56 protein-coding genes, 1 tRNA gene and 1 pseudogene (1 of these 58 cut by a window edge) are annotated in these 55861 nt (G+C 62.9%); 28 read left to right on the forward strand and 30 right to left on the reverse strand.

All coding sequences use genetic code 11. The features are described from left to right. Positions 1–126 (forward strand): annotated as a pseudogene (locus AC04SG_RS25600) (IS110 family transposase); the annotation flags it as partial. A gap of 51 nt (positions 127–177) precedes the next feature. On the opposite strand, the gene AC04SG_RS25605 reads toward AC04SG_RS25600, so the two are convergent. The 4 genes from AC04SG_RS25605 to AC04SG_RS25620 are packed head-to-tail and all read right to left on the reverse strand — an operon-like array spanning position 178 to position 4079. Continuing rightward, entirely contained in the window at positions 178–1215 is a 1038-nt protein-coding gene (locus AC04SG_RS25605) for a zinc-binding dehydrogenase (protein WP_488553310.1), read from the reverse strand. Between the two features lie 11 nt (positions 1216–1226). Then, positions 1227–2195, reverse strand: a complete 969-nt coding sequence (locus tag AC04SG_RS25610) for an NADPH:quinone oxidoreductase family protein (protein WP_488553311.1) — start codon at positions 2193–2195, stop codon at positions 1227–1229. 4 nt (positions 2196–2199) lie between these two features. Next, positions 2200–3441: an acyl-CoA dehydrogenase family protein gene (locus tag AC04SG_RS25615; protein ID WP_488553312.1), complete on the reverse strand. Its 1242-nt coding sequence runs from the start codon at positions 3439–3441 to the stop codon at positions 2200–2202. Further along, positions 3441–4079, reverse strand: coding sequence for a TetR/AcrR family transcriptional regulator (locus AC04SG_RS25620; RefSeq protein ID WP_488553313.1), 639 nt, complete (start codon positions 4077–4079; stop codon positions 3441–3443). The genes AC04SG_RS25615 and AC04SG_RS25620 overlap by 1 nt, the downstream gene beginning before the upstream one ends. 126 nt (positions 4080–4205) lie before the next feature. Here AC04SG_RS25620 and AC04SG_RS25625 point away from each other — a divergent pair, with 126 nt between their 5' ends. The 6 genes from AC04SG_RS25625 to AC04SG_RS25650 all read left to right on the forward strand — a co-directional run bounded on the left by AC04SG_RS25625 (position 4206) and on the right by AC04SG_RS25650 (position 8568). Further along, positions 4206–5021: an SDR family oxidoreductase gene (locus AC04SG_RS25625; protein ID WP_488553314.1), complete on the forward strand. Its 816-nt coding sequence runs from the start codon at positions 4206–4208 to the stop codon at positions 5019–5021. 17 nt (positions 5022–5038) lie between these two features. Next, positions 5039–5533 carry a MaoC family dehydratase gene (locus AC04SG_RS25630; protein ID WP_477233145.1) on the forward strand — a complete coding sequence of 165 codons (495 nt, stop codon included), beginning with the start codon at positions 5039–5041 and terminating at the stop codon, positions 5531–5533. Beyond that, a complete protein-coding gene (locus tag AC04SG_RS25635; RefSeq protein ID WP_488553315.1) occupies positions 5530–6564 on the forward strand; it encodes a phosphotransferase family protein in 1035 nt (344 codons plus the stop codon). The genes AC04SG_RS25630 and AC04SG_RS25635 overlap by 4 nt, the downstream gene beginning before the upstream one ends. A 29-nt stretch (positions 6565–6593) precedes the next feature. Then, positions 6594–7370, forward strand: coding sequence for an SDR family NAD(P)-dependent oxidoreductase (locus tag AC04SG_RS25640; RefSeq protein ID WP_488553316.1), 777 nt, complete (start codon positions 6594–6596; stop codon positions 7368–7370). A 125-nt stretch (positions 7371–7495) separates the two neighbouring features. Next, the gene (locus tag AC04SG_RS25645) at positions 7496–8140 is read left to right on the forward strand and encodes a TetR/AcrR family transcriptional regulator (protein ID WP_488553317.1); all 645 of its coding nucleotides are present in this window, start codon (positions 7496–7498) and stop codon (positions 8138–8140) included. Positions 8141–8334: 194 nt separating this feature from the next. Further along, the gene (locus tag AC04SG_RS25650) at positions 8335–8568 is read left to right on the forward strand and encodes a DUF680 domain-containing protein (RefSeq protein WP_488553318.1); all 234 of its coding nucleotides are present in this window, start codon (positions 8335–8337) and stop codon (positions 8566–8568) included. A gap of 123 nt (positions 8569–8691) precedes the next feature. Here AC04SG_RS25650 and AC04SG_RS25655 read toward each other — a convergent pair whose 3' ends face one another. The 5 genes from AC04SG_RS25655 to AC04SG_RS25675 form a co-directional block, all read right to left on the reverse strand. Beyond that, entirely contained in the window at positions 8692–8919 is a 228-nt protein-coding gene (locus AC04SG_RS25655) for a hypothetical protein (protein WP_488553319.1), read from the reverse strand. Positions 8920–8995: 76 nt separating this feature from the next. Further along, positions 8996–9568, reverse strand: coding sequence for a sarcosine oxidase subunit gamma (locus AC04SG_RS25660; RefSeq protein ID WP_488553320.1), 573 nt, complete (start codon positions 9566–9568; stop codon positions 8996–8998). Further along, positions 9561–12554, reverse strand: coding sequence for a sarcosine oxidase subunit alpha (locus AC04SG_RS25665; RefSeq protein ID WP_488553321.1), 2994 nt, complete (start codon positions 12552–12554; stop codon positions 9561–9563). Before AC04SG_RS25665 ends, AC04SG_RS25660 begins: the two co-directional genes overlap by 8 nt. Then, positions 12551–12847 carry a sarcosine oxidase subunit delta gene (locus AC04SG_RS25670; protein ID WP_112559219.1) on the reverse strand — a complete coding sequence of 99 codons (297 nt, stop codon included), beginning with the start codon at positions 12845–12847 and terminating at the stop codon, positions 12551–12553. Before AC04SG_RS25670 ends, AC04SG_RS25665 begins: the two co-directional genes overlap by 4 nt. Positions 12848–12910: 63 nt before the next feature. After that, complete coding sequence (locus AC04SG_RS25675) at positions 12911–14164, reverse strand: sarcosine oxidase subunit beta (RefSeq protein ID WP_112559217.1); 1254 nt, start codon at positions 14162–14164, stop codon at positions 12911–12913. Between the two features lie 236 nt (positions 14165–14400). On the opposite strand from AC04SG_RS25675, the gene AC04SG_RS25680 reads away from it, so the two are divergent. The 7 genes from AC04SG_RS25680 (at position 14401) to AC04SG_RS25710 (ending at position 20039) form a co-directional block, all read left to right on the forward strand. Continuing rightward, complete coding sequence (locus AC04SG_RS25680; protein WP_488553322.1) at positions 14401–15159, forward strand: SDR family oxidoreductase; 759 nt, start codon at positions 14401–14403, stop codon at positions 15157–15159. Between the two features lie 104 nt (positions 15160–15263). Beyond that, a complete protein-coding gene (locus AC04SG_RS25685) occupies positions 15264–15650 on the forward strand; it encodes an SET domain-containing protein (RefSeq protein WP_488553323.1) in 387 nt (128 codons plus the stop codon). A 176-nt stretch (positions 15651–15826) separates the two neighbouring features. After that, positions 15827–16105, forward strand: a complete 279-nt coding sequence (rpsU, locus tag AC04SG_RS25690; RefSeq protein ID WP_023671138.1) for a 30S ribosomal protein S21 — start codon at positions 15827–15829, stop codon at positions 16103–16105. 209 nt (positions 16106–16314) lie between these two features. Further along, positions 16315–17169, forward strand: coding sequence for a tetratricopeptide repeat protein (locus tag AC04SG_RS25695; protein WP_488553324.1), 855 nt, complete (start codon positions 16315–16317; stop codon positions 17167–17169). 232 nt (positions 17170–17401) lie between these two features. Further along, a complete protein-coding gene (locus AC04SG_RS25700; protein WP_488553325.1) occupies positions 17402–17875 on the forward strand; it encodes a DUF992 domain-containing protein in 474 nt (157 codons plus the stop codon). 90 nt (positions 17876–17965) lie between these two features. Next, positions 17966–18448 carry a DUF992 domain-containing protein gene (locus AC04SG_RS25705; RefSeq protein ID WP_488553326.1) on the forward strand — a complete coding sequence of 161 codons (483 nt, stop codon included), beginning with the start codon at positions 17966–17968 and terminating at the stop codon, positions 18446–18448. Positions 18449–18602: 154 nt separating this feature from the next. Continuing rightward, complete coding sequence (locus tag AC04SG_RS25710) at positions 18603–20039, forward strand: MFS transporter (protein WP_112559211.1); 1437 nt, start codon at positions 18603–18605, stop codon at positions 20037–20039. Between the two features lie 46 nt (positions 20040–20085). Here the strand turns inward: AC04SG_RS25710 and AC04SG_RS25715 are convergent, their stop codons facing one another. Next, on the reverse strand, positions 20086–20931 hold the full coding sequence (locus AC04SG_RS25715; protein ID WP_352586211.1) for a LysR family transcriptional regulator: 846 nt from the start codon (positions 20929–20931) through the stop codon (positions 20086–20088). A gap of 98 nt (positions 20932–21029) precedes the next feature. On the opposite strand from AC04SG_RS25715, the gene AC04SG_RS25720 reads away from it, so the two are divergent. After that, positions 21030–22355 (forward strand): aspartate aminotransferase family protein, encoded by a 1326-nt coding sequence (locus tag AC04SG_RS25720; protein ID WP_488553327.1) that lies wholly within the window; start codon positions 21030–21032, stop codon positions 22353–22355. A gap of 23 nt (positions 22356–22378) precedes the next feature. On the opposite strand, the gene coaBC is transcribed toward AC04SG_RS25720, so the two are convergent. The 3 genes from coaBC to ubiE all read right to left on the reverse strand — a co-directional run bounded on the left by coaBC (position 22379) and on the right by ubiE (position 26341). Then, the gene (gene coaBC / locus AC04SG_RS25725; RefSeq protein ID WP_488553328.1) at positions 22379–23851 is read right to left on the reverse strand and encodes a bifunctional phosphopantothenoylcysteine decarboxylase/phosphopantothenate--cysteine ligase CoaBC; all 1473 of its coding nucleotides are present in this window, start codon (positions 23849–23851) and stop codon (positions 22379–22381) included. Positions 23852–23931: 80 nt separating this feature from the next. Beyond that, positions 23932–25506: a 2-polyprenylphenol 6-hydroxylase gene (gene ubiB, locus AC04SG_RS25730; protein WP_488553329.1), complete on the reverse strand. Its 1575-nt coding sequence runs from the start codon at positions 25504–25506 to the stop codon at positions 23932–23934. Between the two features lie 58 nt (positions 25507–25564). Beyond that, positions 25565–26341: a bifunctional demethylmenaquinone methyltransferase/2-methoxy-6-polyprenyl-1,4-benzoquinol methylase UbiE gene (ubiE, locus tag AC04SG_RS25735; RefSeq protein WP_488553330.1), complete on the reverse strand. Its 777-nt coding sequence runs from the start codon at positions 26339–26341 to the stop codon at positions 25565–25567. Between the two features lie 134 nt (positions 26342–26475). Between ubiE and AC04SG_RS25740 the strand changes: the two genes are divergently transcribed. The 3 genes from AC04SG_RS25740 to AC04SG_RS25750 all read left to right on the forward strand — a co-directional run bounded on the left by AC04SG_RS25740 (position 26476) and on the right by AC04SG_RS25750 (position 28873). Next, the gene (locus AC04SG_RS25740) at positions 26476–27450 is read left to right on the forward strand and encodes an adenosine deaminase (RefSeq protein WP_488553331.1); all 975 of its coding nucleotides are present in this window, start codon (positions 26476–26478) and stop codon (positions 27448–27450) included. A gap of 100 nt (positions 27451–27550) precedes the next feature. Beyond that, positions 27551–28180, forward strand: coding sequence for a uracil phosphoribosyltransferase (upp, locus tag AC04SG_RS25745; RefSeq protein WP_095084682.1), 630 nt, complete (start codon positions 27551–27553; stop codon positions 28178–28180). Positions 28181–28309: 129 nt separating this feature from the next. After that, a complete protein-coding gene (locus tag AC04SG_RS25750; RefSeq protein WP_488553332.1) occupies positions 28310–28873 on the forward strand; it encodes a TIGR02281 family clan AA aspartic protease in 564 nt (187 codons plus the stop codon). Positions 28874–29171: 298 nt separating this feature from the next. Here AC04SG_RS25750 and deoA read toward each other — a convergent pair whose 3' ends face one another. From deoA to AC04SG_RS25780, 6 genes are all read right to left on the reverse strand, one after another. Further along, a complete protein-coding gene (gene deoA, locus AC04SG_RS25755; protein WP_488553333.1) occupies positions 29172–30491 on the reverse strand; it encodes a thymidine phosphorylase in 1320 nt (439 codons plus the stop codon). Next, positions 30491–31312: a purine-nucleoside phosphorylase gene (locus AC04SG_RS25760; RefSeq protein ID WP_488553334.1), complete on the reverse strand. Its 822-nt coding sequence runs from the start codon at positions 31310–31312 to the stop codon at positions 30491–30493. The genes deoA and AC04SG_RS25760 overlap by 1 nt, the downstream gene beginning before the upstream one ends. A gap of 12 nt (positions 31313–31324) precedes the next feature. Further along, positions 31325–31717 (reverse strand): cytidine deaminase, encoded by a 393-nt coding sequence (cdd, locus tag AC04SG_RS25765; protein WP_352559568.1) that lies wholly within the window; start codon positions 31715–31717, stop codon positions 31325–31327. 114 nt (positions 31718–31831) lie between these two features. Next, positions 31832–32803: an ABC transporter permease gene (locus AC04SG_RS25770; protein ID WP_488553335.1), complete on the reverse strand. Its 972-nt coding sequence runs from the start codon at positions 32801–32803 to the stop codon at positions 31832–31834. Between the two features lies 1 nt (position 32804). After that, the gene (locus tag AC04SG_RS25775; protein ID WP_488553336.1) at positions 32805–33944 is read right to left on the reverse strand and encodes an ABC transporter permease; all 1140 of its coding nucleotides are present in this window, start codon (positions 33942–33944) and stop codon (positions 32805–32807) included. Next, positions 33941–35473, reverse strand: coding sequence for an ABC transporter ATP-binding protein (locus AC04SG_RS25780; protein ID WP_352559571.1), 1533 nt, complete (start codon positions 35471–35473; stop codon positions 33941–33943). The genes AC04SG_RS25775 and AC04SG_RS25780 overlap by 4 nt, the downstream gene beginning before the upstream one ends. Positions 35474–35685: 212 nt before the next feature. On the opposite strand from AC04SG_RS25780, the gene AC04SG_RS25785 reads away from it, so the two are divergent. Continuing rightward, entirely contained in the window at positions 35686–35895 is a 210-nt protein-coding gene (locus AC04SG_RS25785) for a SlyX family protein (protein WP_142866097.1), read from the forward strand. A 13-nt stretch (positions 35896–35908) separates the two neighbouring features. After that, on the forward strand, positions 35909–36328 hold the full coding sequence (locus AC04SG_RS25790; RefSeq protein ID WP_203278625.1) for a hypothetical protein: 420 nt from the start codon (positions 35909–35911) through the stop codon (positions 36326–36328). 320 nt (positions 36329–36648) lie between these two features. Here the strand turns inward: AC04SG_RS25790 and AC04SG_RS25795 are convergent, their stop codons facing one another. The 3 genes from AC04SG_RS25795 to AC04SG_RS25805 form a co-directional block, all read right to left on the reverse strand. After that, on the reverse strand, positions 36649–37638 hold the full coding sequence (locus AC04SG_RS25795) for a BMP family lipoprotein (protein ID WP_488553337.1): 990 nt from the start codon (positions 37636–37638) through the stop codon (positions 36649–36651). Between the two features lie 233 nt (positions 37639–37871). Next, on the reverse strand, positions 37872–38195 hold the full coding sequence (locus AC04SG_RS25800) for a hypothetical protein (RefSeq protein WP_488553338.1): 324 nt from the start codon (positions 38193–38195) through the stop codon (positions 37872–37874). 117 nt (positions 38196–38312) lie between these two features. Then, positions 38313–39050, reverse strand: coding sequence for a hypothetical protein (locus AC04SG_RS25805; RefSeq protein WP_488553339.1), 738 nt, complete (start codon positions 39048–39050; stop codon positions 38313–38315). A gap of 359 nt (positions 39051–39409) precedes the next feature. On the opposite strand from AC04SG_RS25805, the gene AC04SG_RS25810 reads away from it, so the two are divergent. The 5 genes from AC04SG_RS25810 (at position 39410) to AC04SG_RS25830 (ending at position 43338) form a co-directional block, all read left to right on the forward strand. Continuing rightward, positions 39410–39499 (forward strand) — tRNA-Ser (locus tag AC04SG_RS25810). A 113-nt stretch (positions 39500–39612) separates the two neighbouring features. Beyond that, positions 39613–40935 carry a tyrosine-type recombinase/integrase gene (locus AC04SG_RS25815; RefSeq protein ID WP_488553340.1) on the forward strand — a complete coding sequence of 441 codons (1323 nt, stop codon included), beginning with the start codon at positions 39613–39615 and terminating at the stop codon, positions 40933–40935. A 1112-nt stretch (positions 40936–42047) separates the two neighbouring features. Beyond that, positions 42048–42353, forward strand: coding sequence for a helix-turn-helix transcriptional regulator (locus AC04SG_RS25820; RefSeq protein WP_488553341.1), 306 nt, complete (start codon positions 42048–42050; stop codon positions 42351–42353). Beyond that, positions 42353–42856 (forward strand): hypothetical protein, encoded by a 504-nt coding sequence (locus AC04SG_RS25825; RefSeq protein WP_488553342.1) that lies wholly within the window; start codon positions 42353–42355, stop codon positions 42854–42856. The genes AC04SG_RS25820 and AC04SG_RS25825 overlap by 1 nt, the downstream gene beginning before the upstream one ends. A gap of 251 nt (positions 42857–43107) precedes the next feature. Then, entirely contained in the window at positions 43108–43338 is a 231-nt protein-coding gene (locus tag AC04SG_RS25830; protein WP_488553370.1) for an HGGxSTG domain-containing protein, read from the forward strand. Between the two features lie 497 nt (positions 43339–43835). Here the strand turns inward: AC04SG_RS25830 and AC04SG_RS25835 are convergent, their stop codons facing one another. From AC04SG_RS25835 to iolG, 8 genes are all read right to left on the reverse strand, one after another. Next, on the reverse strand, positions 43836–44720 hold the full coding sequence (locus AC04SG_RS25835) for a MurR/RpiR family transcriptional regulator (RefSeq protein ID WP_488553343.1): 885 nt from the start codon (positions 44718–44720) through the stop codon (positions 43836–43838). A gap of 106 nt (positions 44721–44826) precedes the next feature. Continuing rightward, a complete protein-coding gene (locus AC04SG_RS25840) occupies positions 44827–46026 on the reverse strand; it encodes a sugar ABC transporter permease (RefSeq protein WP_488553344.1) in 1200 nt (399 codons plus the stop codon). Between the two features lie 34 nt (positions 46027–46060). Beyond that, a complete protein-coding gene (locus tag AC04SG_RS25845; protein WP_488553345.1) occupies positions 46061–46876 on the reverse strand; it encodes an ATP-binding cassette domain-containing protein in 816 nt (271 codons plus the stop codon). A gap of 57 nt (positions 46877–46933) precedes the next feature. Next, positions 46934–48010, reverse strand: a complete 1077-nt coding sequence (locus AC04SG_RS25850) for an ABC transporter substrate-binding protein (RefSeq protein ID WP_488553346.1) — start codon at positions 48008–48010, stop codon at positions 46934–46936. A gap of 223 nt (positions 48011–48233) precedes the next feature. Further along, positions 48234–49202 carry a hydroxyacid dehydrogenase gene (locus tag AC04SG_RS25855; protein ID WP_488553347.1) on the reverse strand — a complete coding sequence of 323 codons (969 nt, stop codon included), beginning with the start codon at positions 49200–49202 and terminating at the stop codon, positions 48234–48236. Continuing rightward, positions 49202–50011: an HpcH/HpaI aldolase family protein gene (locus AC04SG_RS25860; RefSeq protein ID WP_488553348.1), complete on the reverse strand. Its 810-nt coding sequence runs from the start codon at positions 50009–50011 to the stop codon at positions 49202–49204. Before AC04SG_RS25860 ends, AC04SG_RS25855 begins: the two co-directional genes overlap by 1 nt. A 9-nt stretch (positions 50012–50020) precedes the next feature. Continuing rightward, on the reverse strand, positions 50021–51451 hold the full coding sequence (locus AC04SG_RS25865) for an NAD-dependent succinate-semialdehyde dehydrogenase (RefSeq protein WP_488553349.1): 1431 nt from the start codon (positions 51449–51451) through the stop codon (positions 50021–50023). Positions 51452–51454: 3 nt separating this feature from the next. Next, on the reverse strand, positions 51455–52465 hold the full coding sequence (gene iolG, locus AC04SG_RS25870; RefSeq protein ID WP_488553350.1) for an inositol 2-dehydrogenase: 1011 nt from the start codon (positions 52463–52465) through the stop codon (positions 51455–51457). A gap of 107 nt (positions 52466–52572) precedes the next feature. Here iolG and iolD point away from each other — a divergent pair, with 107 nt between their 5' ends. The 3 genes in view from iolD to AC04SG_RS25885 are tightly spaced (at most 10 nt apart) and all read left to right on the forward strand, a layout consistent with a single transcriptional unit that may run on beyond the window. Next, positions 52573–54423, forward strand: a complete 1851-nt coding sequence (iolD, locus tag AC04SG_RS25875) for a 3D-(3,5/4)-trihydroxycyclohexane-1,2-dione acylhydrolase (decyclizing) (protein WP_488553351.1) — start codon at positions 52573–52575, stop codon at positions 54421–54423. A 1-nt stretch (position 54424) separates the two neighbouring features. Then, positions 54425–55243 carry an SDR family oxidoreductase gene (locus AC04SG_RS25880; protein ID WP_488553352.1) on the forward strand — a complete coding sequence of 273 codons (819 nt, stop codon included), beginning with the start codon at positions 54425–54427 and terminating at the stop codon, positions 55241–55243. Between the two features lie 10 nt (positions 55244–55253). Then, on the forward strand, positions 55254–55861 hold the 5' portion of the coding sequence (locus tag AC04SG_RS25885; RefSeq protein WP_488553353.1) for a sugar phosphate isomerase/epimerase family protein. It continues 454 nt past the right edge of the window; the window shows 608 of its 1062 coding nt (coding positions 1–608); the start codon lies at positions 55254–55256; its stop codon lies beyond the right edge, outside the window.

The raw sequence follows: 55861 nt of genomic DNA on the forward strand, positions 1-55861 counted from the left end.
GCTCAAAGGTTGCAACTGGCGGGAAAGCCCAAAATGCTCATCCGCATCGCGCTTGCCAGAAAACTTCTCGTCATCCTCAATGCAAAAGCACGCGGCGCGAGAAGTGAGTTCGCAAATGCAACTTGACCCCCCAGATAGTCGCTCTCCCCGTAGAACGGGGAGAAGGAAGGGGTGCCGTCACGGCCGTATAAACACTTTCCCGTTCGGCTTGGCCAGCTCCACCGGCACCTTCGCCATCGCCTCGTCCAGCGGCAGCACTGCCGTCACATCCGTCGACCAGCGCCCGTCGGAAAAGCGCTTCTGCGCTTCCATGATCGCCGGGCCGCGTCTGTCGCGGAACTGGCGCATCCATTCGACCAGCCAGAAGCCTTCAATATGCTTGTGTTGGAAGATCAGCTGGCCAGGCTCGCGGATGACAGTCGTGTCCGGGTCGAGCCGGCCATAGATGATCCAGCGCGCGCGCTTCGGCATGGCGTCGAATATGACCGAGGCCAGCGGTCCGGTCACCGCGTCGAGGAATATGCGCGGCTGCTCGGTCTTGACCACCTCGCGCAATGCAGCCTTGAAGTCCGGCGCCTTCTCGTTGAGCACATGGGCCGCCCCGATCTCTTTCAAGAGCGGGATCTGCTCGTCGCGGCGCACGGTGACGATCGGCCGGTACCCTTCCTCCTTGGCCAAGCCCGCGATCAGCTTGCAGAGCTGACTGGCGCCGGCGGTCATGATGAAGGCCTTTTCGCCGGCCTCCTTGACGATGTCGAACATGGCGAGCGCGGTCAGCGGATTGACGATCAATGCCGCACCGTCCTCGTCGCGAACGGTGTCGAGCAGCGGGATGCAGACAGCGGCTTCCGCGACCGCGTATTCGGCCCAGGAGCCCCAGTTGGTGACGCCGGTGGTAAAGGCGACGCGCTTGCCGGCCAAGCTTTTCGGATAAGGCTCGTCGCCGCCGGCAACGACAGTACCGACGCCCTCGAAACCGGCCGGCTGGCCCTTGGCGCGTGGCTGGCCGTACTGGCCTTTGATGAACATGACATCGGACGGATTGATCGAGGCGAGGCCGACCTTGATCAGCACCTGGCTCGGTCCGGGCGTCGGCACGCCGATGCTGCCCGGCTGGAGATAAGGCTCCATCGCCTCCAGCACGGTGCCAGTCGGTGTCCTGGTATAGCCGTCGCCGGTCAGCAGCAGCGCTTTCATTTCCGAGGGGATGGCCATGGCCGGGCTCCTTAAGGTTTAAGGATGAGCTTGCCGGATGCGCCGCGGCCCAGCACGCGTGTCAGCACAGCGGCGGCGTCGGCCAGCGGATACGTGCCTTCGATGACCGGCCGGACCTTGCCGGCGAGATACCAGCCGACAAGCTCCTTCATATTGTCGGCGTAGACACGCGGCTCCTTGGCCGTGAACGCGCCCCAGAACACGCCGACGACCGAAAAGCCCTTGACCAGCGCCAGGTTGACGGGGAATTGCGGGATGGCGCCCGAGGCAAAGCCGATGACCAGCAGCCGGCCGTTCCACGCCATCGAGCGGGCGAGCACGTCGAAGGTTTCGCCACCGACCGGATCGAAGCCGACATCGACGCCCTTGCTGCCGGTGACCTCTTTCAGCGCTTCTTTCAGATTGTCGTAGCCGAGCGCTATGTCGGCGCCGGCTTCAGCGGCAATGCGGCGCTTTTCCTCCGACGAGGCGACGCCGATGACGCGCGCGCCAAGCGCCTTGCCGATCTGGATGGCGGCAATGCCGGTGGCGCCGGCCGCACCCAGCACGCACAGCGTCTCGCCTTCGCTGAGCTCTCCGCGTTGCTTCAGCGCATAGTGCGACGTGCCGTAGCCGGCCAGCAGCGCGCAGGCATCAGCGGCAGGCATATCAGGCGGCAGCGGCATGACGAAGGGTTCGGCAGCGCCCACACGCTCGGCATAGCTGCCATGGGTCGAGAGCGCGGCAACGCGATCGCCGATCTTGACCGACTTCACCGCCGACCCAACCGCGATCACCCGTCCCGCAACCTCCATGCCGGGCACGAAAGGCAGCGGCGGCTTCATCTGGTAGAGACCCTGGACGAGCAGGCCGTCGGGATAGTTGACGCCGATCGCCTCGGCCTCGATGACGACCGTATTGCCCTTGGCCTCCGGCTCCGGCCAGTCGCCATAGACGAGCTGGTCGAGCGGCGCGAAATCGCGGGCGATGATGGCTTTCATGCCCTCACACCTTTTCCTGCGTGTATTTCCTAAGTTCGGTGCGCGCCACTTGCCGGCGATGCACGGCGTCCGGCCCGTCGGCCAGCCGCAGGGTTCGCAGATGTGTCCACGAACGCGCCAGCGGCGTGTCCTGGCTGATGCCTTGCGCGCCGAACATCTGCACGGCCTCGTCGGTGACCTTGAGCGCGACGCGCGGTGCAATGACCTTGATCTGGCTGATCCAGGGGGCGGCGGCACGCGCATCGCCCTGATCAATCATCCACGCCGCTTTAAGGCAGAGCAGCCGCGCCATCTCGATCTCCATGCGGCATTCGGCGATGATGTCGAAATTGGCGCCGAGCTTCGCCAAGGGCTGGCCGAAGGCCTCGCGGCGGACAGAGCGCTGGCACAGCATCTCCAGCGCCATCTCGGCCTGGCCGATGGCGCGCATGCAATGGTGGATGCGGCCGGGCCCGAGCCTGCCTTGCGCGATCTCGAAGCCCCTGCCCTCGCCGAGGATCAGGTTCGATGCCGGCACCCGCACATTGTCGAAGCGGAGGTGCATGTGGCCATGCGGCGCATCGTCGTCGCCATAGACCTGCATCGGCCGAAGCCTGGTCACGCCCTTGGTGTCGGACGGCACCAGGATCATCGAATGGCGGCGGTGCTGCGGCTCGGCCTCGCCGCCGGTGCGCACCATGACGACATAGATGGCGCAGCGCGGATCGCCTGCGCCCGATGCCCACCATTTCTCGCCGTTGAGCACATAGTCGTCGCCTTGCCGTTCGCAGCGCATGGCGATGTTGGTGGCGTCGGAGGAGGCGACATCCGGTTCGGTCATCAGATAGGCCGAGCGGATCTTGCCCTCGAGCAGCGGCCCAAGCCATGCCTTCTTGTGGTCGTCGGAGCCATAGCGCTCCAGCACCTCCATATTGCCGGTATCGGGCGCCGAGCAGTTGAAGGTTTCAGCACCCAGATGCGCCTTACCCATCTCCTCGGCCAGATAGGCGTATTCGACGGTCGAGAGCCCATAGCCGCGCTCGGAGCCGGTGAGCCAGAAATTCCACAGGCCGCGCTCCCTGGCCGTCTTTTTCAACCCTTCGAGAATCTCGGTCTGCCGCGCTGTGTAGACCCAGCGGTCGCCGCCCTTGCCGACCTCGCTCAGAAACTCATGGTCGAGCGGCATGATCTCGCCGCGCACCATGGCGGCGACGCGGGCGTGGATCGGCTTCAGCCGCTCGGTCATGCCGAGAGTCATGTCGCTCATTATCTGTTCTCCTCAGCCGCACCCAGGCCGCGCGCCGCGAACGCGACGACCTCGCCGACAATTGCCTCGATATCCCCGTCCGTCTCCGTCGGGCGCGGCGTGTACCAGAACAGCGGCGAGTTCAGCGTCAGGAACATCAGCTGCTCGGCAATGCCGATCGTGCCGAAGCGCATGTCGCCCTCGTCGCGCCCGGCGGCGATCGCCTCGCGAAAGATGCGGCCGTAAGCGTCGCGCGACTGCATCAGCCGGGTGAACTCCTCGCGCTGTTCAGGGGTGGTCGCCCCGCGCAGGTAAAGCTCGACACCTTCCCAGACGACACGCTGGAACGGCTTGGTGCGGATCATCTGGCCGCAATGGATGGCAGCCATCTTGCGCCATCGTCCAATCGCCGGGCCGGGCTGCGCGCGCACCGGCTCGATCGCCGCAAAATTCATGTCCATGCCGGCGCGGAACACATCGGCGAACAGATCGGCCTTGGACGGATAGTGGTGGTAGATGCGGCCCTTGGTCGAGCCTAGGCTGCGCGCGACGTCGTCGATGGAACTCGCGGCATAGCCGCGCTGCATGAAACAGATGGCGGCGGCGCGCAAGATATCGGCGCGCGGGCGATCGAGCAGTGGAGCTTCGACACTGAGCATCGGTTTCGCCTTTCGCCTGCTTCCGCATTCAAGGCCTTTACGTCTGGGCAAAAGATCAACATACTACCGGGTATGTTGTCAATGCGGCAACCGCCCAACGAGGCGAAGTTTCCGCGGGGAGGATCGATGAGCTATCTCGACGAGCTGTTCTCAGTTGCCGGCAAGACGGCGCTGGTGACCGGAGCCGCGACCGGCATCGGCCGCATGGTTGCGACCGCCCTGGTCCAAGCCGGCGCCACCGTGATGATCGCTTCGCGCAAGGGCGAGGATTGCATCAAGGTCGCGGCCGAGTTGAACGGGCTCGGTGCCACCGGCCGCGCCGAAGGCTTCGCCGGTGACGTCTCCACCGAGGCCGGCATTGCCGCGCTGGTCGCCGAGGTCAAGGCGCGCACCGACAAGCTGCACATTCTCGTCAACAATGCCGGCATATCCTGGGGCGCCTCGCTCGAGGACTTTCCCTACCACGGCTGGGCCAAGGTGTTTGCCGTCAACGTCACCGCTGTCTTCCACCTGACGCGCGAATTGCTGCCGCTGCTGGAAGCCGCCGCCAGCGATGCCGATCCGGCCCGCGTCATCAACCTTGGCTCGGTGATGGGCACGCAGCCGCTGGCCGACGATGCCTACTCATACACGGCGTCCAAGGGCGCCGTTCACCATCTGACCCGCACGCTGGCAATCGAACTCGCGGCGCGGCGCATCACCGTCAACGCCTTCGCTCCTGGCCCCTTCCAGAGCCGCATGACCGCCTTTGCCACCGGCACCGAGGAAAAGGCCAGACATGTCGGCAGCCATGTCCCCATCGGCCGTATTGGCGTAGCGGATGACATTGGCGGCGCAACGCTCTATTTGTGCAGCCGTGCCGGCTCCTATGTCACTGGCGCCATCCTGCCGATCGACGGCGGGCAGTCGGTGCAGCATGGGCTGACCTTGTTCAAGGAATGAGCCGCGGTCGGCGGCAAATGGAGGACGTCGCAGTGGAACCGATCAGTCTCGATGTGCTTTTGGCCAGCGTCGGCAAGGAAGTCGGCGTCTCCCCTTGGCGCGTGGTCACGCAGACCATGATCGACCAGTTCGCTGACGCCACCGACGACCACCAGTTCATCCATTGCGATCCCGAGCGCGCCAGGCTGGAGACGCCGTTCGGCGGCACCATTGCGCATGGCTTCCTGTCGCTGTCGCTGCTCTCGGCGATGACCTTCGAGACCATGCCGCCGCTGGAAAAGAGCAAGATGGGCGTCAATCACGGTTTCGATTCGCTGCGCTTCCTGGCGCCGGTAAAGACCGGCTCACGCATCCGCACCCGTTTCGTGCTGGCCGACGTCAAGGTCCGGCCATCCGGATGGGTGCAGACGGCGCATGACGTGACCATCGAGATCGAGGGCTCGAAGAAGCCGGCGCTGACCGCACGCTGGCTGACGCTGACGCTGATCGAGCGTGAGCCGGAGACCGCATGAGCGGCGACGCCAACGCAATCGACCAGGCAGCACTTGCCCCTTACCTCGAAGCGCACATTCCGGGTTTTGCCGGGCTTCATTCCATCGAGAAATTCAAATCCGGCCAGTCGAACCCGACCTATCTGCTGACTGCGGCGAGCGGCCGCTATGTGCTGCGCGCCAAGCCGCCGGGCCAACTGCTGAAATCGGCGCATCAGGTCGACCGCGAATTCACCGTGATGAAGGCGCTTGCCGGAACCGCGGTGCCGGTGCCCCGAATGCTGCATCTATCGGCGGAAGACTCGCCGATCGGCCGCATGTTCTACGTCATGGAGTTCCTCGACGGCCGCATCTTCTGGGATCCGGCCGTGCCGGAAGCCGTCGGCAACGATGGGCGTGCCGCGCTCTACGACGCCATGAACGCCACGCTGGCGGCGTTACACGATGTCGATGTCGAAGCCGTCGGGCTCGGCGATTTCGGCCGGCCGGGCAATTACTTCGAACGCCAGCTGACCCGCTGGACCAGCCAATATCGCGCCTCGGAGACCGGCACCGTCGACGACATGGACCGGCTGATCGCCTGGCTGGAGACGCATATGCCGGCCGATGACGGCCGTGTCTCGTTGGTGCATGGCGACTACCGGCTGGACAACATGATCTTTGCAGCCGGCGAGCCAAAGGTGCTGGCGGTGCTCGACTGGGAACTGTCGACACTCGGCCACCCCTTCGCCGACCTCGCCTACCAGTGCATGCAATGGCGCCTGCCGCATGCCTCGGGCTTTCGCGGCCTGGGCGGTATTGACCGCGCCGCCCTGGGCCTGCCCTCCGAGGAAGCCTATGTCGCCGCCTATTGCCGACGGCGAGGGCTGGCAGGCATCGACAATTGGAGCTTCTTCCTCGCCTTCTCCTTCTTCCGTTTGGCGGCCATCTGCCAGGGCGTCTACAAGCGGGCGCTCGACGGCAACGCCTCCAATCCCGAAAAGGCAAAGACTTATGGCGAGGCAGTGAAGCTGCTGTCGCATCTTGCCGCCAAGCTGATCGACCGAACCTGAATCGACAATGAGACACAGTGGGAGACGCAATGGGCCGTTTTGACGGAGCGACCGTGCTGATCACCGGGGCCGCAGGCGGCCTCGGCCGCGGTACGGCCAGGGGCTTTGCCGCTGAAGGCGCCCGACTGATGTTGTCCGACATCGACGAAAAGGCGCTGGCCGAACTTGCCGGCTCGCTGCGGGCCGAAACAGCTATCCTTGCTGGCAACATAGCGGACGAAAAACTGTCGGAGGATCTGGTGAGACTGGCGGCGGAGAAATTCGGCCGGCTGGACATCGCCATCAACAATGCCGGCATCGTCCAGAGCTTCGTGCGCCTGCCGCAAGTGGACTCCGACGAGGCGCGCCGCGTGCTGGAGATCGACCTGCTCGGCGTCTTCTACGCCATGAAGCACCAGATCCCGCAGATGGAGCGGCAGTTCAAATCGGCCGGGAAAGGCGGCGCCATCGTCAACATCGCCTCGGTTGCCGGGCTGGTCGGCGCGCCGAAACTGTCGGTCTATGCCGCCGCCAAGCATGGCGTCGTCGGGCTGACCAAGTCGGCGGCCGCCGAATACGCCACCAAGGGCATACGCATCAACGCCGTCTGCCCGGCGCACACCCGCACAGCCATGGTCGACAGCTTCGTGCGCATCTCCGGCGCGCCGGAAGCCGAAGCCCTGGCCGAGTTGACGCGCGGCGTGCCGATGAAACGGGTCGCAGAAGTGGACGAGGTCGTGACCGCCATCCTGTTTGCCGCTGACCCCGCCAATTCCTTCATGACCGGCCACACGCTGGCCGTGGACGGCGGCGTCGGCGCAATTTGATAGCTACGATTTGGGCAACCCCAGATTTGGTAACCATTGCCGCAAGGGAACCTACCGCGCCCTTGTCCGTTTTCGTACAGCGTATATAATTTAGCCAACACCCCACCATATGAAGGCAGACTCACGTGCCGCTGAGCGTCCAGAAACGCCGCGAGAAACAAAAGGCCGAACTGCGTTCCGAGCTGCTCGACGCAGCCCACAAGCTCGTCAAGGAAGAGGGCTATGAAGGCCTGACGATCCGCAAGCTGGCCAACCGGGTCGGCTATGCCCCGATGTCGGTCTATTCCTACTTCGCCGACAAGCAGGACATCCTGTTTGCGCTGGCCGAGGATGCGTTCGAAACACTTGCCCGCAACATCGAGGCACATCCCTCCGACGACCCGATCGAGGCGCTGAAGGCGGTGATGACCGAGTATGCCGCCTTCGGGCTAGGCAACCCCAACGAATACCGCACCGTCTTCATGACCGAAAAGACCAAGCTGCCGGAGGGCAGAAGCTATGAGGACATGGAAGAGGGCAACCCGGCGATGAAAGCGCTGATCTCAAGGGTCGAGGCTTGCGTCGCCGCCGGCAAATTGCACGGCGATGCGCGCGCCATCGCCACCATGCTGTGGGCGGTCGGCCACGGCACCATCTCGTTGCTCATTACCTTTCCGTTTTACCCCTTTGGCGATCCGCAGGCTTTCGTGAAGCGGATGTGCGATTCCACCCTTGCCTCGCTCACCATGCAGGACGTGCCACCGCTGACCAAGACCCCGGTCAACTGCTGAGCACCTGGGTATCCCCCGCCCCTCCAACTGAACGTCCGGCCTGACAGCTTCCGCCGTGTCAGTCAGCCGCAATTTTCGGTGTTCAAAAAAATTGTCGTACGTGTACGTTCTTCTACTTGAAAACCAGTTTCCTTGGACGTATGTGTACGTTGTATCGTACATGTACGAAAACAATTTACCCGTTGGAGACTGACATGAACAAGACCCTTCTCGCCCTCGCGGCTGTGCTGGCGCTCTCCGGCTCGGCCTTCGCCGCCGGCGACAACCATTCGCCCAAGCAGGCTCCGGCCGCGACCTGCGTCGACACCACGACCCATGCCAAGCTCGATTGCAGCGTGACCGGCTCGGTCGAAAAGTCCGACGTCAAGGCCAAGGGCCCGCGCCTCGGCATCGAGATCAACCCGTGGATCGTGCCGAGCACGTTCTGAGTTGATCAAGCTCGATCACCAGACGGCACAACGGCTAAGGGCGGCAGGATAATCCTGGCCGCCCGTTTTTCTTCGGCGCAGGCCGGAGTTTTCCTCAACTCAAGCCCGGGCGCAGCGGAGAGATTATTTCTTGCGCGGTTTGCGTCCCGGCACCGTCTTGGCCTTGCCGGGTCTTGCCGGCGCGCCGGAGATGGAGGTCGCGGTGATCGACACCGGATCGCTGGCCGGAAACGTGTCCTCGAGGCCTTCCTCGAGTTCCTCTTCGGCACTCACCTCGTGGTGCCGTTCACGTTCGAGCGAGCGGACCGCGGCGGTTTTCCTGGCTGACTTCGGCGCGGATTTCGACGGCATCGGCATTCTCCCTCGACAGCGCAAGCAGAACGAGCGCGCGTGTCAGACGTTCCCGAAGCAATCCAAAAGGATTGCTCTACGCCGCCGCGTCGCTGGCTGCTTCCGACAGGAAAGTAAAGACATAGTCGGAGAAGGAACGCCAGCACTCGACCCGGAAGGCGTCGGCTGCCGTGCGCAGCAGCACGATTTCGCCCTTGCCGAGAATGGTGCGCGACGCCGCGCCCACAGGGAAAGCTTCCAACGACAGATCCTGCGGACAGCCGGCATAGATCGCGGCCGCAGCTGCCGGCCCGGTGACTTCGAAGGCGACGTTGCGGTGTGAAATACCGACGGCCGAATGCAGCGCGGATACCTTGGCGCAGTCGGCGAGCAGGTCCTTGCCGGCCTCGTCGATCAGAAACCATTCGTCCGGTCCGAGCCACAGCGCCGTGCGGCCGGCCTTCGAAGCCGACGTCTTCGGGCTTTTCGGCAAGGTCAGCCCGAGCGCCTTCGACAGCGCGGCAATGGAAGCCTCCGGCGCGCGCAGCGACATGCGCTCCACCGGCGGCAGCACGTCAACCTTCACGTTCTTCGCCGATACACTGCGCCCGGCCTGTGCCGGACGGCGCTCAGCCGAAGATGCACTGGTTTTCGCAGCAGCCTTAGCCATTGAGGCGCCCTCCCGTCTCATCGAAGAACACCATGCCGGTAACCTCCACTTCGATCACCCCGTTCGGCATCGGCACGTAAAGCGTCTCGCCCATCCGGTCGCGCCCGCCGGCGACCAGCGCCAGCGCGATCGAGCGGCCGCAATTTTGCGACCAGTAGCTCGAGGTGACGTGGCCGATCATCTTCATCGGGATCGCCTGTTTGGGATCGGCGACGATCTGCGCGCCTTCCTCCAACACCACCTTCGGGTCCTTGGTTTTCAACCCGACCAGTTGCTTGCGGCCCTTGGCGACGAGGTCGGACCGCGTCAGGCCTCTGATACCAACGAAGTCGGTCTTCTTCTTGCCGACCGCCCAGTCGAGCCCGGCATCGTTCGGCGTCACCGTGCCGTCTGTGTCCTGGCCGACGATGATGTAGCCCTTTTCGGCGCGCAGCACGTGCATGGCCTCGGTGCCATAGGCGGCGGCGCCATGCTTCTGGCCCTCGGCCCACAGCGCTTCCCAGACGGCCTGGCCGTAGTCGGCCGGCACGTTGACTTCGAAGCCGCGCTCGCCGGTGAACGACATGCGGAACAGCCTGGTCGGCACGCCGCAGATCTTGCCTTCGCGCACCGACATATGCGGCAGCGCCTCATCGGACATATCGATGCCTTCGACCAGCGGCGCGATGATGTCGCGCGACTTCGGCCCCTGCACGGCGATGACCGCCCACTGCTCGGTGATCGAGGTCAGCCAGACATTGAGATGCGGGAATTCGGTCTGGAGATAATCCTCCATATGGTTCATGACGCGCGGCGCGCCGCCGGTCGTCGTCGTCACATGGAAACGGTCCGGCGCCAAGCGGCCGACGACGCCGTCATCATAGATGAAGCCGTCTTCGCGCAGCATGATGCCATAGCGGCAGCGGCCGGGTTCCAGCTTTTCCCACGGATTGGTGTAGAGCAGCTCCATGAACTTGGCCGCATCCGGCCCAACGACTTCGATCTTGCCCAGCGTCGAGGCGTCGAACAGGCCGGCATTGGTGCGAACCGCAACGCATTCGCGGTCGACCGCCGCATGCATGTCCTCGCCGCCCCTAGGGAAATACCAGGCGCGCTTCCACTGGCCGACATCCTCGAACACCGCGCCTTGCGCTTCGGCCCAAGGATGGATCGCGGTCTTGCGCGTCGGGTCGAACAGCGGCCCGCGCGCATGGCTGACGATCGCGCCGAAGGTCACCGGCGTGTACGGCGCGCGGAAGGTGGTCAGGCCGACCTCCGGGATCGGCTTGCCCAACGTCTCGGCGGCAATCGCCAGGCCGTGCATGTTGGAGGTCTTGCCCTGGTCGGTCGCCATGCCGTTGGTGGTGAAGCGCTTGACGTGCTCGATCGAGCGCATGCCTTCATGCACCGCCTGGCGGATGTCCTTGGCGGTAACGTCGTTCTGGAAATCGACGAAGGCCTTGACCGTCTTGTCCGGCCCGGCGCCGGGCGCAGCCCCCAGCATGCCGCGCGACCAGCTTTCCGACGCATCGACCTTTGGCTTCGTACCCTTCGCGGTTTTCGCACCGGCGTCCTTCGCCGCCTTGGCGCCGGCCGCATAGGCCTCGTCGATGCTTGCCGACAGCCCGTCCGTGCCGTTGCAGGCGCCGACCGAGATGCAATCCTGCGCATAAATTCCGGGCACGAAACGCTTGGTTTCGTCGTTGAAAGCGACCTTGCCGCGCGATTGCGAGAAGAGATGCACCGATGGCGTCCAGCCGGCCGACATCAGGATGGCATCGACCGGAATGGTCCGCTCGCCGCCGCCATTCTTCGGCTGCACGGTCATCGACGTCACGCGCAATTTGCCGCCGGCCCGGATCACCGCACGGCCGAAATTGACCTCGATGCCGAGCGCCCTCGCCTCGTCGATGACCGGCCCGGTCGGATGGTCACGCAGATCGACGATCGCCGCGATGTTGACGCCGGCCTTCTTCAGGTCGATCGCGGCTGCATAAGCCGAGTCATTGGCGGTGTAGACGCCGACATTTTTGCCGACCGCCACGCCATAATGGTTGAGATAGATGCGCGCCGCCGAGGCCAGCATGATGCCGGGCCGGTCATTGTCGGCAAACACCATGTGGCGTTCGATGGAGCCGGTCGCCAGCACCACGCGCTTGGCGCGGACCTGCCACAGCCGCTCGCGCGGCAGATCGTGGCCAGGGCTTTGCAGATGGTCGCTGACGCGCTCGACCAGGCCGACGAAATTCTGCGCGTAGTAGCCGAACGCCGTGGTGCGGGAGAGCACGCGGACATTGTCCATGCCCTTGAGCTTCGCGATCGCCGCTTGCGCCCAGCCATAGCCGTCCTGGCCATCGATCTTCGCGCCGGTCTCGAAGCGCAGGCTGCCGCCGAAATCCGCCTGCTCGTCGGCGAGGATGACGCGGGCGCCGGTTTCAGCCGCAGCCAAGGCGGCCGTGATGCCGGCGGCACCGCCGCCCAGCACCAGCACATCGCAATGCGCATAGCGCGACGAATAATGATCGGGATCGGGCTTGTCAGGAGAAACGCCGAGGCCTGCCGCGGCGCGGATCTTCGGCTCGTACAGGCTCTTCCAGGCCGCCTTCGGCCACATGAAGGTCTTGTAGTAGAAACCGGCCGAAAACAGCGGCGACGCAATGTCGTTGACCGCGCCGATGTCGAAGGCAAGCGAGGGCCAGCGATTCTGCGATTGGGCAACGAGCCCGTCATAGAGCTCCTGCACGGTTGCGCGGATGTTCGGCGCCTTGCGCGCCGCATCGCGCTCGACCTGAACCAGCGCATTCGGCTCTTCCGCTCCGGCCGACAGGAAGCCGCGGGGACGGTGATATTTGAACGAGCGGCCGACCAGATGCACGCCATTGGCCAGCAGCGCCGAGGCCAGCGTGTCGCCCTCTATGCCGGTATAGGACTGGCCGTCGAAGGAGAAGCGCGCGGTCTTGGCCTGGCTAAGACGGCCGGCCCTCGGGATACGGAAGGCGCCGCTCATTTCACAGCTCCCGGAAGCTTGGACGGCTTCGGCTCGCCGGCTTTGTAAGTCATGACGAACTTGTCGGTGACGGTGTCGCGCACCGCGTTGAAGAAACGCGCGCAGCCATGGATGTGGCGCCAGCGCTCATAGATGATGCCCTTGGGGTTCGAGCGGATGAAGAAGAACTTTTCGAAGTCGTCGTCGCTCTCGCCCGCCATGTTGGCCGAGCGCGCAATGTGCGCCTCGCCGGCGTTGCGGAATTCGAGCTCCGGGCGCTCTTCCTCGCAATAGGGGCAGCGGATGAGAAGCATCTGTTTGGTCCTAAAATTCGCCGTGGCCGATGGCCGGTTGGTCGCAAAGCCTCATGGCAGCCATCAGTGCGCCACCGCCGCCGCCGCTGCCTCGTCGATGAGGCGGCCGGTGCGGAAGCGCTCGATGGTGAAGGGCGCGTTGATCGGATGCGGATCGTCCTTGGCGATGGTGTGGGCAAAGACATGGCCCGAGCCGGGCGTCGCCTTGAAGCCACCCGTGCCCCAGCCGCAATTGACGTAGAGGCCGGGCACCGGGGTCTTGGCCAGGATCGGCGAGCGGTCGGGCGTGACGTCGACAATGCCGCCCCACGAGCGCAGCATCTTCATGCGGGTGAAGATCGGGAACATCTCGCAGATGGCGTCCAGTGTATGCTGCAGGATGTGCAGGCCACCGGTCTGCGAATAGGAGACATATTGATCGGTACCGGCGCCGATCACCAGTTCGCCCTTGTCGGACTGCGAGATATAGGCGTGCACCGTGTTCGACATCACCACGCAGGGCACCACCGGCTTGACCGGCTCCGACACCAGCGCCTGCAGCGGATAGCTTTCCAGCGGCATGCGCACGCCGGCCATGTTCATGATCACAGAGGAATGGCCGGCGGCAACCACGCCGACCTTCTTGGCGCCGATGAAGCCGCGCGTGGTGTCGACGCCCATGACCGCGCCATTGGCCGCGCGCTTGACCCCGGTGACCTCGCAGTTCTGGATGATGTGCACACCGCGCGCCGAAGCGCCGCGCGCATAGCCCCAGGCAACAGCATCGTGGCGCGCCGTGCCGCCGCGGCGCTGAAGGGCTGCACCGACGACGGGATAGCGTGCCTGCTTGGAAATGTTGAGCGGCGGGCAGAATTCCTTCGCCTGCTCCGGCGTCAGCCATTCATTGTCGATGCCGTTGAGGCGATTGGCGTGGACATGGCGCTTCAGCACCTGGATGTCGTGCACATTGTGTGCCAGCATCATCACGCCGCGCGCCGAATACATGACGTTGTAGTTGAGCTCCTGGCTGAGCCCATCCCACAGCTTCAGCGCATGGTCGTAAATGCCGGCGCTCTCGTCATAGAGATAGTTGGAGCGGATGATGGTGGTGTTGCGCCCCGTATTGCCGCCGCCGAGCCAGCCCTTTTCCAGCACCGCGACATTGGTGATGCCGTGCACGGTGGCGAGATAGTAGGCGGTGGCAAGGCCATGGCCGCCGGCGCCGACGATAATGACGTCGTATTCCTTGTTCGGCTCCGGCGAGGACCATTGTTCCTCCCAGCCCTTATGGCCGCGCATGGCCTCGCGGGCGATGGCGAATACCGAATATTTTTTCAACGTTCCAGCCTCGCAAATGGCGGCAGGGGCATTCACTCGGCCCCGGCGCGCGAGGTGTATCACTAGCGAAACAGCGCTTCCACCCTTGCGCTGTTTGCGACGGCGCTTGCCGTTTTGCGCCGTGGTGGAAAAGAGGTCCCGGCAGGCTTCGCACGTATCGGGTGGCTCGCGCCGCCCCAGCCTGCGACTAACATCCCGATTGCCGGCGATGCTGGCGCGAAAAAAGGATGCAGAAAATGTTCGCACTCGCCAATAAGATCGCCATTGTCACTGGCGCCAGTTCCGGCATCGGCCGCGCCACGGCAAAACTCTTTGCCGAGGAAGGCGCCAAGGTCGTTGTCGCCGCCCGCCGCCAGGCCGAGCTTGACGCGCTGGTCGCCGAAATCGAGGAAGCCGACGGCACGGCAATCGCGCTGGCCGGCGACGTCACTGAAGAGGCCTATGCAAAAGCCCTTGTCGATCTGGCCATCGAAAGGTTTGGCGGGCTCCATATCGCCTTCAACAATGTCGGCGCCGTCGGCCCAATGGGTCCGATTTCGGACCTGTCGCTCAAGGGCTGGCGCGAAACGCTCGACGCCAATTTGACCAGCGCCTTTCTCGGCGCCAAATACCAGGTGCCGGCAATGGTCGAGCGTGGCGGCGGATCGCTGATCTTCACCTCCACCTTTGTCGGTCACACCGTCGGCATGCCCGGTATGACCAGCTATGCCGCCAGCAAGGCCGGACTGATCGGGCTGACGCAGGTGCTGGCCGCCGAATATGGTCCCAAGAGCGTGCGGGTCAACGCGCTGGTACCGGGCGGCACCGACACGCCGTCGGCGACGTTCAAGACTCCGGAATCGCGTGCTTTCGTCGAAAACCTGCACGCCTTGAAGCGTGTGGCGGAGCCAGAAGAGATCGCCCGCGCGGCGCTCTTTCTGGCCTCGGATGCTTCGAGCTTCACCACCGGATCGGCGCTGTTTGCCGATGGCGGCATCTCGATCACCCGGACGTGAAGCATTTCGCGGTCACAGCCTGCACCGATCAGTCATAGAGCCTCGAAACCGGACTTGCTTTTTCCACACGATTTGGCGATTCGGTTTCGAGTGAGGAGACGGATATGCTGCTGATCAGAACCTATATCGCCCAGAGCGCAATCGAAGGCGTCGGCGTCTTCGCCGCCGAGCCGATCAGGAAGGGCGCCTCGATCTGGCGGCTCGATCCGGATTTCGACCGGCTGATCCCGATGGACAAATACGAGGCGGCACCCCCGCACCTCCGCGAATTGCTCGACCGCTACGCCTATCCGAGCCCCGACCGTCCCGGCTTCATGGTCTATGAGGTCGACAATGGCCGCTTCATGAACCACGCCGACCGGCCGAACACCGACTTTTCGCAATATGGCGGCGCCACCGCGACCCGCGATATATCAGCCGGCGAGGAAATCACCTGCGACTACGGCGAATTCTTCGAGGATTTCGCCCGGCTTCATCTGGCCAGCGCCTAGTGGGCGCCCTATCTGGAGGCGACCGTGGCAAATTGGCGGTTGTCCTGCATTTCGAGTGTGGACAGCGCGGCCTGATTCTGCTATCAGCCGCCACAATTCGTGGTGTAAATCGCCGCGGAGGCATGTGGCTATGGCCGCTTGCCTGTTGATATCAAACCCGAAAGACAGGATTGCCCGTGCAGGTACTCGTCCGCGACAACAACGTTGATCAGGCGCTTCGCGCTCTCAAGAAGAAGATGCAGCGTGAAGGCATTTTCCGCGAAATGAAGATGCGCGGCCACTACGAGAAGCCCTCCGAGAAGCGCGCCCGTGAAAAGGCTGAAGCCGTTCGCCGCGCCCGCAAGCTGGCCCGCAAGCGCGCTCAGCGCGAAGGCCTGCTGCCGATGACGCCGCGCCCGGTTGCTGCCGGCGCCGCCGGTGGTCCTGGTGGTGCTCCGCGCCCGCCGCGGTTCTGACGCCAATTTTTCGTCCTTTTCGAAGGATAATTTGAGGTGGCGCGATGCGGAATCGCCGCCACCTTTTTGTTTAGAGCGCCGCCTTTTTGTTAGAGGGCGTTCCCTTGAGCGCGCAAACGGCGCTCTAGATTTTGTTACGACAATCTGTGGACCCGGCCCGGAGGGGGACCTGGACTGAGAGACGCGACTGAAGTGAGGACAGGGCAGTCATGAATGCAATCAGCGTAGAGCGCAGAACAACAATGCGCGGTTTCGCCCTGACGGCAGCCCTGATCTCCGGCCTGGTGCTTGCCAGCTGCCAGAGCGTCCCGACCGGCGAGTTCAACAACATCGACAAGGCGCAAGGCTCGACCGAAAACATCTCCTCGCTGTCTGCGGTGATCCAGCGCAATCCCCAGGATCCCGAAGGCTACAATGTGCGCGGCTCGGCCTATGGCCGTGGCGGCCAGTACCAGGCGGCGCTGAAGGACTTCGACACCGCCATCCAGCTCAATCCGAATTTCTACCAGGCCTATTCGAACCGGGCGCTGATCCAGCGCTTCCTCGGCAACCAGGCCGCCGCCCTTGCCGACTACAACCGCTCGATCCAGATCAACGGCAATTACGACGCCGCCTATATCGGCCGCGGCAATCTCTATCGCAAGGCCGGCCAGACCCAGCAGGCCTTCAACGATTTCCAGAAGGCGATCCAGCTCGACACCACCGATGCCCGCGCCTACCACAATCGCGGCCTGATCTATCAGAGCCAGGGCCAGCACAAATTTGCCATCGAGGATTTCTCGACCGCCATCTCGCTGGCGCCGGATGCCGCCGAACCCTATAACGGCCGCGGCCTGTCCTATCTCGCCATGAATGATGAGGACAACGCCTTCTCCGACTTCAACATGGCCATCAAGCTCGACGGCAAGAACGCCGAGGCCTGGGCCAACCAGGCGCTGATCTACGAGCGCCGCGGCGACAAGGTGCGGGCATCCAAATCCTACCGTGAAGCCGTCCATCTCGACCCGACCTACCAGCCGGCCAAGGACGGCCTGTCGCGCACCGCCACCGCCACCGCCGGCTGATACCCAGCCGGTTCGCCGCGCGGGTCGTCGCCCGCAAACAGGCCCGCTGGACAAGGCCTGGTCGGCGCTCGGGCGCCTGTGGCGCCACTGAGCTCTGGCCGACACGCCATCACTCAATCTTAACCACCGAGGGGCAAAGCGTTAACCCTTGCCTTGATCGCGCCAAGTTTTCAGCGGAACGCTCCGGGCCGTTCAACCGTTGTTGAAGGCAATTTTTCGAAAGGACTGACCCATGATTAAGAAACTCGGCTGCGCCGCAGCGCTCGCCACGACGCTGCTTGCCGTTCCCGCCAGCGCCGGCAAGCTTCAACTCGGCACGCTCGATTGCACCATCGACGGTGGCGTCGGTTACGTCGTCACGTCGAACAAGGGCGTCGACTGCACCTTCCGCCCCTACCACCATGGGCCGTCCGAGAAATACACGGGGATGATCTCCAAGCTCGGCGTCGATCTCGGCCAGACGCATCAGGGCCAGCTGGTGTGGGCTGTTCTGGCCGCCACCCGCAGCCATGACGGGGGCGACCTTGCCGGCCATTATTACGGCGTCAACGCCGAGGCGAGCGTCGTGACCGGCGGCGGCGCCAATCTGCTGGTCGGCGGGCTGGACAGCGCCTTTGTGCTGGAGCCGCTCAGCGTCCAGGCGCAGACCGGCGTCAACGTGGCGGTTGCGGTGACCTCGCTGGAACTGATCCACTCGTTCAAGTAAGTATCGGCAAATAAGGATCGACTGATCCCTCTACGTGCGGCGCGGAACAGGATACTGTTTCGCGCCGTATGCTTTTTGGGGGGAACCGCCGTGCTGAAGACCATCGCCGCCGCCGCCATCATCGCCATTGCCTGGGCAGAACACGCTCAAGCGCAGGACCAGGGCATAGAACTCGGCGTGCTCGATTGCGCCATAGGCGGCGGCACCGGCTTCATCTTCGGCTCCAGCAAGGATCTGAGCTGCACCTTCACCCCGGCCGACAAGAGCTTTTCGCCGGAAGCCTATTTCGGCGCCGTCAACAAATACGGGCTCGACATCGGCACCACCAAGCAGACCGTCATGCAGTGGCTGGTGCTGACGCCGCTGAAGAACATCTATGCGCCGGGCGCGCTGGCCGGCGACTATGTCGGCGCCAGCGCCGAGGTCACGGCGGCGGTCGGCGCCGGGGCCAATCTCCTGGTCGGCGGCTCCTCGCAGGCCTTCACCTTGCAGCCGCTCAGCCTGCAGACCCAGACCGGCATTAACATCGCCATCGGCGTCAGCCAGTTCCAGCTGCGCAGCACCGAGAACTGATCGCACTGGCGAAAAAAGCCGCTTGAACTCAACCTCGGTTGAGGTTTTACAAGCCTGCCCTGACTGAAACAGCACGCATGGCCCGGCCGGAAAGCCACACTGGCTTCTGGTGCAACGCGCCGGCATCGAGATATGCAAAGGCAGGGTAGAAAGAATGACTGACATCACCAGCAACAAAGTCGACTGGCGGGCATTGTGGGCAAGCGGCGACCTCGCGCGCTTCTGCTTTATCAGCCTCGGCATCCTGCTGCACGCCACCAACGAGACGATGGTGGCAACCGTCATGCCGGCCATGGTCGGCGACCTCGCCGGCGTTCAGTTCGTCGGCTGGTCGCTGGCGGTCTACGAACTAGGCGCCATCGTCGCCGGTGCTGCCGCAGGGCGCATGGTCAGCTATGTCGCGCTGCGCTCCAACGTCACGGTCGCCGCTTTGCTCTATGCCGCCGGCGCGCTGATCTGTGCCACCGCACCGTCCATGCCGGTGTTTCTCGCCGGCCGCCTGGTCGAGGGCCTCGGCGGCGGCGCGCTGGTGTCGCTGGCCTTCGTCTCGGTCGAGCGGCTGTTCGACCGTAGGATTTGGCCGCAGCTGTTCGGCATCATGTCGGCGATCTGGGGCGTCGCCGCCTTCAGCGGCCCGATGCTCGGCGCCATCATGGTCGAGCTCTTGTCCTGGCGCTGGGCCTTCGGCGTCTTCGTGCTCGGCGGCATCGCCATGGCGCTGGCGAGCTTCATCGTGCTGAACACGCCGGAAGCGACAAAGCCGCAAGCCGCCGCCGGCACCTCGCCACCCTTCCCCTATGCAGCACTTGGCTGTCTCGCCATCGCTGTCGTGCTGATCGCCACCGCCGGCGTCGACGTCGCCCTGCTGCGCTCCTCGCTGCTGCTCATCCTCGGCCTCGCCGGCCTGGCGCTGTTCGTATTCGTCGACGCCATGAAGCCGCGCTCGCGGCTGTTCCCCTCACAGCTGTTTTCGTGGCGCTCGCCGGTCGGCAGCGGCATGACCGTGGTCGCCGCCTTTTCGGTGGCTACGGTCTCCTTCTCGATCTACGGGCCACTGCTGCTGACCACACTGCACGGCATCCCGATCCTGACCACCGGCTACATCATCGCCGCCGAATCGATCGCCTGGTCGATTCTGTCGATTGCCGTCGCCAATGCGCCGCTGGAGCGCGAACGGCAAATCATCGTCATCGGCGCGCTGATGATTGCATCCGGCCTCGCCGGTTTCGCTTACTCGATCCCGTCGGGGTCGATCCCGCTGATCCTGGTCTGCGCCCTGCTGCAAGGCGGTGGCTTCGGCGTCACCTGGCCGTTCCTGACGCGGATCATCGTCGCCTCGGCTCGCGATGGCGAGCAGACGATTGCCTCGGCCGCCGTGCCGACCATGCAGCGCATCGGCTACGCCGTCGGTGCTGCCGTGGCCGGCATCATCGCCAATGCCAGCGGCTTCTCCGCAGGGCTGAACCGCGATGCGGCGGCCAGCGTCGCCGGCTGGCTGTTCCTCGCCTTCGTGCCGCTCGGCATTGTCGGCTGCCTGGCGGCGTTGAGGATGGCTTTGACGGCAAGCCGGCCACAATTGGCGGCAGGCTGAGGCCACGGCCGGGAACTGGCCGGTTGCCTCCCGACCGGCCAGCCTGTCAAAGCGACGGAAGAACGCTGCGGATGTGATTGGCAAACGCCTCCACCGCAGGCGACCGCTCGGTGTCGGCAAAGGCGATCAGAATGCCAAGGCGCGGCAGTGGCGGCAGCGGCAGAATATGCAGGTCGGATGGCACCGCCTCCTGTGCCATCACGCTGATGGCGAGACCCGACCGCGCCACCGCGATCAACCCGGCAAGGCTGTTGCTGGCGTAGGCGATTTTGTAGCGCAGCCCGGCGCGGGCCATGGCCTCGCACGCCGCTCTGTGGTCGACAGCGTTCGACGCCGACAGCGCCAGCGGCACGGTGTCGCCGAACTCATAGAGATCCAGGGTCGGCTTGCTGCCGACCCAGACCAGCCGTTCCGTGCGCACCACGCCTTGTGCATCATGCGCATTCGAAACCAGTGCCAGGTCGATCTGGCGTGCGTTGAGCAGCGTCCGCAATTCGACGGTCGGCGCTGAGACCACCTTGATTTCGACATCGGGATACATCGTGCCGAAACTCTTCAGGAGGGCGGGAAAGAAGGCGCTCAGATAATCCTCGGGGCTGCCGAAAATGATCGAGCCGTGCAGGCCCTTGTCGGACAGCGCCGAGATCGCTTCATCATGGATTTTGAGAATGCGCTCGGCATAGGCGAGGAACCGCTCGCCGCTGCCGGTGAGCCGCACGCCGCTGCCGCTGCGATGAAACAGGTTTTGGCCCAGCGCCTCCTCGAGCCGTTGTATCTGCATGGTCACGGCCGACTGGGTGCGCCCGACCTGTATGGCCACCGCGCTCAGCGTTCCCGAATGCGCCGCTCGCACGAAGGTCGTCAGCAGCTTGAGATCGAGTGGAACCTGCATATCAATTCCATTGATATCGGAATCCGATTACTATCAATTTTACTGCACCCACGCCATCGGCTATTTTTTCCTCCTCAACGGTTTTATGGAGCTGCGGCATGTCGAAAAACGCGGATCGCGAATTCTGGGCGGCGGCGCAGAAGCATTTGATACGCTATGGCGGCAGCTTCGAGCCCGCCATCATCGAGCGCGCTGTTGGCTCCTTCGTCTACGATGCCGACGACAGGCCCATCCTCGACTTCACCTCCGGTCAGATGAGCGCGCTGCTCGGCCATTCCCACCCCAGGATCGTTTCGACGGTGACCCGCCAAGTCGCGGAGGTCGCGCATCTCTTCAGCGGCATGCTGTCGCGACCGGTGGTCGAGCTTGCCGAACGCCTTGCGGCACTGGCGCCAGGACTCGACCGGGTCATGCTGCTTTCGACGGGTGCGGAATCGAACGAAGCGGCGATCCGCATGGCCAAGCTGGTGACCGGCAAGCACGAGGTCGTTGCGTTCTCGAAGAGCTGGCATGGCATGACCGGGGCTGCGGCGTCAGCGACCTACAGCGCCGGCCGCAAGGGCTACGGACCGGCCACGGTCGGGTCGCTGGCCATCCCTGCCCCTAACAGCTTTCGGCCGCGCTTCAGGAATGCCGACGGCTCGCTCGACTGGCGCACCGAACTCGACGACGCCTTCGACCTCGTCGACAGCCAGTCGACGGGAAGCCTAGCGGCGTTCGTCGCCGAGCCGATCCTGTCGAGCGGCGGCATATTGGAACTGCCACTAGGCTACCTCGCGGCGCTCAAGCAAAAATGCAGCGAGCGCGGCATGCTGCTTATCCTGGATGAGGCGCAGACCGGCATTGGCCGCACCGGCGACATGTTCGCCTTCCAGAGGGACGGCGTCACGCCCGATATTCTTACCCTGTCCAAGACCATCGGCGCCGGCCTGCCTCTGTCAGCTGTCATGACGACAGCCGACATCGAAGAGGCCGCGCACGAGAAAGGCTTCCTGTTCTACACCACGCATGTCTCCGACCCGCTGCCGGCAGCAGTGGGCTTGGCCGTGCTCGATGTGGTGGAAGAAGAAGAACTGGTCGACCGCGCCCGGCATATGGGCGGACGATTGTTCGACGGGCTGTCGCGGCTCAAGCAGCGCTATGAATGCGTCGGCGACGTGCGCGGGCGCGGGCTTCTTCTCGGCGTCGAGATCGTCAAGGACGGCAAGCAGCCCGACCACCAGCTTGGCGCAACCATTGCGGCGGAAGCGTTCCGGCGCGGTCTCAGCATGAACATCGTCAAGCTTCCCGGCATGGGCGGCGTGTTTCGTATCGCCCCGCCGCTGACCATCTCCGAGCAGGAACTGGATCTCGGCCTGCGGATCATCGCAGAGTCGATTGAAGCCGGGCTTGCAGCGAGCGCTCCCGGCATCGCCGCCGAGTGAGTATCGGCGGCCAGAGCGGCCGCTCAGACCACGAGGGTCTTCAGCCGTTCGGCGATGAGCGCGGCGAGCCGCGCCGCCACCTCGTCCTTGCCCATTTCCGGCCATTCCTCGACGCCGGATTTGAAGACGATGCGCACCTTGTTGCGATCGCCGCCCATCACGCCTGTGGGGCCGACGCCGCTTTCATGCGAAACGTCGTTGGCGACGATGAAATCGGCGCCCTTCTTCTTCAGCTTGGCCTCGGCATTGGCGATCAGATCCTGCGTCTCGGCGGCGAAACCGACGACCAGGCCCGGCCGCTTCTGGTGATGGCCGACGCCGGCAAGAATGTCGGGGTTTTCGACCATCTGCAGCGCCGGCGGCCCCTCGCCCGCTACCTTCTTGATCTTTTCGCCGGCCGTACCGGCGGTGCGCCAGTCGGCGACCGCTGCCACGAACACCGCGGCGTCCGCCGGCAGTAGGCTCTCGACGGCGGCCTTCATCTCGCTTGCGGTCTCGACATGCGTCGTCGCAACGCCGGCAGGATCGGCAATGCTCACAGGACCGGAGACCAGTTGGACATCGGCGCCAAGCCTCGCCAGCGCTGCCGCAATCGCATGACCCTGCTTGCCCGACGAGCGGTTGGCGATGTAGCGGACCGGGTCGATCGGCTCATGCGTCGGGCCTGAGGTGACGATGATCCGGCGGCCGGCGAGCGGCTTCGGCTTGCTGTCGAGCATCGCTTCAATCACTGCCACGATCTCCAGCGGCTCGGCCATGCGGCCCTCGCCGGCCTCGTTGCTTTCGGCCATCTCGCCCTTGGCCGGGCCGACGAAGGCGATGCCGTCCTTGGCGAGGGTCGCCCGGTTGCGGCGCGTCGCGGCATGCGACCACATTTTCGGGTTCATCGCCGGCGCCAGCAAAACCTTCTTGTCAGTGGCGAGCAGCACGGTGGAGGCGAGGTCGTTGGCATGGCCGTTGGCGAGCTTGGCCATCAGGTCGGCGGTGGCCGGCGCCACCACCAAAAGGTCGGCCTCGCGCGACAACCTGATGTGGCCGACATCGTGCTCGTCATTGCGATCGAACAGTTCGGTGAAGACATGGTCGGCCGAAAGCGCGCCGACCGACAGCGTGGTGACGAACTCCTGCGCGGCCGATGTCATCACCACTCGCACCGCCGCACCGCGCTCGCGCAGCCGGCGGATCAGGTCGAGCGCCTTGTAGGCGGCAATGCCGCCGCCGATGATCAGCAGGATGCGCTTGCCGGAGAGGCTGCCACGCGACATGACCTTGCTGGCCGCAGCGGCAGTCGGCGCTATCGGGCTGCGTGCGCTTGCCAGTTCGCGCAGCGTCTGTTCGATCTGGTCGATGCGGCCAGAGGGGCCAAGCTGTCCCTCGACCGCGGCGCGGATCATCACCCGCGCCTGCTCTTCCATTGAGCGATCGTTCTCCGCCGCCAGCCGGCGCAGCAGATCCTTGACCTCGTCGTCAAGGTTGCGAATGGTGATGCTGGCCATATGATTGCACTCTGCTCGAAATCGCCGGATGCAACGATAGCAATGCAATCATTTTGAGACAAGCCGTTCCCGGCAGACGGCTAGAGCAGCTTCCAGGCAATATAGACCAGCGTCAGCGCGATCACCCACAGCGCCAGCCGGCCTGAGCGGGTGTAGCGGGCTTCGGCCTTGCCGATGGCGCGCGATGTCGCCTCGTCGAAACGCAGCCCGTGCTCGGCCATCAGATCGATCTCCCGCGACAGCCGCTCGGTGCGGGCGGCGAGGTCGGGTGCTTGGCGCGCCAGCGCCAGCAGCGCCTTGGCGCTGTCGCGCGCATCCATCAAAAGTCCGCTCGGGCCAAGATTGCCGGCGATCCACTGGCCGACCACCGGCTCGGACGTCTTCCACATGTTGAAGGCCGGATCGAGCGTGCGCGCCACACCTTCGACCACCACCATGGTCTTCTGCAGCAGGATCAGTTCCGGCCGCGTCGCCATGTCGAACAGTTCGGTGACCTCGAACAGCAGCGTCAGAAGCTTGGCCATCGAGATGGTCTCGGCCGGCTGGCCATGGATCGGCTCGCCAATGGCGCGGATCGCCTGGGCGAAGGCCGCGACATTGTGCTGGCGCGGCACATAGCCGGCCTCGAAATGGACTTCGGCCACGCGCAGATAGTCGCGGGTGATGAAGCCGTAGAGGATTTCGGCGAGGAAGCGGCGCTCCTTCTTGCCGAGTCGCCCGGCAATGCCGAGATCGACGGCGACGATATCGCCGTTCGCCTCGACGAACAGATTGCCCGGATGCATGTCGGCATGGAAGAAGCCGTCGCGCAACGTGTGGCGCAGGAACGACTGGATCAGGTTGGTGGCGATGGCCTTGAGATCGTGACCGACCGCCACGAGACCAGCCACGTCGTTCATTTTGACGCCGTCGACCCACTCCATGGTCAGCACGTCGCGGCCGGTGCGTTCCCAGTCGACCGACGGCACGCGAAAACCGGGATCGTCCTTGGTGTTTTCGCCGAGCTCCGAAAGCGCGGCCGCCTCGAGCCGGAGATCCATCTCGACCTTGGTGGTCTGCGCCAGCGTCTCGGTCACCTCGATCGGCCGCAGCCGGCGCGATGACGGGACGTACTTCTCCTGCAGGCGGGCGGCGAGGAAATAGCTTTCGAGATCCTGGAAGAAGCGGTGGCGCACGCCCGGCCGGATCACTTTCACCGCCACCTTGGTATCAACGCCATCATGGATGGCTTGCGCAGGATGAACCTGGGCGATGGAGGCCGCCGCGACGGGATCGCCGAACTCGGTATAGAGCTCGCCGATCTTGCGCCCGAGCGAGCCCTCGATAGCCGCCACAGCTTCCGCCTGCGGGAAGGTGTGCATCTTGTCCTGCAGCATGGCGAGGTCGAGCGCCATGTCGTTGCCGACGACATCGGGCCGCGTCGCCAGGAACTGACCTAGCTTGACGTAGGAGGGCCCAAGCCGGACCACCGCCTTGGCCAGCCGGTCGCTGCGCTCATAGGCAAGCGCGCGACGGCGGGTGAACAGCCGCGCCATGCCCCAGCCGAATTTCGGCAGGCCGCTGAGCTCGTCGCCCGGAAGTGCTGCGATCACGCCCTCGCGGACCAGCACCCAGCCGGCCCGTGCGAGCCGAAAGGCGGCGCCGACGCTGCTCATGCCCAAACCTGCTGCAAATTGACCTGCTGCAAATTGGCCTGCTGCAAACTGTCCTGCCTCAAAGCTTCCAGCCCGAATGCAGCGCGGCAATTCCGCCGGAATAGTTGCGGAACGATACCCGCTCGAAGCCGGCCCGGGTGATCATCGAAGCAAAGTTCTGCTGGTTGGGAAATTTGCGGATCGATTCGACCAGATAGGAATAGGGCTCGCCGTCGCCGGTCACCATCTTGCCGATCTGCGGAATGGCGTTGAACGACCAGGCTTCGTAGACCTTGTCGAGCAGCGGCATCTCGACCTCGGAAAATTCCAGGCAGAGGAACCGCCCACCGGGCTTCAGCACGCGGAATGCCTCGCTGAGCGCGACATCGATGCGCGGCACGTTGCGGATGCCGAAAGCGATGGTGTAGGCGTCGAAGGTAGCGTCCGCAAAAGGCAGTTCCTCGGCATTGGCCTCGACGAAATCGGTGCTTCCGGACAGGGCCTTCTTCTCGGCCCGGTCGCGGCCGACGCTGAGCATCGAGCCATTGATGTCGAGCACCGTGGCATGCGCATTGCCATGGCTGGCGTCGACGATGCGGAAGGCGATGTCGCCGGTGCCGCCGGCCACGTCGAGCACTTTCCAGCCCGGACGTTTCGGCGGATTGAGCCATGTCACCATGGCGTCCTTCCACAGCCGGTGCAGTCCGGCCGACATCAGGTCGTTCATCAGGTCGTAGCGGCCCGCCACCTTGTGGAAAACGTCATTGACCAAGGGCTGCTTGTCGCCTGGCCCTACGCTCTTGAAACCATAGGAGGTTTCCATGCCGCCCGCGGCCGTGGTTCTCTCAACTGACATTATTTTGATCCGTCATAAAACCGGCGGGACCATAGCCGATCGATGGTGCGGGCGCTATTGTTTAAGGCGCGGTGTTCAGCCGCGCTTCCAGGTGGCGGGTTTTCAAGACCTGGACTGACCGACGGGATGTTTGAATGCCTTTGAAAGCAGAACTGCACTGCCACATCGAAGGGGCAGCGGCGCCCGAGCTCGTCATCCGCCAGGCGCAGAAATACGGCAAGGACACCTCGCCCTATATTCAGAACGGCTCCTTCGTCTGGCACGATTTCAGCTCCTTTCTCGCGGCTTACGATTTTTCCTCCGATTTGTTCCGCACCGAGGAGGATTATGCGCGCCTCGCCGACCATTATCTGACCAGCCTTGCCCGCGACGGCGCTATCTATTCCGAAGTCTTCACCTCGCCCGACCATGCCGTCAGGGCCGGCCTGTCACCCAAGGCCTACACCGACGCGCTCGGCGAAGGCATGCTGCGCGCCAAGGCCAAGACCGGCATAGAGGGCCGCATGATCGTCACCGGCGTGCGTCATGTCGGCGTCGAATCGATCGAGCAGGCGGCGCGCTTTGCGGCGCGCTGCGGCAACCCGCTGGTCACCGGCTTCGGCGTCGCCGGCGACGAGCGTATCGGCGAGATGGAGGATTATGTCAGGGCCTTCGAGATCGCCCGCGAAGCCGGCCTCGGCATCACCATCCATGCCGGCGAACTGACCGGCTGGGAGACGGTACAGGCAGCCCTCGACCACATCCGCCCCTCGCGCATTGGCCATGGCGTGCGCGCCATCGAAAACCCCGACCTGGTGCGGCGCATCGCCGATGAGGGCATCGTGCTCGAATGCTGCCCCGGCTCCAACATCGCGCTCCAGGTCTACGAGACTTTCGCCGACCATCCCTTCACCGCTTTGCAGGCAGCCGGCTGCAAGGTGACGCTGAACTCCGACGACCCGCCCTATTTCTGGACCTCGCTGAAGCGCGAATACGATATTGCCGCCGAACATTTTGCCATGAACGAAAAGGCGCTGACCGCCGTCACCAAGACGGCGATCGAGGCCGCTTTCGTCGACAGGAAGACCAAGACGGCGCTTCTTGCGCGGCTGAACGCCGTCGCGCGCTGATTTCCCGCGACAAAGCTGTGGCCGGCGCCGCCAGGCGGTTCCTTGGCCGGCGCATTGTCGCTAGGGTTGTTGCAAGCAGCGAAAATTTCAGGAGTAACCCATGCAGGGCGTCACCGTCGTCGACCACCCGCTTGTCCAGCACAAGCTGACCATCATGCGCAAGAAGGAGACGTCGACAGCCGGCTTCCGGCGGCTGCTGCGCGAGATTTCGTTGCTGCTCGGCTATGAGGTCACCCGCAACCTCGAACTGACGACGACAACCATCGAGACGCCGATCGAGACCATGGAGGCGCCGACGCTGGAGGGCAAGAAGCTGGTCTTCGCCTCGGTACTGCGCGCCGGCAACGGCTTGCTCGAAGGCCTGCTCGACTTGGTGCCGGCGGCGCGCGTCGCCCATATCGGCCTCTACCGCGACCACGAGACGCTGGAGGCGGTGGAATATTTCTTCAAGGCCCCGAGCGATCTCGCCGACCGGCTGGTGATCGTCGTCGACCCGATGCTGGCGACCGCCAATTCGGCGATCGCGGCGATCGACAAGCTGAAAGGGCGCGGCGCCACCAACATCCGCTTCCTCTGCCTGCTGGCGGCACCAGAGGGCATCGAGCGCTTCACCAAGGCGCATCCGGATGTTCCGGTGTTCACCGCCTCAATCGACCGCCAGCTCAACGAGAAGGGCTACATTATGCCCGGCCTCGGCGATGCCGGCGACCGCATGTACGGGACCAAATGACGGCGGCTGGCAAAGCCGGCCGACACAGCCTCGTTTACCGCCCGTTTACGCAAAGCCTCGGTTTCGGGCCGGCGTTAAAGCGGCAAACACCATATGCGCACGAGAATGGCCCTTCACGAAGGTCCATTCATGCTGCGCAAGCTTCTCATTTTGGGCGTGTTCGCCGGAACATCGGCGTCGATCCCGATCGTCTACCAGTCGAACCCGCAAATGCTTGACGGCCTGCTGAAGTCGACGGTCGCCAGCAAGCCGGCCGCGCAACCGCAGCCCGAGCTGAACCTCGCCTCGGTTCCTGACAAACCGGCCGCACCGCTGCCCACCGGCCGCAAGGTATTGGTGGCGGCTGACGAGCGCGGCCATTTCACCTCCGCCTTCAAGCTCAACGGCCGCCAGGTCGACGGCATGATCGACACCGGTGCCACGCTGGTCGCCATCAACACCTCGACGGCGCGGCGCATCGGCATCTCGCTCAACCCGTCGGATTTCAGCCATCAGGTCAACACCGCCAACGGCGCGATCAGAGCGGCCGTGGTCAACATCGACCGCCTGCAGATCGGCAAGATCAGCGTCGACAACATCCAGGCGGTGGTGCTCGACGACAGGGCGCTGCAGACCAACCTGATCGGCATGAGCTTTTTGCAGCGGCTGGCAAAGTACCAGGTCGAAAACGGCACATTGCTGCTCGTGCAGTAGGCTGCCACGGGTTCGGGTAACAAATGCACGTCGCGTCGAACCGAGTTCAGTTCAATCAGACGCAGCGCCGCCCCTCATTGTCCTGCCGGACATTTCTCCCCGTATAGTGACGGGGAGAAAAAAGCCGTCACCTAAAGATTTCGCCAATCGCCAGCGGTGCAAGAGAGCCGCCAGGGTCGCGGACAGTTCCCTTCTCCCCGTCACTATACGGGGAGAAGGTGCCGGCAGGCGGATGAGGGGCGGCGCGTACCAACGATGTTGAACTAACCCTTTAACGATCGTTTCAACCCGACTCGCTTTAACCGCGCGCCAGCACCCGGCGAATGACGGTCTTGTCGGCGGCCGGCTTGGAAGCCCCGATCGTGTAGGCCGAAAGCACAGCTGCGGCGGCCGCTTCGGCCTCCGCTTTCGTGCGGGCATGGACCAGCGCCAGCGGCTCGCCGGATCGCACCTCGGCGCCGATCGGCAGCAGCCTGGTGATGCCGACCGCATGATCGATCCTGTCGTCCGGCCGCGTCCGCCCGCCGCCGAGCCCGACCACGGCAAGGCCGATGTCGCGGGTGGCAATCCCCGTGACAAAGCCGTTTTCGGTTGCCTTGACCGTAAACTCCACCGCCGCTTTGGACAGGTATTTCTCCGGCTTCTCGACGAAATCGGCGGGACCGCCAAGCGCCGCCACCATGCGCGCGAAAATGGCCGCCGCGCGGCCACCGGCCAGCGTTTCGGCGGCGCGCCTGAGACCATCTTGCTGGGATGACACCAGTCCCGTCGACTGCAGCATCTCTGCGGCAAGCGCCAACGTCACATCCTCCAGCCGCTTGTCGCGGAACCGCCCGGTCAGGAAGTCGACGGCGTTGCGCACCTCGACCGCATTGCCGGCCGCCGACGCCAGCGGCTCGTTCATGCCGGTGACCAGCGCCGAGGCCTTCAGGCCGGCGCCATTGGCGACCTCGACCAGGCTGTTGGCCAGGGCGGTCGCATCGCGCGACTTCTCCATGAAGGCGCCATTGCCGACCTTGACGTCGAGCACCAGCGACTGCAGGCCGGCCGCCAGCTTCTTCGACAGGATCGAGGCGGTGATCAGCGGCACCGATTCCACCGTTCCGGTGACGTCACGGATTGCATAGAGGCGGCGATCGGCGGGCGCGAGATCTGCGGTCTGGCCGATGATGGCGCAGCCGGTCTCCAGCACCGTCTTGCGGAAACGCGCAACATCCGGCTGGCTGATATAGCCTGGAATGGCGTCCATCTTGTCCAGCGTGCCGCCGGTATGGCCGAGGCCGCGGCCGGAGATCATCGGCACATAGGCGCCGCAGGCGGCAACGATCGGCGCCAGCATCAGCGAGACATTGTCGCCGACGCCACCCGTCGAATGCTTGTCGGTGACCGGACCCGGCAGGTCCGACCAGTCGAGCACGTCGCCGGAATCGCGCATCGCCAGCGTCAGCGCCACCGCTTCGTCGCGGCTCATGCCGTTGAAGAACACTGCCATTGCAAAGGCGCCGACCTGCCCGTCCGACACGCTGCCCGAAGCCACGCCGGCGACGAAGGCCGCTATCTCCTGCGCCGACAGTTTCTGGCCGTCGCGCTTGCGACGGATGATTTCCTGCGGAAGCATCAGGCGTCGTCGCCCTTCGGCTCCGGCAGACCGTCCTGGAACACATGCGTAAGGATCGTCGCCAGCCGCGCGCCGCCGATCGGCGCCATGTCCTTGGTCTCCTGGTGCGACAGCTCCGCCCCGGTCATCCCGGCGGCGAGGTTGGTGATCACCGAACAGGCGGCAACGCGCAGGCCGAGGAAGCGGGCGAGGATGACCTCCGGCACGGTCGACATGCCCACCGCATTGGCGCCCATGATACGGGCCATGCGGATTTCGGCCGGCGTCTCGAAGCAGGGGCCGGAAAACCACATATAGACGCCTTGATGCAGCCGGGTCCCGGTGGCCTTGGCGGCGCGTTCGATCGCCGCACGCAGGCCGACGTCATAGGCCTCGGTCAGGCCGACGAAGCGGCGATCGCTCGGCTCGCCGATCAGCGGGTTGGAACCGGAGAAATTGATATGGTCGGTGATCAGCATCACCGATCCCGGCGGCATATCGGGTTCGACCGAACCGGCGGCGTTGGTCAGGATCAGCTTGGTGATGCCGATGCCGGCGAGCACCTCCAGCGCCGGCCGCATCGCCGCGGCAACGCCGTGCTCGTAATAGTGGGCGCGGCCCGACAGCATCAGCACCGGCGTGCCGGCAAACAGCCCCGCCACCACCTCGCCGGCATGGCCGGTAACGCCGCTGCGGGGGAAACCCGGCAGGTCGGCATAGGAAACGCGCACGGCATTTTCGACCTGGTCGACAAGCCCGCCAAGGCCCGACCCCAGCACCATGGCGGTGGTCGGCGCCAACCCGTCCAGTCGTTCAACGAGATGGTCCAAAGCTTCTTTCATGTCAGCCAATCTTCATTTCAAAATGTCGCCGCGGAATCCGTAGGGCAGCATGTCGCCCATGGTCACGGTCTCGACCACGCCGCCATTGTCGCAGAGGTAGAGTTTCGTGTCTGGCCGGCAGAATTCCGCCAGCCTCTGCCGGCAGCCGCCGCAGGGCGTGCACTTCGCCATGCGCGAGGCAATGACAGCGATCTCCACGATCTTGCCGCCGCCGCCCATGATGTAATGGCCGAGCGCGGTGGTCTCGGCGCACCAGCCTTCCGGATAGGATGCCACCTCGATGTTGGCGCCGGTGAAGACACGGCCGTCCTCGGTGCGCAACGCCGCACCCACCGGAAACTTCGAATAGGGCGCGTAGGCCTTGGCCATGGCCTCTTGCGCGGCTTCGAACAGATCATGCGACATTCAGGTGTTCTCTCCGACGATCATGGTCAAAACCCGGCGCTTTGCGTTTTCCTCGCGCCTTACAAGCACCGAGCCGCGTGTTCGGCTCAGCGGTCCGAGACTAGCCTGCCCGGATCAACGTTCCTTGACATAGGGTACGCCGCCGGCGCGTGGCGGGATCGCCTTGCCGATGAAGCCGGCCAGCAGGATCACGGTCAGCACATAGGGCAGCGCCTGCATGAACTGCACCGGCACCTTGCCGATGAGCGGCAGCGGCGAGCCCTGCAGGCGGATCGCCGCCGCGTCGAGGAAGCCGAACAGAAGGCAGGCGAACATGGCGTTGACCGGCCGCCATTTGGCAAAGATCAGCGCCGCCAGCGCGATATAGCCCTTGCCCGCGGTCATATCCTTCACGAAGCCGCCATTCTGCACCATCGACAGATAGGCGCCGGCAATGCCAGTGAGGATACCGGTGCAGATCAGCGCCCGGTAGCGCAGCCAGGCGACCGAGATACCGGCGGTGTCGACGGCGGCCGGGTTCTCGCCGACCGCGCGCAGCCTGAGGCCGAAGCGGGTACGAAACAGCACCCACCAGGTGAACGGCACCATGGCGAAAGCGAGATAGACCAGGATCGAGTGCCCGGACAGAAGCTCAGAATAGATCGGTCCGATGATCGGCACGTCGTGGATGGCGGCCGCGCCAGGCAGAGTGATGGCCTCGAAGCGCTCGCCCGGCTGCAGCGCCGGCGTTCGCCCGCCCTGCTGGAACCAGGCCTGGCCCAGAATGATGGTCGACCCGGCGGCGACGAAGTTGATTGCCACACCGGAGACGATCTGATTGCCGCGGTGGGTGATCGACGCGAAGCCGTGCACCAGGGCGAAGGCGACCGACATCACGATCGCCATGCCGAGACCGAGGAAGGCCGAATGGAGGACCGAAGCTGCGGCCGCACCGGCGAAGGCGCCGACCAGCATCTTGCCTTCCAGCCCGATGTCGAAAACGCCTGCGCGTTCCGAATAGAGGCCGGCGAGGCAGGCGAGCAGCAGCGGCACCGACAGGCGGATGGTCGAGTCCAGGATCTGCACGATGGCGATGAACACATCCATCTCAGGCGCCCTTCCCTTTGACCGCTTCAATGCCCACAGACCTTGGACTGAACGAAGCGAACAGCGCCTGGACATAGGGCCGGAACATGTGCTCCAGCGCACCGGCAAACAGGATGACCAGGCCCTGGATGATGACGATCATGTCGCGGGAAATTGCAGGCATCTCGAAGGCAAGTTCGGCGCCACCCTGATAGAGCATGCCGAACAGGATCGCCGCCAGCACGATCCCGACCGGGTGCAGCCGCCCCATCAGCGCCACGGCGATGCCGACGAAACCGGCGCCGGAGACGAAATCGATCGCCACATTGTGCTGGTCGCCCATCACCGGGTTCAGCGTCATCATGCCGGCCAGCGCGCCCGAGATCATCATCGCGATGAGGATGATGCGCGTCTCCGAAATGCCGGCATAGCGCGCTGCCTTCGGGCTGTGGCCATAGGTGCGCATCTCGTAACCGAGCTTGGTGCGCCAGATAAGCAGCCAGACCAGGAAGGCCATCACCAGCGCCAGCAGGAAGCAGATGTTGAACGGCGCCGAGCGGATCTTGGCGCCGAACAGTTCGATGATCCAGTTGAGCTTCGGCAGTTCTGCGCCGGCGAGGAAGTTGCGGGTCTGCGGCGCCTGCGAGGCAGCCGGCTTCAACGGCCCGACCAGGAGATAGACCATGATCGAGGCGGCGATGAAATTGAACATGATGGTGGTGATGACGATGTGCGAACCGCGCTTGGCCTGCAGATAGGCCGGGATCAGCGCCCACAGCGCGCCGACGGCGGCCCCGGCGGCGATCGACAGCGGAAACGTCAGCCACCATGGCAACACACTGTCGAAGGCAAGGCAGACCACGCCCACGCCGAGGCCGGCAATATAGGCCTGGCCCTCGGTGCCGATGTTGAACAGGCCGCAATGCGCGGCCACCGCCACCGACAGGCCGGTGAAGATGAAGGTGGTGGCGTAAAACAGCGTGAAGGCGATGCCGGTTCCCTTGCCGAAGGCGCCTTCGACCAGGATGACAGCGGCGCGGAACGGGTTCTCGCCGACCAGCATGACGACGAAACCGGCAACGATGAAGGCCACCGACAGATTGATCAGCGGGATCAGCCCATAATCGGCCCAGGCGGGCAATTTGGCATAAGGCGTGCTCATTCTGCCGCCTCCTGGCGCTCGACACCCGCCATCAAGAGGCCAAGCTCGCCTTCGGTCGCCTCCGGGCCGCGTTCGCCGACGATGCGGCCGGCAAACATCACCAGGATGCGGTCGGACAGCGAACGGATCTCGTCGAGTTCCACCGACACCACCAGCACTGCCTTGCCCTGGTCGCGCATGGCGATCAGCCGCTTGTGGATGAATTCGATGGCGCCGACATCGACCCCGCGCGTCGGCTGGCCGACGATGAGAACACCCGGGTCTTGTTCCATTTCCCGCGCCAGCACGATCTTCTGCTGGTTGCCGCCGGAGAAATTCGCCGTCTTCAGGCGTGGGTTGCCGGGACGAATGTCGTATTTCTCGATCTTGTCCTTGGCGTCGGCCATGATCGCATCGATGTTGAGGAACGGCCCTTTGAGATAGCGCGGGTCGTCATGATAGCCGAGGATCGAATTCTCGTTCTCCTCGAAGGCCAGCACCAATCCGACATGATGGCGGTCCTCCGGCACATGGGCGAGCCCGCGGTCGCGCAACTCGCCCGGATCGGCGGCACCGGTCAGGTCGATCGGCTTGCCGTCGAGCATGACCGAGCCGGAAACGGCGCGCCTGATGCCGGAAATCGCCTCCAGCAGTTCGGACTGGCCGTTGCCGGCGACACCGGCAATGCCGACGATTTCGCCGGCGCGGATATCGAAGGAGATGTCGTCGACCATGGTGACGCCACGGGAATCCTTCACCGTCAGGTTCTTGACCGCGAGCTTGACGGCGCCGGCTTCCGCCTCGCCCTTTTCCACCCGCAGCAGCACGCGCCGTCCGACCATCAGCTCGGCCAGTTCGCCCACCGTCGTCTTGGCTGTTTCGCGCGTCGCCACCATCGTGCCCTGGCGCATGACCGAGACGTTGTCGGTGATGGCCATGATCTCGCGCAGCTTGTGGGTGATCAGCACCACTGTCTTTCCCTGTTCCTTCAATTGCTTGAGGATGCGAAAGAGGTGGTCGGCCTCGGCCGGCGTCAAGACGCCCGTCGGCTCGTCGAGGATCAGGATTTCGGCGCCTCGATAAAGCGCCTTGAGGATTTCGACGCGCTGCTGCAGGCCGACCGGCAGTTCCTCGATGATGGCATCGGGATCGACTTCCAGCCCGTATTCGCGCTCGAGGCGCTCCAGTTCGGAGCGCGCCTTGGCGATGCTCTTTTTCAACAGCGCATCGCTTTCGGCGCCGAGGATGATGTTTTCCAGCACGGTGAAATTGTCGACCAGCATGAAGTGCTGGTGCACCATGCCGATGCCGAGCGCGATGGCGTCATTGGAGGTCTTGATCGACGCCGGCTTGCCGCCGACGCGGATTTCGCCGCTGTCGGCCTGGTAGAAGCCGTAGAGGATCGACATCAGCGTCGACTTGCCGGCGCCGTTCTCGCCGACAATGCCGTGGATGGTGCCGCGCGCGATCTCCAGATTGATATCGCGATTGGCACGAACGGCGCCAAAACTCTTGTTGATGCCGATCAGTTCGATTGCGGCTTGCGCCATGCAGCCTGTCCCATTCTTATTTTTTATCGCTTGGTCAAAACGCCTAGCATGATGTCCCGTCTGTGCCAATTGGCGGCGCAGCGACCACTCTCGACAAATCCCGGTGCGATTGTCAATTTCGAACGTGGCCGGAGACCTTCACATTCACTAATATACAAGGCTCAATGGGCATCACTTTGTAACTGCGTGCACCGAGACCTGGGGAATTTCGAATGATCATGCCTGCCGACCGGCTGACGACGCTGGAAATCCGCACCACCGAGCAGGAAAAGACCATCGAGGAACTGTCCGGCCAGATCGCCGAGCAGTGGCAGGTGATCGAGCGCATGCAGCGCAAGCTCGATGCCCTGACCGAGCGCTTCATGGCGCTGGAGGAACAGTCGGCGCCGGATGTGCCGATAACCAAACCACCGCACTGGTAGCAAGGAGAAGCCGATGGCCAGTGAGAGCGATCCCGTTGCGCGTGCCGGCGACTATGTGCTTGGCCTGATGAACGACCGCGACCGGGAGCGCGCCGAGCGCGACCTCGAGATCGACCCCGCCTTCCGCGACACGGTGATGCGGCTGGCCGAGCGCATGCATGTCTTCGACCGCACGGGGCCGCCGTCGGGTGGCAGCGACCGCTGGCGGCTGATCTCGCAACGCATCGCCGAAATGCCGCAAATGCGGGTGGTCGGCCACGACGAGGTTAAGCCGGCGCCGGTGATCAGCAAGCTGGAGCGCCGCCCGTATGGCGTGGGTGTGCATTCGCTCGGCGGCCGGCGCGGCGCCGTCATCGCCATCGCGCTGATCGTGGTGTTTGCGCTGGGTTATCTCTTGGGCTTGTTGTCGGCGGGAAGTGCGCTTCTGCCTTGAACGGCGGAGCAAGTCGCATAAGACGCACCCCCCTCCGTCTCGGGCTTCGCCCGAGCCCGCGACGCTGGTACTGCCGATCTCCCCCTTTGCGGGGGAGATGGCCGGCAGGCCAGAGGGGGGTATGCAGGATCACCAGCCTGAATTGCTTCCGCCGGGAATGAACCCGTGAATTGGCTGATAGGCTGAGGGACAGCACCCCCCTCTGCCTCCCCCGCAAGGGGGGAGATCGGATGTCGCCGAGACCCTCGCCAATCTTCAACGACCCCAAAACAAAACCGCCGGGCTTTCACCCGGCGGTTCCAAACCTTAGTCCTTGCCTATCAATACGGGCAGGCGTTGTCGGCGGTGTAGTCATGCACCTCGATCTTGCCGGCGATGATGTCGGCCTTGGCCTTTTCGACCGCCGCCTTCATCTCGTCGGTGACCAGCGCCTTGTTGTTGTCGTCCATGGCGTAGTCGACGCCGCCTTCCTTGAGGCCGAGATTTTGCAGGCCGCCTTTGAAGGTGCCGTTCTTGCCGTCCATGAAGGCGGTGTAGACGGCCACGTCGACGCGCTTCAGCATCGAGGTCAGCACCTTGCCGGGCTGCAGGCCGTTCTGGTTGGAATCGACGCCGATGCCGAGCTTGCCGGCATCCGCCGCCGCTTGCAGCACGCCGACGCCGGTGCCGCCGGCCGCGGCATAGACCACGTCGGAGCCCTGGTCGATCTGCGTCTTGGCGATCTCGCCGCCCTTGGCCGGATCGTTCCACGCCGCCGGCGTGTCACCGGTCATGTTCTGGATGACGTCGGTAGCACCGGCAGACTTGGCGCCGCCGACATAGCCGCATTCGAACTTGCGGATCAGCGGAATGTCCATGCCGCCGATGAAGGAGACCTTCTTCGTCTTCGAGGCCATCGCCGCCATGATGCCGACGAGATAGGAGCCTTCGTTTTCCTTGAAGACAAGCGAGCGGACATTGGGCATATCGACGGCGTCGTCGATGATGGCGAAGTTGAGGTCGGGATATTCCTTGGCGACCACCTTCAGCGCATCCTCCCAGGCAAAGCCGGCCATGACGATCGGATTGCGGCCGTCTTCGGCGAAGCGGCGCAGCGCCTGCTCGCGCTGCGAGGCGTTGGACACTTCGAACTCGACATAGGCGATGCCGGTCTCGGTCTTGAACTTTTCGGCGCCGTGATAGGCAGCCTCGTTGAAGGATTTGTCGAACTTGCCGCCGAGATCGTAGAGGATGGCCGGCTGGACATCCGCGGCGAAAGCCGGAAGAACCATTGCGGTTGCGGCCAGGAGGCCGAGAACGATACGTTTCATGTGATCCACACCCTGTCGGTTATTTTTTTCCGTTACGCGCCGCCCGCTTGCCCGGTTCTCCGGCAGGCATGCGACATCAGCCAGGAGTGTACTCCCCTCCCGCTCCAGGCAATCTGGCACGGCCCGAAACAAAATTCACGCGGAATTTTGACCTTTTGGAAAAGCATGCCCAAGGCGGTGAACAACCGTGAACGGTTGCCGCTTTGTCGTCGCCGATCCGCCGGAACAACCCGTCAGCCCGGGGCGAATTCTCCGCCTCGCCGCCGGCGCCGGTAGCCGATTGCGTGGAACAGCAAGGCAGCGACCGCGAACACGGCAAAGCCGGGCTGGGCAAGCACCCAGGCGATGCCGGCATCCCATACGATCGGGCTCGCGTTGGCGCGCACGAAGGTCTCGAAGGCCGCGCGGGTGTCGGGCGACACCGCCAGCCAGCTCGAATTGAGCGGTGTCATGACCAGCGCGGAGGCCGCCACCGAGCGCGTCGCGTCAAGCACCGCCATGATGACGGCGACCGAAAGGGCGACCATGGCCGCGAGGCGAAACAGAAAACGCAACATCGAGATCTTTCCTCCGGTCCTCAAGCTCCTCCCGAGGACCATCCGGTCAAGACGAGGAATAGAATGCGTATGCCCGGCGCGCAATCGGCCTACGCGAATTTGAAGCTCCCCGTCCGCCTATATGGTCGCCTTTCGGCTGCGCCGATGCACGAGCCAGACGCCGAGGATACCGCCGCCGATGGCGCCGACCACCAGCCCGGCAAGGCCGATGAACACCGCGAAGTAGCCGCAGCCGCCCTCGAAACAGCTGATGTCGGTGACTTCGGCGATGGCAGCACCGAGCGCGAAGCCGGCGACGGCGCCGCCGACCGCGCCGAGAATGATGCCGAGCAGCGCGGCGACGATCGAGGCGAAGACTGACGGCGCTTGCGCTTGCCGCGCGGTATAGACGGCCGCAGGTCCGGCATCGCGGCGCAGCAGGTAGATGCAGAACAGGCCGATGCCGATTTCGGCGGCAGTGATCGCCATGCTCCTGGCGGAAAAGACGAAATCCGGCACAGCCAGCACATAGGCCTGCCTTGCCAGCAGAAAGACGATGATGGCGATCTGCCAGAAGGTGAAATGGCGCGGGAAGTGCGCCGAACGGCCGAAGGCGAGGCCGAGCAGATAGAGCCCCCACAGGATGGTGATGATATCGAAGGCCAGCGCGCCAAGGACGAAATAGAAGACCGTGTCCGGCAGGCCGGAATTACCGACCAGCCACCAGGCCGAAACCAGGCCATAGGCCGACCACGCCATGACGAAGGCCAGCCAGACCACCGGTATGAAGGACAGGTCCGAACGCCCGGGCGGCAACCCGCCTGGGATGCCTCCGGCTGGCGTTCCGCTGCCGGGATTTTCGCCAATCGATGTCATGTCGGACAATGCCCCCCCGCAAAGCCTCTGCCTCACTCGACAACTGGCCCGGGGCGAAGTCAAGCGCGGCCGTCCCCACGGCGTTGCCTGTGCACACCATTCGGCGCCCAGCGCTTCTGGAACGTAGGCGCCGACGATCCCGCGAAACGATGCATGGCCGGCAAAGATAATAGACTGCCGTTATGGCTTGGCATTCGGCGCCGGATCGACTAGATGAGCCCCGCGCCTGTTTGATTGACGGGCGCCGGGAAGGGCATCCGCTGGTTGGCGGCGCCCGCAGCGCGGGTCTCCCCCGCACTCCCAAAGGGATGCATCTCCCCAACCCGCTCGGCAAAACCGGCCGACGCGAATGCAAGGACGGAGAGGTGGCCGAGTGGTTGAAGGCGCACGCCTGGAAAGTGTGTTTACGGGAGACCGTAACGCGGGTTCGAATCCCGCTCTCTCCGCCAACTTACCCCTCAAAAAACCCACCATTACCGGCATTTCCATCCTCCTATTGACCTTGAACGCGCAACATGTGCCTTATCTCGTGTAACAAACTGTGTAACACGGGGGCGATTGAATGGCGCGGAAAGGTCCGCCAAAGCCGCATAAGCGCGACGGCACCTGGTACCTCATCCGCCGTGTTCCGAAGGAATTCGCCGCGCTCGATCGGCGCGTTCTGGTCCGCATCAGCACCGATATCCCGATCGTAGATGATCCCCGCGGCATTCGCGCAAAGGAAGTCGTCTCGCGGCTCAACATCGAGCTCGAGGCCTACTGGCGAGGAGTCCGTGACGGCCAGTCTGGCGAGGCGCGCTTGCGCTTCGAGGCGGCTCAGCTGCGCGCCCGGTCGCTGGGTTTAGTCTATAACACCAATGCCGAGCTTGCCGCGGGTCCGACCGACGATATTGTCAGCCGTATCCGCCTGCTGCTCGACCGCAACGCCATTGATAGTGAGCTTGACGTCGCGGCTGTCCTTGGTGGCGAGCAGCGGCCGACAAAGCGGCTTTCGCAACTTGTCGAGATGTTCGAGGAGCTCGAAAGCCAGAACCTGCTTTCTATGTCGCCGAACCAGATCAAGAAGTGGCGCAACCCAAAGAAGCGGGCGCTGGCCAATCTAATCGAAGTCGTCGGCGATATAGACATCATGAGCCTCAATCGCGACCACGGCATTCAATTCCGTATGTACTGGCAGCGGCGCGTAAGTGTCGAAGGCCTCGACATCGGCACTGCTAACAAGGACATCGGCCATATCTCCAAGATGCTGACCGACATTGACATGGCACACCAGCTGAAGCTGCCGCCAGTGTTCAAGCAGTTGCGTTTGTCTGGCGAGGTGGCGGCCCAAAGAGCGGCGTTCGACACCAAATTTGTGAAAGACAAGATTCTCGCAGAAGGCGCCCTGAAACCGCTCAATGACGAAGCGCGCCACCTAGTGCTGCTGATCGCCGACACAGGCCTGCGCCTGTCGGAGGCGGCGAATCTGCTCCCTGACCAGATCCTCCTCGAGCACGACGTGCCACATGTAAAAATCCGCGCGATCGGCCGCCGACTAAAGACGGAGCAATCCGCCCGCGATATGCCGCTGGTCGGCTGCGCGCTGGCGGTGATGAAGCTCCACCCCAAAGGTTTCCCTCGATACCGCGACAAGGCGGCGTCCCTTTCGGCGATCGTGAACAAGACGCTAGATGCCAATGGCCTGCTGCCGACCGATAATCATAGCCTCTACAGCTTGCGCCACACATTCGAGGATCGGCTGACGGCCGTGGAGGCGCCTGAGAAGATTATCGCTGAACTAATGGGTCACAAGTGGATTCGCCCGAAATACGGCGCCGGCCCGACGCTTGAACACAAGCGCGAATGGCTGTTGAAGATCGCTTTCATACCGCCGGCACATCTTTGATCACTCGCCTCATCATCGCCGACAAAACGGCCCGAGCTCGGCCACGGTTATCCAACTTGGCGCACTTGAGCTCGACGGCGCGCTCCAGATGCCCGAACGTCGGCGCGTATGCGCTTCCAGGAACGGTCACGCTTGCGCTTGCGGCGCGCTCCGATAAATTGGTCGCGAGCCGAGACCAAATCCGAGAGGTCGAAAGGAGGTATGGCGATGTCGCCAGGCAAGAACTCAACCTCCAGCCTTCAGCCCTCACCCGCTCCGAAGCGGAGTACATCCTCGACTTCCGCGATGCTGACGCCCTCTGAGCTCGACTTGCTTCGGCAACAGTCGAAGGAGACGGGCGACGTCGCGCGAAAGGCCTTCCATGGTCTACGCCCCAAAACAGCAAAAGCAGCCTGAGCGCTTGAGGTGCACCGAGCAGACGCGCCTGAGCCCCGCGGAGCAGCATCAAACGTCTGGCCTGCCGACACCACGCACGAGGATCGCATCCCGCTTCCGAATGGCGCGGCCGAATTGGGAACGACGGGCCCGGGGACCGCGGGCGGCTACTACACGCCCAGTCGAGGCGCGATCGTCATCGCGCTGGACAGCAGCGACCCGTTGCGGCCTACCACGAGGCGTTCCATCGCGTGCAAGCGCTGTTCCTCACAGATCCCGACAAATCGATCGTTAAAGCTAAGCTCGGCCAGCTGCGTCGCATGAACGGCGAGACGCGCTTCGGGCCGCCGGCGAAGTTGTAACTGCATATAGGGCGTTCAAAGTGCCTGAAGGCCAGCCGAGGTTCGAAGGCCCTTGCGTCGCTTTAGCCTTGTCTCAGTCTCTAGGTATGCCGCAACCGCAGCTCCAATGACGTTTGGCAACGTCCAGATCATCCGCCGAATCACTCATTCGAATCAGCAAATTTCCGAGGCAACCAGGCCAGACCGCCGACCGAAATCTCTCTCGATTCTTCATCCGGCAACGAAATTAGCGCGCCGTCAAAATCGGCAATATCACGCAAAAACAGCGGGTTAAGCGCTTCGCAACAAATTAATGAACTGTTAACCTGCAACCATCTCTACAGAGACCGTCCGCTAACGTCCGGCTGTTCGCATTAAACACCGGAGAGAAATGGAATGGCCGTACGCATAGTGAGACTAAAGGAACTGGTATTCCGATCGGGACTGGGGCGTAGCTCCATCTACGAGATGGTATCGACCGGAGATTTTCCGGCCCCTGTTCAGATTGGCGAGCGCGCCATCGGATGGATCGAAAGTGAATTTGAGACCTGGCTCAATGCAAAGACGGCTCAACGTGACGCCGTCCGGGAAAGCGCAAAAGCCAAAACGCATGCCCAGCAACTCCGCCGAGCTGTCCATCAGGAAACCGCAGGGGCTCTTCCCAAAGATCAACTGACCTCCAGCAGGAAAGGGCTGAGCTGATGCGCAATTTTGCGAAGATAGCACCACGGATGTGGCTAGATCGACGCTTCAGGAACCTGACCCTTGAGAGCCGCTATTTGTATTTTTACATGCTTACATCTCCGTACCAAAGCATGGCGGGCTGCTTTCAAGTACCCGACGCTCACGTGATGACGGATAGCAGCTTGAATAAACAGCAGTTTTCCTTGGCTCGTAGTTCCCTCATTCAAGGTCGTTTGATCATCTACGACCCAAAAACGGATGAGTATTTTGTTGTTGGCTGGTTCAAAGATAACAAACCGATGAATCCTAAACATCTGATTGGTGTAAAAGGCCACATCGAAAAAATCTGTAGCAAACGAGTGCGCACTGCGGTGCTAGCTGAACTTGAGCAGCGGTGCCCAGGAATGCTAGCTGATCTCGAGCAGCGCGCAGGAAAGATGGTGAAGAGCTCCGACGTAGTTCCATTTAACTCGCGCATTGCGAATACTCGAATTGGCCAGGGTGGGAAGCCGAACGCCTAGCAGATATGGGTCGCTCTCAGTGCGCCATCAAAGGCCCGTCCAAACGCTATCGATACAGTATCGATACACTACCGATACCCTACGGATACCGTATCGACACCCTATCCATACCCTATCGATAGGGTATCAACACAGAGACTTTACGCAGAGAGACAAAACGGAAATCCACCGAAACCAACCAAAGAATCTTACCTAGACCGTCATTCGAAAAAAGTTCGCGCTAGCGGGAAAATCCATCCCCTGCTTTGGACGTGAGGATCGATCAAGGAGGAAAGAACCAGTTGTCGCAAAGCTACGTCGAGTCATGCGAAGCTAAGACCAGGAAGGGAACGGAATGCAGAAACGCAGTTGTGCCAGGGAAGCTCCGATGTCGGTTTCATGGTGGGCTGAGCACAGGCCCCACATCTCAAGCTGGAAAGGATCGGATAGCCGAAGCGCAACGCTCTCGTTGGGAAAGGTGGAGAGCTGAGAACAATCCATGATGGAGCCAGGCTCACGTCTGCAAATTGGCTTGGCTGGCCGTGGTGTTTGAGAGACGATCTCAGATGTTTCCGGACGGTCGCAAACCAATATGGATAGGTCAACAAAGCTTACGAATAACATCACACGAAAAGCGCGTCGTTCCATGGGGTATTACGATTATGTTGACTTTTGTTGACGTGAAAAAATTGTTTTGGGGTAAACGCGTTTCAGGCGCGCTGTAGCGGCCTGGGAATCTTAAGGCGCGTGATGTATAGGCGCCAACGCGTCTCGCGAGTTTCCCGATCACATTGGTTTTTCTGGGACAAGGTGCCCCAATCTGCAGATTAGAAGCCTGAATGTACGGCAGCTTGTGGGAAGCTGTATAGCTGTCTAGGAAGGCGACAAGGAGGCGCGAAGCAGTCCGGCAGCCTTGGGGCGTAAACGGATCGTCCGCTTTCAGATGCGTCTGATGTGGCACGACCACTTTGCGTCGAACCCCCCTTCAAGAAGCAGGCTGCTACTGCCGGCCGTGAGGACTGGTAACTGTTGGTATGCGAGGACTATCCGGGCTCTGCTGGAGCCGGCTTGCCAATGCCACCGTGAGGGCTTGTGCAAGGCACATCGGCGCTGCCAGCGAGCGCGAGAACGTATATTCGTGTTCCGGGACAGCGAAAAGCACCGAGGCTGACTTCGCGAGTGGCGACAAGGTGCTGTCGGAGATGGCGATGATCGGCACATGCGCCGCGGCTACCTGTTCCACGACATTGACGACTTCCGTTGCGTAGAACCGGAAGGATACCGCAAACAGCAGGTCGCGCTGAGTAATCGTGCGCGCCATGTAGGTTGCGAGGCCGCCACTGGGATCCAGCAGAACGCAACGTTTGCCAAGCATCGTCAGGACGTAGCGAAGCAGATCGACAACGGGGGCCGAGCGCAGCTGTCCTATCAGGTAGACCGTCTCACTCTTCTGCAATAAATCGACGGCCTCGACGATCTTGTCAGCCGAAACGTCCGCCAGCAAATCCTGCAGCGATGCGATATCCCGCACAACCAGATCCCGCAGAAACCCGAGTTCGCTTCGATCTTCGCGACTGCCCAGCTCCGCTTCGAGAGCCCGCATTCTCGCCTCGAAGCCTGGCGCGGCCGTGGAAAGGCGCTTCTGAAACAAGCCCTGAAGCTCTTTGAAGCCCTCATAGCCGAGTGACTGCGCGAACCGAACAAAACTGGACGCGTGGATTCCACAGCGCTCGGCGATCGCGGTTACCGAGAGAACCGCTACGTCGTTCGGGTTTTGGGTCAGGTAAACTGAGATGGCCTGATACGATTTACTCATGCCCTCGAAACGATCATGCACGAGGCGGATGAGCTCTTCGTAGTTCTTCGGCGGTTCGGCAACATTCATATTCAAGATTCCTGCAAAATTCGTTGCAGTGTGCCCCGAACTCGTTGGAATTGCCAATGGATTGGCGAAATGGTCCGCACCTTTCAATGCGGACCATTTCCATCGTTCAATAGGCCTGCTGACCGGTCAATTTTTCGATGATCTTGTCGATCGAGACCGCAAGGACGAGCAGCAATCCGGTGACGATAAGCCTGACCTCGTTCTTGACGCCCATTAGATTCAGGCCGTTTTGAACGGTTCCGATGACCAACGCCCCAAGCAGTGCCGCATGGATGGCGCCGCGCCCACCGAACAGGCTGACGCCCCCGATGACTGCCGCCGCTATGGATTCCAGCAGAAGGGTACCGCCGCCGACGCCGCCGCCGGAAAACACACCCACACCCAGCGTACGTGAGGAGGCAATGATGCCCGCTATTGCAGCGACGCCACCGGCGATGGCAAACGCCGCAGTCCGGATGCGCGGCACCTTGATGCCGGAGCGCCTGGCGGCCTCGGCATTGTTGCCGATCGCGTAGAGGTAGAGCCCGAACTGCGTTTCGTTGAGAATGTACCCGCCCAGCCCAAGCAGAACGGCAAATATGAGCACTGGTAACGGAATTCCCTGATTGGCATTGAGGATTACGACCACCCCCGCGCCGATGAGTGCCGATACAGTCAACGGTATAACGACCGAATGCATGATAGAGACTTCCAGGCCGACTTTGCGTCTGCGCCGGATGCTGGAAAGAATGAGAAGCGCCAGCACCACGATGCCGACCGCCCAGGCAACCCAGGCGTAAATTCCTTCGATCGTCGTTTGTGCGATCAATTCGACGCCCGTGCCCATGAGCCCGAAACGTGCGGTGGCAGGCAATAAAAGAAGCTGGATGCCGTTCAAGGCGAGACCGAGCCCTAGCGTAACCACGAACGAAGGCACACCGATCCAGTTTACCCAGCGGGCTGAGCCCGACCCGATTGCAGCACCAAGCAAGACGGACAGCGGAAGAGCAAGCCAGGGGGAGATGCCGTAGTCGACAATCATTTTGGCGCTCATCACTGCCGTGACGCCGTGGATAGCCGCAATCGAGAGATCGATCTCGCGAACCAGAAGCACAAACATCAGACCGAGCGCCATGATGCCGACGACAGTCGACTGCAGCAACAAGTTCGAAAGATTGCGAGGCGTGAGAAACACGTCGCTTTGAAGAGCGAAGAAGACCCAAAGCGCCACGAGTCCAATTATTACTGGCAACGCCCGAAGGTCGCTTCCAAGCAACTCGCCAAAGGTGCGGCGTTTCGGAGCCGCGCTTGCCGGGATCGAGACCATGATTTCCTCCCTGAGGTGAATTTTCGGCGGCGGATCAGCCGGCCAGATTTACACCTTCGTTGCCGCCCACCATCGCATTCACGACCGTCTCGCCGGTCACCTCTTTCGACCGGAAACTGGCGGCGTTCGCGCCAAGGCGCATAACCTCGATCCTGTCTGTCGAGTTGACCACGAAATGATGGATGTCATGGCTGACAACGACCACACCAAGCCCATCATCGGCCAGGCTGCGTATAAGGTCCGCGACTTGCTGCGCGGCCGAGTGGCTCAGGGCCGCCGTGGGCTCGTCCAAGATCACCACCTTGGGCTTCCACAGGACCGATCGGGCGATGGCGATGTTCTGGCGCTGTCCTCCCGACATCGCACCGACGGGTCGGGTTAGCGATAGATTGCTAAGCCGCATCCGGGACATGACCTCGCGTGCCCGCACTTCGCACTCCGCTCGTCTTATGCGGCTACCAAACAGGCGCGAGCCGGTAAGCTCGCGTCCCAAAAACAGGTTCTGCACCGCGTCCAGATTGTTGCATAGGGCGAGATCCTGGTAGACGGTGGCAATGCCATGCTTGGTGGCATCCGACGGGGTGCGAACGAGCGCCGGCCTGCCTTCGATCTCGTATTCGCCGGAGTCAGCGGCGTGAACGCCTGCCATGACTTTGACGAGCGTCGACTTGCCGGCTCCATTGTCACCGACAAGGGCAACAATCTCGCCGGCGTGAACGTCCACGGACGCGCCGCGTAGCGCATGCACCGACCCAAAGGACTTCTGGATGTTGCGGAGGGAAATGAGCGGCACCGACGAACTCGTGGCCGGCGCGTTCCGCATCGAAGGCGCATCTGCTGGTGCGGTCATCGTTTCTCCTCCCCAGGCTCGGTGGGGGGCCATCCTCGGTGGCCCCCCTTGGTGGCTCTACAGGTTCTTCTTGCAGGTATCCGTCGTCTCAATGCCCTTACAGATTTCCGCCCAGGTCCAGACACCTGCCTTGACCACATCGCCGAGGTTGTCCTTGGTGATGTTGGAGACTGGAAGGAATACGGCTGGCACGTCCATGAAGGTGTTGTTGACCTTGCCGTTGATCAGGTTCTGCGGAACCCCTTTGCCTGCCACGATCGATGCGACCACATCGGCGGCATAGGTCGCCTGAACCTTGAGGTCCTTGAGCACGGAGTTGTCCTGCCAGCCCTGCGCGACGTAGCGCAGCGCTTCGACGGTTGCATCCTGACCGCCAGTCACCAGCTTGTCGCCTGGTTTGAAGCCCTGGGAAATCAGTGCTGCAACCGAGCCGCCGGTCGTGCCGTCGTTCATGCCGATGAAGACATCGACGTCGCCGCCATTCTTGGTGAGGCAGTCTTCGGCAAAGCTCTGAGCGATCGTCGGATCCCAGTTCTGCGTGTATTGCTCACAGACGACCTGGACCTTGCCGGAATCGATCAGCGGCTTCAGGAATTCGTCCTGGCCAGCTTCATACTGCTTGGTGCCATATTCGCCCTGGTTGCCCTTCACTCGGGCAACCTTTACCGGGGTTTTCGACATAGCCTTGATCAGTTCGGCGGCGCGCTTGCCCTGCTCGCGGCCAACGGCAAGCGAGTCAAACACCACGTGAGCCTCGGCTTTTCCGCCGACGGCATCGTGATCGTAGAGCACGACCGGCACATTCGCCTTGGCGGCCGCCGCCAGCTCGCCAGCCGCGAGATTGGCATCGGCGGAAGTGAGGAGGATGACCTTCGCCCCCTGGGCAATGGCGTCCTCGACCTGCGACTGCTGCTTGGATGGGTCGCCCTGGGCGTTCGCGACGACGACTTCAACGTCCGGGGCTTTTTCCTTCATGGCCGCAACGAAAAAAGGAGCATCACGGCTCTCAAAGCGGATCGTGGTTTCGTTGGGCAGAAGGAAGAAAACCTTCGCCTTGTCCGCAGCAGCGGCGCCGCCAATCAGGGTCGCGGAAATGACGGTTGACGCGAAAAGGGTAGAGATCAGTCGTTCCATTCATACCTCCCGTGGAACAATGGTTACCCGGAGCTGCGGGCTAGAGATCCCTCTCCTCGCCTTCTCCTCCCCGGCCTGAACACTGACGTTTGCAATGCCCATTGCGTAATTATCTATTCTGCAAAACACGATGAGTCAAAGGAAAAATGCAACGATGCGTGACCGATACATAAATCCGCAACAAACATTGCATCGATGCGTCCGCCTCGACGTAACGACCTGGTCAAGCGGCCTTGCCTGCGGAGCGATTCACGACCAGGGCCGGATCGATCTTCCCCGAAAAGAAATCGATTACGTTTCGGACTGAAGCCACAGCCATTCGCTCTCCGCACTCTTTTGTCAGTCCGGCGATATGAGGCGAGAGGATGACCTGATCCAGATTGACCAGTGGGTTGCCTTCGGCTGGTGGCTCACGGTCGAAGACGTCAAGGCCTGCGGCGCCGACCTGGCCAGAGCGCAAAGCATCAACGAGGGCTTGCTCCTCGACAATGCCTCCCCTGGCCGTATTCACGAGGATGGCGCCGCGCCTCATGACAGCAAATTCTGCGCGGCCTATCAGAGGTTGGTCGGCCTTCGGTATGTTGATCGAAATGAAATCGGCCCACGACAAACCATCACGCAGCGTGTCTACCGCGCGGACCGGACCTTCGGGCCAGCCTTGCTCCTTCAAGTAGGGGTCGAAAGCCCTGACCTCCATGCCAAAGCCGGAAGCCATGCGCGCCAGATGGCGCCCAATTCGGCCAAATCCGACAATGAGAAGGTTCTTGCCCGAGATCTCCTCCGCCTCCAAATTGTTGCGCCATCCCCACTCGCTGGGTTGCCGTACCGAGCGATCGGCACGAAGCGCACGTTTGGATGCGGCAAGGATCAGCATCATGGCGTGTTCAGCGACCGAGACTGAATTCACATCCCCAACGATCGTGAGCGCGATGCCGCGCTCGTTCAACGACGGCAAATGGACGGCGTCATATCCAACCCCATGCCGGGAGACGACCCTCAGGCGATCGGCTTTCGCAACGGTCTCGGCAGACAAGGGTTGCGTCCGAAGAACGAGCGCGTCGGCCTTGCCGATCAGAGGTGCATATGATTGCTCGGACACTTCTTCGACATAGTCGAACGTGACATCGGGCAGGCTGTTCAGGAGGGCTACGCCGGAGGGATGCAGTTTCCCGGCAACGAGGATGTGCGGCATCAGTAGGCCCCCTTCTCTCCGGCGGCAGCGACCCGACCCGTCAGTTCCCGAAACCGACCGACACTTGCCGCCGCGGCTGCGGCCAGGAGGCGAGAGTCCCCCGCAACAGTGGTCATGTTGAACCCCCATTCGATGGCGCGGGCTGCGTAGTCGGCGGTGCCGCAGTGCAGGGCAGCTTTGATGCCATTGGCTTTGCAGGTCGCGACGATCCGGTGCAGGGCATCGATCATCTCGGGCTCTTCGCGATCGAAGGCGGGAGGCAGCCTGCCCTGCGTCAGGCTGAGCGTCAAATCCGCAGGCCCGACATAGATCCCGTCCAGGCCGCGTGTAGCGGCGATCTCGTCGAGGTTGTCCATCGCCTGCCTGGTCTCGACCATTGCAAAAGCCAGGATTTCGTCATTGGCTTCGCCGGCGTAGTTGGAGCCGGCCGCGAAGCTGACCCTGGTTGGCCCGAAGCTGCGCTGCCCTGATGGCGGATAACGCAGGTAGCTGACGAACTCCGCAGCCTGCGCGCCGGTGTTTACCATCGGGCAGATAATGCCATATGCGCCCGCATCCAGCGCTTTCATGATGATACCGGGTTCGAGCCAGGGAACACGAGCCATCGGCACGACACCGGAAGCCCGCATGGCCTGAAACATGGGCAGCACCGTGGAATAGTCCAAAGCGCCGTGCTGGATATCGATCGAAACGGAGTCATAGCCTTGCGCAGCCATGATCTCGGCTGTGAAAGCGTTGCCGATGGAAAGCCAGCCGTTGATTGTCGGTCGACCCTCGGCCCAAATCTGCTTCAGCTTGTTCTTTATCATCCGAGCCTCCTAGAAGACGATTTGCGCGAGCTTGGTATCGAGGTAGTCGTTAATGCCTTCGGTGCCGCCTTCACGTCCCATGCCGGAGTGGTTGGTGCCGCCGAATGGAGCTTCGGATGCCGCCAGCGCGAAGCTGTTGATGCCGACCATCCCGGCCTTCAGCGCGGAAACAGTACGACGCGCTCGCCCCGGCGAACGGGTGAATGCATAGGCGGACAGGCCCATGTCCGAAGCATTTGCCCTGGAGAGCGCCTCCTCTTCCTCGGTGAAGCGCGTGATTGCCGCGATGGGACCGAAGTTCTCCTGGTCGAAGACCTTCATATCGTCGGTGACATCGGTCAGGACGGTCGGTTCGAAGAAGTGGCCCGCATTGAGATCCGGCGCGCGACCGCCCCCCGCGACCAAAGTCGCGCCTGCCTTCACCGCATCGGCGACGATGGCGTCGATCTCTCTGAATCGCGCTGCGTTTATCAGCGGGCCCATCTGGGTCGACGGATCAAGCCCATCGCCTAGCTTGAGTGCCTTGGCCCTCTTGACGAAGCCGTCGACGAACTGATCGTGAAGACTGTCGTGGATGAAGAACCGATCCGGCGTTACGCACACCTGGCCGGCATTCGCAAACTTCGTCGGCACCGAAACGTTGAGCGCGAGTTCGAGATCCGCGTCGTCATAGACGATCAAGGGGGCGTTGCCGCCAAGTTCCATCGACACTTTCTTGACGGTGTCTGCTGCGTCCCGGATCATCTGCTGGCCGATGCGGGTCGAGCCGGTCAAGGACACTTTTCGCACGGCCTTGTCGGCCATGATCGGGGCATAGGTGGTGGTCGTGGGTCCCACCACGAGGTTGACGGTGCCCTTGGGAAGGGCACGCATGCAGTCCACCATCACCATGGCGACCCCCGGCGTTTGGCTTGACGGACGCACGACGACCGAGCAGCCGGCGGCCAGCGCCGGCGCGACTTTGCGTGCGACAAGCGCTGCGGGGAAGTTCCAGGCGGTGAAGGCGCCGACAATGCCCACCGGTTCACGGGACACTTCGAAGCGGCCACCGGGAACCCGCGATTCGATGATCCTGCCGTAAATCCGCCGCGCCTCCTCGGCGAACCACCTGAATTGGTCAATCGCCAATATCCACTCTCGCTCCGCTTGCGCGACAGGCTTGCCCGTCTCGAGCGCGATCATGCGTTTGGCGTCGTCGGCACGCCGTGTCATCTCATCGGCGATCTTGTGAAGGGCATCCGCACGGGCGAACCCGCCCGTGGACCGCCATTCTCGCAACCCTCTGGCGGCCGCCGCGAGCGCGGCTTCGGTATCGGCCACGGTCGCAACGGGCACAGCGCCCATTGCTTGGTCGCTGACGGGGCTGACGACTTCGGCTTGCGTCTTGTCCGATGCGGCCATCCACTGGCCATCGATGAACAGACCATAGTTCTCGTACATGAATCACCCAATCTCACTGATGCTGACGGTGCGGCGCTCGGCGGCCGACCTGATCGCCGCTTCGGCCAGCACGAGGGCCGCATGGCCGTCCTCGAAACCGACCTCCGGCTTTTTTCCAGTTTCGATGGCATCCACGAAGGCGCCGATTTCCGCCATGAAAGCCTCGGCATATCGATCGATGAAAAAATTGAGCAGCGGAGCAGCCTTGCCCGTGAAGTCCGCCCGATGGAGGCTGGTCATGTGCGGCCGGCGATTTTCCGAAACCAGCATACCGCCGGAACCCAAGGCCTCAACACGCTGGTCATAGCCGTAGGTTGCCTGCCTCGAATTGTTGATGATGCATTGCTTGCCCGACGCTGTTTTGAGAACGACCGAAACGGTGTCGTAATCATCCAGGCGATCCATCAACGCCTTGTCGACCAGCCGGCTTCCGGCAGCGAACACTTCGGTGACCTCTTCGCCTAGAACAAACCGCGCCATATCGAAGTCGTGAATGGTCATGTCGCGGAAAATACCGCCGGAAGCCTCGGCATAGGCCACTGGCGGCATTCCAGGATCGCGCGATGTGATGACCACCTGATGCAGATCGCCGATGTCCCCCGCGCGGACCGCGTCGCGCAGGGCCCGATGACCAGGATCGAAGCGCCTGACAAAGCCAAGCATGATGGGGATATTGCTATTGGACCGGATGGCCTCTGCGCATCGCTGCACGCGGCTCAGATCGAGATCGATCGGCTTCTCGCAAAGAACCGGCTTGCCGGCGGCGACCGCCTTCTCGAGCAAACTAGCGTGAGTTGGCGTGGATGTGGCGATCAGCACCGCGTCGACGTGCTCGTTCTCGATCACGGCATCGACAGAATCGAAAACCGGCACACCCAATTTAGCGCCCACTTCTTCAGCGGCGGGACGATGCACATCGAGCACGCCGGCCAGCGATGCACGGGGATGCGTGGCAATGTTGGCCGCATGCATGCGGCCAATTCTGCCGCAGCCAAGCACTGCGATTTTCAACAAGAATTCCTCCACTCGCGCACATTTTTGCAATGTTTGTTGCGAAACTCTTGCATTGTCAATAAATTTTTCGTAGGTATCTCGAAACCTGATGCATGGGAGGAGATGCTATGTCCCGCGAGACCGTGCGCCTGACGATGGCGCAGGCGTTAGTGCGCTATTTATGCAATCAATTCACGGAGATAGACGGGGAGAAGGTGTCTCTGTTCGCCGGCGTATTCGGTATCTTTGGCCATGGCAATGTCACCTGCCTTTCCGAGGCGCTGGAAGCGGTACAAGACAAATTGCCGACCTGGCGCGGCCAGAACGAGCAGTCGATGGCGCTCGCCGCAGTTGCCTTTGCAAAGGCATATCGACGTCGCCGGCTCATGGTCGCAGCGACATCGATCGGACCAGGCGCGACCAATATGATAACCGCCGCCGGAACGGCACATGCCAATCGCCTGCCGGTGCTTCTCATTGCCGGCGATATCTTTGCAAATCGCGTGCCGGATCCTGTCATGCAGCAGGTCGAGCATTTCAATGATCCGACCATATCCGTCAACGACGCCTTCAAGGCAGTGACGCGGTATTGGGATCGCATCCTGCTGCCCGAGCAGATCATTTCGTCGCTGCCGCAAGCGGTCGCAGCAATGCTCGACCCGGGCGATTGCGGACCCGCGTTTCTCGGCCTGGCACAGGACGCGCAAGAGGTGGCGTATGACTATCCGCTTGCGTTCTTTGAGCCGACGACCTGGGCTGTGCCGCGTCCAAGGCCGGACCGCAACAAGCTTTCCGAGGCCGTGGAGCTTTTAAAGAAGGCAAAGAAGCCCCTTATCATCTCAGGCGGTGGCGTTCGATACTCAATGGCCGAGGAGCTCGTCGCTGATTTCGCGGTTCGGCGCGGCATTCCGATCGTGGAGACCATAGCCGGCAAAAGCGCTCTCACACATGACCATCCCGCGCACGCCGGACCTATCGGCATCATCGGTTCGACCTCCGCGAATGCGCTCGCGCAGGACGCAGATGTCATCCTGGCGATCGGAACACGGCTGCAGGATTTCACGACTGGATCCTGGACCGCCTTTCGGCGAGACGCCAGATTCATATCGATCAACGCCGCCCGCTATGACGCGACCAAGCATCGTGCGGTCGCAGTCGTCGGCGATGCGCTCGAAACGGTTACCGAACTGGACGCGGCGCTCGGCGACTGGAAGATCAGTCCCGACCACATGAAGCGCGCGAAGGCGCTGTTCGCGGATTGGAACAAGTTGCTCGACGAGTATCAGGCACCGACCAACGGCCCGGTTCCCACCTATGCCCAGGTCGTGGCGGTGGTGAATGAGGCCGCCAAACCGAACGACACGCTGATCGCCGCCGCCGGCGGCACGCCAGGCGAAGTCACCAAGGGCTGGCGGGTGAAGCAGAGCAACACCTTCGATTGCGAATTCGGGTTCAGTTGCATGGGCTACGAGATCGCCGCCGGCTGGGGTCATGCCATGGCGAAGAACGGTGACGGCATGCCGATCGTGATGATCGGCGACGGCACCTACATGATGATGAATTCCGACATCTACTCGACCGTGCTTGCGGGCCACAAGATGATCGTGGTGGTTTGCGACAATGGCGGTTTCGCCGTCATCAACCGGCTGCAGCAATTCAAGGGTGTACCCGGCTTCAACAATCTCCTCAAGGATTGCCGCGTCAAGGAGCCGTTCGCCGTCGACTTCGTGAAGCACGCCGAATCCATGGGGGCTTTGGCGCGCCGTTGCGAAAGCCTCGCCGATCTCAAGGCCGCCATGGAATGGGCGCAAGAGACCGACCGAACGACCGTGCTCACCATCGTCACGGATGCCTTTGCATGGGTGCCTGGAGACGCCGACTGGGACGTTGGCGTGCCAGAGATCTCCGAGCATGAGTCCGTGCAAAAGGCGCGCGTCCAGCAACTTGAAATCCGCAGCAAGCAGCGGGTCGGAGTTTGACGTGAACCGGATCGATGGGAAAATAGCAGTCGTCACTGGCGGCACGCAGGGTCTCGGCGCAGCCGTTGCCAGGCTTTTCGCCCAGGCGGGCGCAGCAGGCATCATCACCTGCGGTCGCGACCGAAATAAAGGCGAGGCTGTCGCCAAAGCGATAACCTCGGACACGGATGTCCCGGTCACTTTCGTGGTCGCCGATCTTCAGAACGTCGATCATTGCCGGGCAGTGTTAGCGCAGGCCGAAGCGACATACGGGCGCGTCGACATCCTCGTGAATGCGGCCGGCCTCACTGATCGCGGAAACCTTCTCAACACGAGTCCTGAATTGTTCAACCGCATGTTCGCGATCAATGTCAGGGCGCCGTTCTTCCTGATGCAGGAAGCCGCCAGGTTGATGATCGGCCAAGGCGTGAAGGGAAGCATCGTCAACATCGGCTCGACGTCGGAGAGGGCCGGGCAACCCTTCCTGTCCTCCTATTCGGCGTCGAAAGGTGCCCTAGCCACCCTGACCCGAAATTCCGGCTACGCGCTCATGCGCAACCAGATTCGGGTGAACCAGCTCGATATCGGTTGGATGGCGTCTGACGGCGAGGACCGCGTGCAGCGGGAATACCATCACGCAGAAGCCGACTGGCTGGCCAAAGCGGCGGCCGCTCAACCCTTTGGCCGGCTGCTCGCGCCAGAGGAGGTTGCCCGCGCGGTTCTCTTCCTGGCATCGGACGATTCCGGCATGATGACGGGCGCCGTTGTCCATTTCGATCAATCGGTCTGGGGCGCCTATGATGGTGGTCCCCCGGCACCCGCACTGGCCTTATCCGCATGAGGACGCGATGATGAAAACCATAAAAGGACCCGGCATTTATCTGGCGCAGTTTGCAACCAACGAGGCGCCGTTCAACACGCTTCCCGGCCTCGCCGGCTGGGTAGCGGACAAGGGCTTTGCCGGCGTACAGATACCGACCTGGGACACGCGCCTTATCGACATGAAGCTTGCGGCCGAAAGCAAGACATACTGCGATGAGCTGAAAGGCATTGTCGCCGAAAGGGGCCTGGAGCTGCCCGAGCTCGGATCACATATCACCGGTCAGCTGGTGGCGGTGCATCCCGCGCATGACCGCCTCATGGATAGTTTCGCTCCGGCGGCCGTCCACAACAACCCGGCAGCCCGGCGCGCCTGGGCGGAGGAACAGATGAGGTTCGCCGCCCGGGCTTCGCGCAACCTTGGCATCGACCGCCATGTGAGTTTCACGGGCTCGCTTCTCTGGCCGTATCTCTACCCCTATCCGCAATGGCCGGAAGGGTTGGTTGACGATGCCTTCGACGAACTTGCCCGTCGCTGGCTGCCTATCCTCAACGACTTCGACGAGCAGGGCGTGGATCTCTGCTTCGAAATCCACCCCTGTGAGGATGTCCATGACGGGCTGACCTTCGAGATGTTTCT

The sequence above is a fragment of the Mesorhizobium sp. CNPSo 4684 genome (genome assembly GCF_057784315.1).

What these genes read in the sequence shown, in the direction of transcription:
- AC04SG_RS25685 (WP_488553323.1), top strand. Translation starts at nt 15,264, where the DNA reads ATGCTGCTGATCAGAACCTATATCGCCCAGAGCGCAATCGAAGGCGTC.
- iolD (WP_488553351.1), top strand. Translation starts at nt 52,573, where the DNA reads ATGTCCCGCGAGACCGTGCGCCTGACGATGGCGCAGGCGTTAGTGCGC.
- AC04SG_RS25640 (WP_488553316.1), top strand. Translation starts at nt 6,594, where the DNA reads ATGGGCCGTTTTGACGGAGCGACCGTGCTGATCACCGGGGCCGCAGGC.
- AC04SG_RS25740 (WP_488553331.1), top strand. Translation starts at nt 26,476, where the DNA reads ATGCCTTTGAAAGCAGAACTGCACTGCCACATCGAAGGGGCAGCGGCG.
- AC04SG_RS25695 (WP_488553324.1), top strand. Translation starts at nt 16,315, where the DNA reads ATGAATGCAATCAGCGTAGAGCGCAGAACAACAATGCGCGGTTTCGCC.
- AC04SG_RS25770 (WP_488553335.1), bottom strand. Translation starts at nt 32,803, where the DNA reads ATGGATGTGTTCATCGCCATCGTGCAGATCCTGGACTCGACCATCCGC.
- AC04SG_RS25700 (WP_488553325.1), top strand. Translation starts at nt 17,402, where the DNA reads ATGATTAAGAAACTCGGCTGCGCCGCAGCGCTCGCCACGACGCTGCTT.
- AC04SG_RS25710 (WP_112559211.1), top strand. Translation starts at nt 18,603, where the DNA reads ATGACTGACATCACCAGCAACAAAGTCGACTGGCGGGCATTGTGGGCA.
- AC04SG_RS25780 (WP_352559571.1), bottom strand. Translation starts at nt 35,473, where the DNA reads ATGGCGCAAGCCGCAATCGAACTGATCGGCATCAACAAGAGTTTTGGC.
- AC04SG_RS25610 (WP_488553311.1), bottom strand. Translation starts at nt 2,195, where the DNA reads ATGAAAGCCATCATCGCCCGCGATTTCGCGCCGCTCGACCAGCTCGTC.
- AC04SG_RS25720 (WP_488553327.1), top strand. Translation starts at nt 21,030, where the DNA reads ATGTCGAAAAACGCGGATCGCGAATTCTGGGCGGCGGCGCAGAAGCAT.
- AC04SG_RS25785 (WP_142866097.1), top strand. Translation starts at nt 35,686, where the DNA reads ATGATCATGCCTGCCGACCGGCTGACGACGCTGGAAATCCGCACCACC.
- coaBC (WP_488553328.1), bottom strand. Translation starts at nt 23,851, where the DNA reads ATGGCCAGCATCACCATTCGCAACCTTGACGACGAGGTCAAGGATCTG.
- AC04SG_RS25615 (WP_488553312.1), bottom strand. Translation starts at nt 3,441, where the DNA reads ATGAGCGACATGACTCTCGGCATGACCGAGCGGCTGAAGCCGATCCAC.
- AC04SG_RS25855 (WP_488553347.1), bottom strand. Translation starts at nt 49,202, where the DNA reads ATGCCGCACATCCTCGTTGCCGGGAAACTGCATCCCTCCGGCGTAGCC.
- AC04SG_RS25820 (WP_488553341.1), top strand. Translation starts at nt 42,048, where the DNA reads ATGGCCGTACGCATAGTGAGACTAAAGGAACTGGTATTCCGATCGGGA.
- ubiE (WP_488553330.1), bottom strand. Translation starts at nt 26,341, where the DNA reads ATGTCAGTTGAGAGAACCACGGCCGCGGGCGGCATGGAAACCTCCTAT.
- AC04SG_RS25750 (WP_488553332.1), top strand. Translation starts at nt 28,310, where the DNA reads ATGCTGCGCAAGCTTCTCATTTTGGGCGTGTTCGCCGGAACATCGGCG.
- AC04SG_RS25680 (WP_488553322.1), top strand. Translation starts at nt 14,401, where the DNA reads ATGTTCGCACTCGCCAATAAGATCGCCATTGTCACTGGCGCCAGTTCC.
- AC04SG_RS25775 (WP_488553336.1), bottom strand. Translation starts at nt 33,944, where the DNA reads ATGAGCACGCCTTATGCCAAATTGCCCGCCTGGGCCGATTATGGGCTG.
- AC04SG_RS25825 (WP_488553342.1), top strand. Translation starts at nt 42,353, where the DNA reads ATGCGCAATTTTGCGAAGATAGCACCACGGATGTGGCTAGATCGACGC.
- AC04SG_RS25715 (WP_352586211.1), bottom strand. Translation starts at nt 20,931, where the DNA reads ATGCAGGTTCCACTCGATCTCAAGCTGCTGACGACCTTCGTGCGAGCG.
- AC04SG_RS25835 (WP_488553343.1), bottom strand. Translation starts at nt 44,720, where the DNA reads ATGAATGTTGCCGAACCGCCGAAGAACTACGAAGAGCTCATCCGCCTC.
- upp (WP_095084682.1), top strand. Translation starts at nt 27,551, where the DNA reads ATGCAGGGCGTCACCGTCGTCGACCACCCGCTTGTCCAGCACAAGCTG.
- AC04SG_RS25665 (WP_488553321.1), bottom strand. Translation starts at nt 12,554, where the DNA reads ATGAGCGGCGCCTTCCGTATCCCGAGGGCCGGCCGTCTTAGCCAGGCC.
- AC04SG_RS25620 (WP_488553313.1), bottom strand. Translation starts at nt 4,079, where the DNA reads ATGCTCAGTGTCGAAGCTCCACTGCTCGATCGCCCGCGCGCCGATATC.
- AC04SG_RS25800 (WP_488553338.1), bottom strand. Translation starts at nt 38,195, where the DNA reads ATGTTGCGTTTTCTGTTTCGCCTCGCGGCCATGGTCGCCCTTTCGGTC.
- AC04SG_RS25850 (WP_488553346.1), bottom strand. Translation starts at nt 48,010, where the DNA reads ATGGAACGACTGATCTCTACCCTTTTCGCGTCAACCGTCATTTCCGCG.
- AC04SG_RS25650 (WP_488553318.1), top strand. Translation starts at nt 8,335, where the DNA reads ATGAACAAGACCCTTCTCGCCCTCGCGGCTGTGCTGGCGCTCTCCGGC.
- AC04SG_RS25660 (WP_488553320.1), bottom strand. Translation starts at nt 9,568, where the DNA reads ATGGCTAAGGCTGCTGCGAAAACCAGTGCATCTTCGGCTGAGCGCCGT.
- ubiB (WP_488553329.1), bottom strand. Translation starts at nt 25,506, where the DNA reads ATGAGCAGCGTCGGCGCCGCCTTTCGGCTCGCACGGGCCGGCTGGGTG.
- AC04SG_RS25860 (WP_488553348.1), bottom strand. Translation starts at nt 50,011, where the DNA reads ATGATAAAGAACAAGCTGAAGCAGATTTGGGCCGAGGGTCGACCGACA.
- AC04SG_RS25635 (WP_488553315.1), top strand. Translation starts at nt 5,530, where the DNA reads ATGAGCGGCGACGCCAACGCAATCGACCAGGCAGCACTTGCCCCTTAC.
- AC04SG_RS25805 (WP_488553339.1), bottom strand. Translation starts at nt 39,050, where the DNA reads ATGACATCGATTGGCGAAAATCCCGGCAGCGGAACGCCAGCCGGAGGC.
- AC04SG_RS25865 (WP_488553349.1), bottom strand. Translation starts at nt 51,451, where the DNA reads ATGTACGAGAACTATGGTCTGTTCATCGATGGCCAGTGGATGGCCGCA.
- AC04SG_RS25760 (WP_488553334.1), bottom strand. Translation starts at nt 31,312, where the DNA reads ATGAAAGAAGCTTTGGACCATCTCGTTGAACGACTGGACGGGTTGGCG.
- AC04SG_RS25795 (WP_488553337.1), bottom strand. Translation starts at nt 37,638, where the DNA reads ATGAAACGTATCGTTCTCGGCCTCCTGGCCGCAACCGCAATGGTTCTT.
- AC04SG_RS25625 (WP_488553314.1), top strand. Translation starts at nt 4,206, where the DNA reads ATGAGCTATCTCGACGAGCTGTTCTCAGTTGCCGGCAAGACGGCGCTG.
- AC04SG_RS25605 (WP_488553310.1), bottom strand. Translation starts at nt 1,215, where the DNA reads ATGGCCATCCCCTCGGAAATGAAAGCGCTGCTGCTGACCGGCGACGGC.
- AC04SG_RS25655 (WP_488553319.1), bottom strand. Translation starts at nt 8,919, where the DNA reads ATGCCGTCGAAATCCGCGCCGAAGTCAGCCAGGAAAACCGCCGCGGTC.
- AC04SG_RS25815 (WP_488553340.1), top strand. Translation starts at nt 39,613, where the DNA reads ATGGCGCGGAAAGGTCCGCCAAAGCCGCATAAGCGCGACGGCACCTGG.
- deoA (WP_488553333.1), bottom strand. Translation starts at nt 30,491, where the DNA reads ATGCTTCCGCAGGAAATCATCCGTCGCAAGCGCGACGGCCAGAAACTG.
- cdd (WP_352559568.1), bottom strand. Translation starts at nt 31,717, where the DNA reads ATGTCGCATGATCTGTTCGAAGCCGCGCAAGAGGCCATGGCCAAGGCC.
- AC04SG_RS25670 (WP_112559219.1), bottom strand. Translation starts at nt 12,847, where the DNA reads ATGCTTCTCATCCGCTGCCCCTATTGCGAGGAAGAGCGCCCGGAGCTC.
- AC04SG_RS25630 (WP_477233145.1), top strand. Translation starts at nt 5,039, where the DNA reads ATGGAGGACGTCGCAGTGGAACCGATCAGTCTCGATGTGCTTTTGGCC.
- AC04SG_RS25845 (WP_488553345.1), bottom strand. Translation starts at nt 46,876, where the DNA reads ATGACCGCACCAGCAGATGCGCCTTCGATGCGGAACGCGCCGGCCACG.
- AC04SG_RS25840 (WP_488553344.1), bottom strand. Translation starts at nt 46,026, where the DNA reads ATGGTCTCGATCCCGGCAAGCGCGGCTCCGAAACGCCGCACCTTTGGC.
- AC04SG_RS25790 (WP_203278625.1), top strand. Translation starts at nt 35,909, where the DNA reads ATGGCCAGTGAGAGCGATCCCGTTGCGCGTGCCGGCGACTATGTGCTT.